Origin of the sequence: Enterococcus sp. AZ015 (assembly GCF_050499225.1) — a bacterium.
Classification (GTDB): Bacteria; Bacillota; Bacilli; order Lactobacillales; family Enterococcaceae; genus Enterococcus_D; species Enterococcus_D entomosocium.
In genome coordinates this window covers 57,672-115,342 of sequence record NZ_JBMHEX010000002.1, presented here as the reverse complement: position 1 = coordinate 115,342, position 57,671 = coordinate 57,672, and the positions used below count along the sequence as shown (strand labels likewise).

Below are 57,671 nucleotides of genomic sequence, written 5' to 3'. Positions count from 1 at the left end.
TTCGTTTTCTGCCTTTTACTAGGCGTTATCATCTTCGTCACCACCAGAGTTATCTGGTGTGTTCTCTAGTTCCCAAGTCAGAGTAGACGTATAGGTCGCCTCATCTTTGGCGGTGGATCCAGGGATGAACAATTGAATCGCACTATTTTTGACCACATCTTTTTCAGGATCAAAGCCTTCGGCTTCAAATTGATCCATTAAGTCTTTTTGATTTCCCCAGACAACAGAGGATGCCCCTGCCCCTTTCCCTTTTTCTGCTTTCATGACTGATTGCGCAGCACCATTAGGCAACAACGTTAGTCCAGCTGTATGGGCCGTTGGTGCATTTTCTTGGTTACTTCCTTCGTAACGAATAGCCGAATCAACTAGCGTAATTTGAGAACCGATCAAAATCTTGTTCTGTGAGTTTGACTCAAACTCACTCAAACTCACCTTTAGATTCCAACCTTCATTATTCCCCCTTAGATCCTGGACTTGCGCAAATGATACGTAAGGAACGTGGGTTGGCCCATCTGTCACTGGATTTGTTAATTTTGCCATTTCTGCAATCATATGATAGGTTTGATCTTGGTTTGAGATGACTTGTGATCCAAAGTTCATTGTGGTAGCTTTCATGATGGATAATGGGCCTGTTGTTCCGGGTACTTCTGGTTCAATCTCGACATCTGGTCCGCCTTCGTCAGGGTCGACTGGTGGAATAACCACTAACTCACCATCTTCGTCTGTTGGTGCTGTAAACTGAATCTGGCCTTCTGTCGTGACTTCCCTCGTTTCACTAGCCAAAACGGATACAGTCCCTCCCATTAAGATCGTGCTTGATAGTGCGGTTATTGTTGTTAAACGGAGTAATTTCATGTACTAATTCCTGCTTTCTTATAGTTCTCATTTTTTATGTGATTTTTCTTTCGTTTCCACAAAAGAAAAACGAAACTGACACTCAAACTTCCTAAGCTTTGAAGCCAAGAAGAGACGTTATCATTTGTTTGTGGTAATATTCCTCCTGGCTTGGCTCCTTCGGTGATTGGTGGTCTCACCATACTTCCAGGTGGTGTTGGATCAGGTGTGCCGATAGGTTCATACACCCCAGTAAAGCCAACGGTTCCATTTGTCTCAACCTTTTGTACTTCTGTAGCATTTATCATAATACATGGAAAAAAAATAAGGATGATAACGAACACAAGACCTTCTTTTCTATTAGAAAACATGGTCCTCCTCCTAGATTTGTCTCAAAATTCTTTGTTATTCAGAATACAATATAATCGATTTCGTGAACTTTGAAAAAATTGATTTATTAGTATTCTTGAGACCTTCAGACTTATTACGAGTCTTTTTTATTGCAATCTCAATAGCGGAAGGCTTTTGGTAATAGTTGTTAAGTCTGCACGCGTGTTTCCTTACAAGATTCATCATAACTTGATAAAGAGAAAAAACGAAATCGCTCTTTTCATCAGCATCGGAAAAAATCGAAAAAACCCCTACACCTAAGTCGTGAAGGGTTAAAAATTACACGTGTTTTTTTCTGTAACTGTTGCCAATCTTGTTCATCTGGTACTGCTTTAAGAAAAAGATACTCTGTATGAAGAGTATAGTCTAATATATCTAGAATAATTCGTACCGATCAAATCTACATCGATATCTTCTAGTCTTCTTAATTTTATATTTAATTATTCTATATTTATTTTACTGCATTTAAAGCTTACAGGCGCTAAATTTTTTTCAAGAGTTTCTATCACACTGTGAGTTTTTTTATGACTTTGTTCTTTAATATATAGTGGTATGGTATAGTGTAGTTTTTTAAATCCCAGTTGAGTGTATAAAAATCAAAGTTTCTGGTAAATAGCAGTTATGTAATTTGTTTCTTAGTTTCTCTACTATCAAAAAAACAATAAAAACTTGTGACAACTGGTCGTTTATTTTTCTGGAGATGCTACTGATCAATTTAGTTTTCTTCCTCTAAAAGTGACAGAAAAGCACATTTTAGAATTTGCAGTTGACTTGAATGAATACTCCCAACCATGTTTTTCGAAAAGTTGCTTTACGATAAACAATCCTAAACCTGAACCCCCAGTATCTCTGCTTCTGTTGAAATCGGGGCGATAAAAAGGTTGGAAAATCTTACTTAATTCTTCTTCCGTCAGTATCTGATTCACTTCATTTTCAATCACTAACTGTTTACCATCAAAAAACAGATTGATTTCTCCCTCATACTTCGTATATTTGAAAGCATTACTTAATAGATTATCTAAAATTTTATCTATATCATTTTTATTGCCGATGATCATCCCCTCTTTTAGATTAACGACTAATTTTTTCTGTTCTGCTTCAGCCATGATCTGGAAAGAAGTCAATTTATGTTCGATCATATCTTTGATTGAGACTTCTTCATAGTTTACATCTTCTGGAGGCAATTGGTTTCTTGAGGCAAAGAGAATATTGTTGATCATCTCTGTTTGTTCCTGCAAAATATTTTTACAAACTTTTAAATATCGTTCTCTATCTTTAAATTTCCCTACATTATAAATCATACCATCAATCAGCCCCATCAATGAAGCAATGGGTGTTTTCAATTCATGAGAGGCGATTTGCATAAACTCTGACTTTACTTGTTCCAATTCTTTCGTTTTAGCTACTTCAAGCTCTAACACTTCAATTGTTTGGATCAAAGAAGCATATAGATGGTTGATATCTTGAGCTAAAAGTGAGATTTCATCGATACCGTTGGATTCACAACGAATATCCGAATCTAATTCCATCATTTTCTCTGTTACTTTGGATATTTCTTTAATTTTTTTTGTCGAATAAATACTATAGAAGTACGCGCCTATCCCACCGATGATCAATGATATGATAATAATAAATGGATATAAGTGAAGTAAGACTTTACTTGCTTCTTCGACTGGTTGCATTGAATACATACCAACTAATAAATAGGTGTTGCCTTGTTTGTCAGTAATTTCTTGAAAGAGGCTCATGTCATCTGAGAAAAGACTTATTCCTGAATAGTCAATATTCTCTTCAAAGAAAGGGCCAATGACTTGACCTTGGTTATTAATCAGCATGATATCAAGGTTTTGTTCTCTTCCAAACCAGTATTGATCAATAACGTTTTGCATTGTAGTTAAATCTTTGTTCTCTATACTATTTATTACTTGATCGAATTCCTTGTTTATTTCATTCAATTTCATTTGCTCATAATATACAGGCATCGTAAAATATAAAGCAACCAACGAAGTAATTGAGACTAAAAAAATGATGATCCCAGAGAACAGAAAATTTTTCAGCATGATATTCATGGTTTGTCCTCAAGTTGGTAGCCTCTGTTTTTGATCGTTTTTATTGATAAAAGAGGCATTTTCTTTCGGATATTTTTTATATGATTATCCAATATTCGATTTTCCAAATGATATTCATACGACCAAACTTGATAAACCAATTGTTCTCTCGTCATTATTTTCCCTTTGTTTCTTATTAGAATGGCTAAAATATCATACTCTTTTCTTGTTAAATGGATTTCTTCCTCTTTGACTTTTACAAGACCACCTTCTAAATCAATAGCATACTCACCGATGGTGATATGTGGATTGCCCTGATTTATCCGAAAAACATTTTCGATCCGTTTGATCAAAATAAGCGGGGAAAAAGGTTTGACGACATAATCACTGATCAAATGGGAAAAACTAAGCAACTGTGTATATTCATCATCCAAGGCAGTCAGCATGATGATCGGCACATCCGACGTTTCTCGCATTTTCTTTAAAACATCCGTTCCGCTTATTCCAGGCAACATAATGTCCAATAGGATCAATTCAAATGTTTGCTCAGCAAAAGCCTCTAGCGCCTGTTCGCCACTTCTCACTGAATAAACTTCATACTTTCGATCCTTTAAAAATTCCGTCACGATTTGATTGATCATATATTCATCTTCAACAACTAAAATTTTTTCCATATAGCTCTCTCCTTATTCAAAGCGTAATGCTTCGATAGGGTTCAATTTCGATGCTTTCATCGCCGGTAATAGACCAAATATCACACCCATTAGTTTACAAAATACTAAGCTACCGACAATGGAAATCACTGATACGATATAAGGATAATCCAGTGATTGCGTAATGACATAGCCACTTAACAAACCAATAAGCACACCTAGTATCCCACCAATCAAAGTTAGAACGATAGCTTCTACTAAAAATTGTTTCAAAATTACTTTTCTTCTTGCGCCGAGTGCTTTCTTTATTCCGATTTCCTTCGTTCTTTCCGTGACAGAGACCAACATGATATTCATCACACCGATTCCACCTACTAATAATGAGATACTTGCTATACCAGACAAAAGAATAAAACTTGACTGGTTAATTCGTTCCAATTCTCTTGCAAATTCTTTAAGATTCATCACTCCATACTCATAATCGGATGGGGGGACCTGTTGATTGAGAATCTTCGCAGCTTTTTCTGCAGCCCCTTGTAATTGATCGGTATTATTTGTTTGGATTGTGACAAGCGGTACAATATTCAACTCATCAGAGAGTTTATGCGCTTGCTGCAAAGGAACGTAAGCTCTTTTATCAAAGCTAAATAGATTACTACTATTTGGATCTAATTTAAATACACCTTGAACTTTAAAGGGGACTCCACTCACTTCGACAAACTGTCCTATCCCTTCTTCATTTGGAAATAATTTGTCATACAAGGAATCTTCCAAAAAAATTGCTTGTTGTTGCTCTTTGAAGTCCTTGGAATTAAATCCATTTCCTTTGATGAAGTTTAATTGCTCCAAATCCTCAATAGATGAAGTGACAGCAGAAACTTTGGCGTCAACCCCTTTTTCTTTCCTGTAGATTCTCCCATCTTTTTGATAAGTCAAACCACTTGCTAAGACTTCTGGTATCTTATTGATGTTCTTTAGTGCATCTTCGTCTAAGAATGGGAAATATAACGGTCTTTGCTCTTCCTTCTCAGACATGATTCCCTCAGAAAAGGCCCCATGTTGGAAAGCATTTTTTCTATCATATTGGATATTCATCGTATTATTGTTACCACCAATCATTTCTCGCTTCATTTTTTCGGTGTTGCCGCCTATGATACTGGAAATCGAAATAATTGCAGCAATTCCAATGATGACACCTAGCATAGTCAATACCGAACGCATCTTATGAGCAAAAATTGATTGTAAAGCAAATCTGATTTCTTCCATTCCTGATCACCTCACTTCATTTTGCTCGTCGTTGACTATTTGACCATCTCGTAAAGTGATCGTTCGTTGACATAAAGCTGCGATTTCTGGCTCATGGGTAATTAGAATAATCGTTTTTCCTGCTTTGTGGAATTCCTTAAAGAGATCTATGATTTGACTACTAGTTTTTGTATCAAGTGCACCTGTCGGCTCATCACCCAGAACAAAACTAGGGTTAGTCACTAAAGCCCTCGCAATTGCAACTCGTTGCTTTTGTCCTCCTGATAATTCCATCGGTTTGAACTCACTTCGATCTGACAACCCTACTAGTTGCAACATATCCAAGGCACGCTTTCGTCGCTCTTTTTTATTGACTTTTTTATACGTTAATGGCATTTCCACATTTTGAGAAACCGATAATTTTGGCATGAGATTGAAATTCTGGAAAACAAAGCCGATTTTTTCGTTACGAAAATCAGCTAATGAATTGTCCGCTAACGTTTTAACATCAGTTCCTTCAACGATGTAATCTCCTGACGTAGCGGTATCCAGACAACCAATGATATTCATCAACGTCGACTTTCCTGACCCCGATGGCCCCATGATTGCAACCAATTCTCCTTCATTGATTTGTAAATAAATATCTTTAAGGACTTGTAACTCTTTCCCGCCCTGCCAATAAGACTTCTGAATGTTACTAAGCGTTAACACTTGCACCAACCTCCATTCCCTCGACCATCCCTGTTTGAGGAAAAGCAAGCTGATCTTCAACAGTCAATCCTTCTACTATTTCTGCGAGCCCATCTTCCATAGGAGTTACCTTTACTTCATGCTCATTGATCCGGTTATTTTCTACTTTCCATACATAATATTTTTCATCTTTTTCAATGAGGTATCTTTGATTGATAATTACCTTTCCTGACACAAAACCTTTCGGTAAAACATTGACGTACACATTAGAACCAATCAATGGCATTTCTTCTTTTTGATCAATCTTAACTTTATAAGGAAACTTAGATAAATTAGGATTTTCTTCTTTTTGATCATCTTGTTTTTCATCACCAGTTAAGTTTGCCACTTGCACAATATTTCCTTGCCAAGTTTTCTCTTGGTCTTTACGGTCCATGATTTCTACTTGCTGATCGACAGCGAGTTTTTCACGATCAAATTCAGTGACTTGACCATTAACATACAAGTTCGAATCATCAAGGATCTCCATAAAATTTTCTTCTTTTTGACGTTCTTTTGATTGATTGACTAAGTCACGATTCAACGATTTAATTTTTCCTGAATGATCAGCTGTCACTGTGTCTTCATTCAGCCGTTCATTTTCATTTTCCTGAAGCAATCGTGCCCTTCTTAATTCTGTTTCGGCGTTCATCACTTCATTGTCGCCAACCATAGCTTCTGCATGTAGACTTGTGACTTCTCCTTCTAAGGCTTTGATCATACTTTGTAACTCTTCGGATTTTTCTTTCGCATAATCCTGTCTGGCTTTTCCAAGCTCTGTTACTTTTTCGTTATGTGCTGTCCATTTTTGATTTGCAGTCGCTTGCGTTTGTTCTACCGCTCTTGCTTTGATTTCTACTTCCATCTCAGCTTCCAAAACTTTTCTCTGTTGATCCGTTTGGTATTTGAACAAGGGCTGCCCCTTTTCTACAACATCTCCTTCATTTACCATAATTTCTTTTACTATTCCTCGTTCTGGATCAATTTTGATTTTGTTGCTATTGTTTGGCATGACTTTTCCGGCTAAAATCAAATTCGACGCTTTCACCTCATCAATGAGGGATTTTACAGACTGAGCTTCAACAATCGGGTCTGAGGTTTGTTTTTTTGTCTTCCCATTAGAAGTAAATATACTTATTACGCTTACCAGTGATAACAATATGATGACCAGTAATGAAAAATACAACTTTCGATTAATTTTTTTTTTTTATTCATGTGTTTACTCCTTCATTATTATCAGTCGCTACAAAAGTACCCTTATAAATATTCGATCCAATGCTTATTCTTCGTTTTGCTGCGATACCTCTTCATCAAACGTCTGAATAACCGTTCCATCATCCAAAACTTGTTCCATCCCTTCTTTCCCGTCGATAGTAATTTTTCTTTCACTTTTCACTTTTGGTATCTCTGCTTCATCTCCATCTTTAGTCTCAGAACTGCATGCTGCTAAAAGGCCGATAGAAAAAACTAATACGAGGCAACCTTTATAATTAATACTTTTTTTCATAATTAATAATCATCCTTTTCTTTTGTTTTATTTTTTTAGCTTTGTTATATTTATTATCATACATAACATACCTATTCTCTTTCTAAAGCTAATCTGTTTTTTATGTATTTTTTTTCGAACAATAAAATACTGATCGATTTCCATTTTAAAAGATAATTAAATGTTTTTTTAAATATTTTTGATTAAAATTCTATATTCCGCTATTGTTTTTAATACTCTTTCGTTAAGTCATAACTCTCTTCCAGCAGGTAGATCAGAATGTAGATAAAAGAACAGATTTCTCTTTTACTAAGACACATACTGTATCTTAGTCCTTTTTTTGTGAAAAAAAAGGAATGAATCAGCTTGCTTCACCATGCAGGTATTTTTTTGTTATCTCTAAAATATCAATGGAAATCGTATCAATTTTGGTGACGTAACATGGACTCAAACGATCTTTTACATTTGTTTGGTTTCCCATTGCCATCGGGATACTCACCCTCATCAAAAAAGAGGACATTTATTAACTTCAAATTGCAAATGATTACTTGCTCTTGGCCGCAAATTATCAGCTTCCCGATTCTGAACACTTCCAGTGATATAGTTTTTTGTGCTTTTTTGGCTATGTTGTAAAAATTATGTGAGGAACAGGAAAATTTTTCTGTATTTCTATTTGTTGTGTACTCCATTAAAAGCTCAAATTAATATTATAAATTAGGACGCTACTCCTGATGATTGAACATTATTGTCACCTTTTCTCACATTATCTTATCCATTGATAAAACGATAGCCGCACATTTCGAGACCTGCCCTCCAATATGATGATGTAGCCTTCGTATGATTTATCGCTATGACAATATCTCATATAAATTTATAGTTCAATCTTTATTCCATTTCAGAATCTTGTAGGTATTAATCGTATGTTTATTTAAGAAATAAATTTGATTATCTAATATTAAAATTCAAACAGTCTAATATATTCGCCTTCCTCTACTCGAAATAACTTTTTAATTCAGCCACGATTCGCTCACTGGCTTGTCCATCTCCATAGGGATTTTTGGCTTGCGCCATCTGTTTGTATGCTGCCTCATCAGACAATAAATGAACGATTTCTGAATACACATGCTCCTCATGGGTACCAATAAGTTTCAAAGTCCCTGCTGCCATCCCTTCTGGGCGTTCCGTCGTTTCACGTACGATCAAGACAGGAATCCCCAAGGAGGGTGCTTCTTCTTGAATCCCTCCTGAATCGGTCAAAACAAGGTAGCTGCCTGCCAGCAACTGATAGAATGCAGGGGCATCCAATGGTTCGATCAGCTCAATATTTTGCTGCCCTTCTAAATAGTGTTGGGCAAGTGTACGGACGCGGGGATTTTTATGCATGGGAAAGACGATCGTCAGATCTGGATAAGCAACAGCGATACGTTTTAGTGCACGAAAGACTTGTTCCATGGGTTGCCCAATGTTTTCTCGTCGATGCATCGTAACTAAAAGGATTTTTTTCTCACTAATTAGTTTTCGCTCTTTTTTTTGTGCCAAGGTGTGGTACAAAGCGTCGATGGACGTATTGCCCGTGACTACAATACGGTCTTGTGGGTGGCTTTCTTTTAAGAGATTGGCACGGCTTTGATCCGTCGGTGCAAAGAGAAAATCCGCTAGTTGATCAATCAACCGGCGATTCATTTCTTCTGGAAACGGATCATTCTTGTTACCTGTTCGTAGCCCAGCCTCCACATGACCAATCAAGATCTGCTGATAAAAAGCGGCCAGCGCAGCTGCCACTGCCGTCGTCGTATCGCCATGAACCAACACCACATCTGGTTCTTCTGATTGGAAGATGTTTTCTAATCCTTCTAAGATACGACTGGTGATACTTGACAAGGTTTGATTTTCTCGCATGATAGCCAAGTCGTAATCAGGAGTCAGTTGAAACGCCCCTAATGTTTGCTCAAGCATTTCACGATGCTGCCCTGTCACGACGATCTTTGATAGGAAGCGTGGATCATTTGCTAGTTTTTTTATGACCGGTGCCATCTTGATGGCTTCTGGTCGTGTACCAAAAATAGATAATACCTTTATTTTTTGCATCGTACTTCTCCTTTTTTTCAGCAATTTGAGCATTAATCAAGTTGCTTTTTGTAAATCTTCTGCCAGCGCTTCATATACGACGTTAAGGCATACTGTTGCTCAATCGTTGCTCTGGCTTGTTGGCTGCTTTTGATTCGTTCTTCCTTGTTAGCTAACAGACTGCTCAACGTCTCGATCATTGCTTGAATATCACCGGCAGCTACTAGGTAGCCGTTTTCACCCGATTGGATCAACTCTGGGATTCCCCCAACCTTCGTCGTTACATTGGGGATACCTGCCGCCATGGTTTCTAAGATCGCCATCGGCAAGCCTTCGTGATAAGAAGGGAGAAAATGGACGGCTGCCTTACGAAAAACAGCTGGTAACGCATCGGTTGCTACCCACTCATTTAAGAACACATTGGTGAGAGCCTCTTCTTGGAGCTGTTGGGCAACCTGTTGATTTTCTTGATCGCCAAATAACATAAAGCGAATCTCGGGAAAGGAAACAGCCATTGCTTTTGCAACTGCCAACAGATCAAAACTGCCTTTTCTTTGCCCGATCCTGCCAAGAGTGATGATCCATTTTGCGGTGGGGTCATAAAAGGATTCCTCCGGCACCGCTACGGCATTTGGCAAGACCTCGATTGAGGTATCGGTAATCGTTTGGTAAAATGCTGACCAGCTACTACTTAGCACTACGAGCTGATCCACCCGAGCTAAGGTAAAACGGACCCACCACTTTGCCCATGAAGGACTGTTTTGATAAAACTGGTCAAATTGCGAAGCATGCATATGAAAAATCGTCTTGCAATGTTTTGGTGCTAGCAACAACAGCAAACTCTTGCGATAGAAACTGCCCTTTTGCGCAACGTGGAAATGAAGGATCTGGCACCTTTCTTTTTTGATGTGCCGACGAAACGTAAGAAACGCTTTGATCTGCGTCCAATATTTTCCTTTTTCCGACCAAGTCTTATGGACGACGAAACGCACGTCCTCTGGCGCTTTTGCTTTTTGGAAATTATAAATGACCGTTGCGATCCCCCCTTTTGCTGCTGGATCTGGACCGATAAGTAAGATATTCATGCTTTGTTGATTTTCCTTTCTTGTACAAATCTAGTTACCTGCTTTAGTTCCTTGCGATAAAGAACAACGACGAAGAGCATCAGCAGCAAAACGAGGCTCTTTTCCAGCCAAAGAGTCCGATTGAATGCCGTAAACAGCGCAAAGCAATACAGCATGATCGAAAGGCTGATTTGGCGTTTGACTGAGAACCCCTGCCAATAGGTCATCGAAAAATATGTACGGGCAAAAAAGAAGACCAAGTACCCTAATGCCGTAGCACAAGCCGCTCCTGTGGCGCCAATTGTCGGTACGAGTAGGAGATGACCAAGGGATGCGGCTAAGACCGCCAGCAAAGAGGCAGCAATATTCAAATGACTTTTCTTATAAAAAACGATCCCGAGATTGGTCGTTTCACTGATCGTCATCATCAAGGGATAAAAACATAACAAGGGAAACAAGTACTGGGCCTCTAAGTAGTCTTGCGACAATAAGATGACGATCGTTTCTTTGAAAAAGACCATCAGTAAAAAGAAAATCGACAAGACGAACATGATAAAGTGACTGACTCGTTCGTAATAAATCAATGGTTTGCCTTTTTTGAACCATTCATAGGAGGTGGGAATCCAAAAATTGGCAAAACTAACTTGTAGAATCATCAAGGCACTTGCCACTTTGAATGCAGCCGTGTAGATGCCCAAAGCGGCAAAATCAGCAAAATAGCGCAGCATCATTTTGTCGATAATCATTAACAGGCTATAGAGGAACGTTCCCACCACCGTCGGCAAGCCAAAACGACTCAGCTTTTTGATCAGGTTGCGATCGATTTGGCGAATGAGCGGCATAAAAAGCGCCAGGTTTGCCAGAATCAACAGACAATCACCGATAATCTGACCGAAGAGCATGCCATAGACCACCGTAATAAACGTCGGCGGACCAAAAAAGAGAAACAGCAACGTGATGAACAAGACCATGAATTTCACCAAAATACTGTAAACGGAGAACTGGATCGCTTTGTTTTGCATTCGAACCGTTAACAAAAGAAACCGTTCAAAAATCAGCAGTCCCGACGAAAGAGCAAATAAATAAATCGCACGGGTGTACTGTGGAGATTCAAATAAAAGCTGCGAAAAATCTGCCGCAAAAACCACTAGGATCAGCTGAAAGAAAAATGAACCGAGCAACGGGACGAGCATCGCTTGTTGCAATAACTCGCGTTTGTTTTCGTGGTCATGGTATTCCCTCGTAAAGGCTTGGTCGAAGCCGAGATAGATCACGTATATCAAAAAGGTCTGTGCAAGGAAAAACATACTGGTCTTCCCATATTCTTCGGGTGTCAAAAAGCTGGTCGTTACGGGCAAAAGCACCAAGTTTAAGACCGCCGAACCTAACGAACCGAGGGAGAAAAAGCCCAGCCTCAAAAGTAATTTTTTCAATCAGTTGTTCACTCTTTCTCTGTTAAAATAATGCCTCCACAAATCAATCCTAAAAAGGTGGAAGACAATGCCGAATACAAAACATGCCCGGCAAAAAAACTATAAAAAAGCACCACGATCAAGGCAAAACTATAAACCGATCGTTTTCGTGGCTGAAAGGCCAAATAGACAAAATAGGCGAGCATTAGCAGCAATAACGCTATTCCCAGTAGGCCTTGCCCGAAAAGGGTGTCGAAGAAGTCCATTTCAATTAAGCCAAGACGACCAAAGTGTGCCAAACGGTATTCAAAGCCTTGGCCAAAGATCATGGTAAAGTGTCGGGCCTCATCATTTAAGAAGGCGTTCATCCCACCAATCAAAAAATCACTTCTTGAACTAGAAAATAGCCGGATCAAGTCCCCGTCGAAAAGATGATAAAAATACACCATGCGAAGATAGGTTCCTTCGACGGCTTGGATCAGCAATGGTAGTCCTTGAATAAGCAGCCAAGCAATCGTAATAAAACTCATAAACCAGATAAACAATTGTTGCAGAAATGCTTTACGTTCAATGCCTAGCACCAATCGGATTAAAAGATAGAACAACACACCGACACCATAAAACACGCCGGTTTTCGTACCGACCAAGACCAAACAGACGAAATTCCCAGCGAATAAACTAGCCAAAAACAGTGAAAACTTATGGGTCTGTTCTTTGATCGAAACAATTAGTGCCTGGACTGTAAAGGTGATTGAAACAATAAAGGCAAAGCTCGTATCATTATTGGCAAAGAAATAGCCTTTATACCCAGCATCAGAATTGTCATAAGTTTGGTAGCCTAGCCCTAAAAAATAAGGAATCAGTAGCCCCAAGGTGAAGCAGACACTGATAACAATAAATAAGCTGTCGTAGTGCAGTTTGGAGAAGTCGTTTTTTCGTTGATAGACATAATAAGGAATCAGTACCCATAAGAGGTATTTGATATACACCGATAGATCCTCGATCACCCACTGCCAGCTGTACCCTAGAAAAAGTGCTTGTAACAGAAAAATCGTAAGCGTCACAGCGATAAACCCATACGTTAAATATGTATAGTAGCTATGGGGAATCTTTTCTGTCACGATCATAATCACTAAGAACAAAAAGAACAGCAAACGGTAGAACACGCCAATGGGAAAAGGAATGCCCAGACTTAGAAATAAGCCGTTTAAGACGTCGATTATCGGAAAAATGGCCACAATCCCCAGGAAGAAGCGGTGATGGCTTTGCTGTTTTGATTTCATGCGTTTCTTCTTTTTTCTCCCCACACATACTGTAAAAAGCGTAAATTTCCTATGATATAGCGATCAAACATCCTGACTGGCTCTTGCGCAAAGCGATAAAACCATTCCAAACCTGCCCGCTGCATCCACAAAGGCGCTCGTTTGGTTTTGCCTGCGACGATATCAAAGCTGCCGCCAACGCCCATCGCAAATGGCACTTGCAACACTTCGCTGAATGTATCGAGCCAAATCTCTTTTTGCGGGCTAGAAAAAGCGACAAACAGCAAGTCTGGTTGCGTCCGTGCAATCTCTTTTGCCACGTCCAATGATTCGACTTCGGAAAAATAGCCATGGTGAAAACCCGCTATGTTCAGGTCGGGATAGAGCTGTTGGTCATGTTTGACGACGGCTTCTACGACTTCGGCAGTTGCTCCTAAGTAATAAGGACGCCAGCCTTTTTCTGCTGCCAATTTGACCAGCTCGCGAAAAAGATCGATGCCTGTTACCCTTTCTGGTACCGGGCACCCTAAATATTTCGCTGCCCAGACAATCGACTGCCCATCAGCCGTGATCAAAGCTGCCCGATTGACGATCGATCGCAACGAGGGATCTTTTCGCATCAAGTTTATTTTTCCCGCGTTAATTGAAACATGCTGTGCGGGCATCCCCTGTTCGATCATTGCCTCGATCTTAGTAATGGTTTCCTGAAAGTTTAAGGAATCGAGATTGCTGCCTAAAAGTGATACACGTACTTGTTGCTCCATTAGAATGCTCCTTTGGGTAAGAAAACAACGCCAATCGTTTTCATAATAATTCTCAAGTCCAATAACCAGCTCAGGTTATTGATGTAATAGAGATCCAATGCGACCATCTCTTGAAAGCTCAATTCGTTTCGTCCACTGACTTGCCACAACCCTGTGCACCCGGGTGTGACACACAATCGTTGCTTGTCTTTTTCTGAATAACTGACGACTTCTCTTTCTAAAGGAGGACGGGGGCCGACCAGTGCCATCTCCCCTTTCAAGACATTGATCAATTGGGGCAATTCATCAAGACTCGTTTTTCTTAAAAAACGGCCTAAGCGCGTCACTCGCGGATCTTTCTTCAGCTTGAACATGGCCCCTTCAATTTCGTTTTTATCAAGGTATTGCCCTAATAATTGATCGGCATCAGGCACCATCGTTCGAAATTTGTACATCACAAAAGTAGTTTCATTTTTTCCAACACGGACTTGTCTATATATTACTGGTGCCTTCCAATCAGACAACTTAATCACTATAAAAAGTGTCAACAACACTGGGCTAAGAATAACTAATAAAATTAAACTAAAAAAATACTCTAAAATACGTTTAACTTGCATATAATTTTTAATCTGAAAAAATCTTTTATTACGTGTTGCGGATTTCTCCATCAATTTTCTCCTTAATAATAGTAATTTTCGGCCGTATCCGTGCCATTCACTACGACACCTAAGATGTTTGCGTTGACTAGGCGCAGTTTTTTGACCGCATTTTTTGCGGATTGTTTGGTCGTTTTATCCGCATGAACAACTAAAAGTATACCGTCGACTTTCTTGGCTAAGATCAAGGCATCAGAAACGACATTGACTGGTGGCGTATCAATAATGATCACATCGTATAGTTGTTTGACCTCTTGCAAAGCTGCAGTCATTTTCGAAGAATCGAACAAATCATTGGGATTTGGAACGATGGATCCGCTAGTAATGATTGAAAATTCGCAATCTTCTGAAATTACTTGTTGGACACAGCTTTCGATCGAGATGTCCCGTCGGATATAGTTGGACAAGCCCACGTGCATTTCTTGTGAAAACAAATAATGTTGGGTGGGTTTACGCAGATCCGCATCGATCAATAAGGTTCGGTTCCCTTTTTGGGCATAGGCGACCGCCAAATTTGCCGAGACCGTGGATTTTCCCGTACCGCTTTCTCCTGAAGTAATCAAAATCGTTTGAGCATCTTGTTGTTGGCATAAATAGTCGACATTTTCGCGAATCAACTTGACTTGTTCGCTGATGATGGAATAATTTTCCTTCATGCTACGCATCACACACGCTTCCTTCCTCTAAAGCTTCTCGACTGGATGGTTTTAAACGAAGCAACTCGTTTTTCTTTGCTTATCTCTCCGATGACCTTTACCCCTAAGACCTCTTCGATTTCCGTATTCGAAGCAAAACTGCGCTCAAAAACCAACAGGAGGAACATATACGTAAAAGCGAAAAGAAGACTTAAAAAAGTGGTCAAACTGTACAACAAAAACTTGTTTGGACGAGCAGGCGTTTCTTGTGGCAAAACGGTTCCTTCTGCTAAGATCGTGACATTATCAATGTTCATGATTTTAGGGATCTCTTCACTAAAAACGCTGGCGGTCGTATTGGCGATTTCGGCTGCGATCTTCGGACTTTGATGGTAAGCGTTGATTTCGATGATCTGTGAGTTGGTGGCATTGGTAACACTCAAAATCTCCGACAATTCAGACACATCGTAGCTTCCCTCTAGCGCCTCACTGACTTCATTTAAGATGCGAGGGCTCATGATGATGGTGCTATAGGTACTGACGAGTTGAAGGTCTGCCTGAATCGTCTGGTTTTCCAGACGATTGCCAGCTATCGTTTCTGACTGACTAATCAGCAACTGTGCACTTTTTTGATAAATGGGTTCAGCAAACAGGGTTAGATAAAGCAACATCGCTAGTAAGGGAATACTAATGATCATGAGGATCCAGCCTATTCGTTGCTGAAGGACTTGCTTCAATTTTTTCATATTTATTTCTTTATTCATTGGTTTTCCCTTTCAATAACAGAAATAGCAATCAAACCATTTACTGGGCGCTTGGTAATGACCCAAGAGAATAGGCAGCCTCGAACCTCGTTTTACCTGTCACAATATTTTTCGTGTCAAAAACGATTTTTTGTTTCATCGCTTGAATGGCTGCCGGCGCTATGTCTTTAAAGGCATCATGGTCACAGAGGATCAATGCCAGATCACTGTCTGTTAGTGCTGCTTCAATTTGTGCAACATCAGAAGTGGCGACATAAGGATCATAGGTAGTGACTTGCAGAGCTTTCTTTTGTTTCAATCTTTTGGCGATCTCAACAGCCGGACTTTCTCTGGCATCGTCAATGTTGCCCTTATACGCCAACCCTAGGACCGCGATTTTGTTTCCACCATGAATCGCTAAGATCTCTTCGACTTTTTTTATAATGAATTCAGGCATCTCTGTATTGATCATCCGCCCCAATTGAATTAACTTCGCGTCATCAGGTGCTGCCGCGACAACAAAATACGGATCGACTGCTAAGCAATGACCGCCGACACCAGGTCCCGGTTGATGGATATTGACCCGTGGATGCTGATTGGCTAACTCAATCACTTGGAGTGCATCAATGTTTAGGCGATCCCCAATTTGGACCAATTCATTGGCTAGTGCAATGTTCAAGTCGCGATAGGTGTTTTCCATCAATTTCGATAGCTCAGCGATACTTGCAGAAGTCTCCAGCACGTTTCCTTTGACGAAGGACTGATAAATGCGTTTGCCTTGTTGGGTGCAAGCGCTCGTCATGCCACCAATGATTCGATTGTTCATCACCAGCTCTTCAAAAATTTTCCCTGGTAAAACTCGCTCTGGGCAATGCAACAAATAGAGTTCTTCTCCAATGGTATAGCCTGCTTTTTCAAAAAATGGTCCAACGATGTCCTCCATCGTGCGAGGTTGAATGGTCGATTCAACAATGACTGTATTGCCTTGTTCAAGATAGGGTAGGATAGCAGCCATCGCCGCCTTGACGTAGGACAAGTCGCAACTACCAAATTGATCAGCGAGGTTTGGCGTTGGTACGGCAATGATAAAGGCATCCGCTTTTTCTGGTACCAATTGTGCCTTGAATGTCTTTTTCGCTAAAGCTTGTGCTAGATAGCGATCAATGTCGGGTTCTTCGATTGGTGCCTGACCAGCTTGAAGTGATTGAACGACTGTTTCTGACACATCAACCCCAACGACTTCAATCCCATGGTTTGCAAAAGTAAGTGCTGTGGGTAGCCCGATATACCCCAATCCGATAACGTTTACCTTCATTCGCTCTTAACATCCCATTCTGCCAATTGTTCTTCTCCAGGCTTATAAATCAATTTTTTCGCCACTTGCCCTTCTTCTAAAGCAAAGGAAACTTGTCCAGTGATGGTTTCACCTACAGCGATCTCATTGCCAAACATCGCCATAGTATGATCAAGTTCAAGAAGTTCCCCATCCTCGGTTTCTAGCAGGAAATCAATTGAACCTAACCCTGCGGCAACTGACCCCATATTTTCTGCTGTGATGGTAAATGTATGTAAAACTTGTTCCCCATCTTCTGTTTTCTTTTGATTGATTTCTTGTTTGTCGATGATGATCTTTAATCCACCAATGATCGATTGCGGCTCGGCATTGCTTTGGTCCGTGATTTGTTCGATCGGTTCGCTGCCTTGGGTAGTATCCGTCTTTGCTTGGTCATCCGTCGAGCAAGCCGCTAAAAAACTCCCCATAAGGGCAAGGCTAAAGAAGGTAACGATTTTTTTCTTCATGTTCATTTGCTTTCTCTCTTTCTATCAATGAAGAGACCCTTGCAACAGGCAAGGTACAAGGGTCTCTCGTAGTTTTTGTTTCTTATTCTGTGATCGAAACGGTTGCTTGTGCAATCTCTCGTGTGCTTAAGTCAGCAAAACGATGCAATGCATAGATCGTCATCTGGCTGTCTTTTGTCACGCTATTGGCTTGTTCTTGGTTCAAGTAGGCGGTAAAGGTACCATCCGCAAAACTGCTCACCCACAGGATCATGCCATCAATTTCAAGTCGAGCAAAGTTGATGTCATCTCCTGTATAGGTTCCCGTAACGATTCGATCCCCTAATTTGTAAGGGTTTGGCGTAATTGTGCCAACAAATTCTTTGTCGATAGTGACTACACTGCGATCCAATTTGGTGTCCACCGGACGGCCATTAACAACCTCCCGATGGTAAGCAACCAATTCAACTGTTTCCGCATCGCGAATCAAGTCGCGGGTCGTTTGATTGACAAAGTAAGTAAATGTCTGGCTCGTTGCGTCAAATGAACCGCCCCATGAAACCGAGCGCCCATCAACGATCAAGTTGGCGAAATTCACATCGCCTGTAAAGGTTCCGGTAATTTCACTCTCTGTCACTTTGAAGGCTGCTGGTTGAATCGTGCCTGCTGCTTTGACGATTTCTACCGGCTGCAACACCAGCTTATGATCAATCGTTTGTCCATCGACTGTTTCACGATGGTAGGTTTGCAATTCTACTTTCGCTGCTGTTCTGATCTGTTCTCTAAATTGCGCCTGAACAAAGAACTCAAAGCGACCCGTTTCTTTGTTGAAGGTACCACCCCAGTTTCCTACCGATTGTCCATCAATCACCAAGTTGGCAAAATTGATATCTCCCGTAAAGGTTCCCGTAATCATGGTATCGGTGTAACTGTATTGATCCGGTGTGATCGTCCCTTGAAGTTGATCAATCACTGTTACTTCTTTGGTTTCTAGCACTTCGATGGCTTCACTGTCACCGTTGGCTTGACGATTCAACGCTTGGATCTCAACTTTATCGCCCGCTTTGATTCCAAGATTCGCTACATAAAACGAGAAGGTGCCATCGGCATTGAAGGTACCACCCCATGCATTAGAAGGCGTGCCATTGATCACTAAACGTGCAAAATTGACATCACCCGTAAAGGTCCCTGTAATCATTGTTTCGCCAACACGATATTGATCCGGTGTGATCGAACCAGCCAAATCTCTAGTTAATTCAACGGTTGTCCGATCAAGTACTTTGCCATATTGATCCAAGGCTTCGATTTCTACGACATCATCTACGGATTGGATGCGATTGCCGATAAAGAATTCAAACGAACCATCAGCAAAATTCCCACCACGAACGGATGATCCATTTACATACACACGGGCAGATACAACATCACCGGTATACGACCCTCTCAGGAACTGATCGGCCGAAGAAACATTGTAGCTTGCTGGTGTAATCGTGCCTTCGGTGTTTGCTGGATCAGTGACAACGATCGTTGAAGCAATATTTGATTGCAATCCATCGATGCTTGCTTGAGCAGTAATAATTGTTCCCGCTGCTTGTTGATCAATTTCTACTTCAAAATTGCCATCACTGTCAACAGTGACATTTTTCGTTTCAGAATCGCCTATAGTAATTTCCACATGTGCATCTGGTTCGGCTGTTCCGCTAACGGTAGTGGATGTAGTTGTCACCTCATTCAATGTTGTTTCGGCGATCGTTGCTCGCTCAACCATGGTTTCTGCAATATTTGATGAAATGCCATTTAAGGTTGCTTGGGCGGTGACTACGGTACCAGCTTGTTGTTTCTCAATCGTCAATGCATAGATACCATCACTACCCACTCGTCCATTCGCAATGATCGTGTCACCGGCTTTGATCGTAATCTCAGCATTCGGCTCAGCCGTTCCCGTCACACTTGTGGAGTCAGTATTAAGCTCGGAAATCGTTGTTTCATCAATTCCTTCTCTAATAACAGTTGTTTCGGCAATATTTGATTCGATATTTCCTAGTCTTGCTTGAGCAGTAACTATGGTGCCTGCTTGTTGTTTTTCAATCGTTACGCTATACTTACCATCGCTTCCTACACGTCCACTTGCTATGATCGTATCGCCTGCTTTGATCGTAATCTCAGCGTTCGGCTCAGCGGTTCCCGTCACACTTGTTGAATCAGTAGTTAGTTCAGAAATTGTTGTTTCAGATATTGAACTTCTTTCAACGGTTGTTTGGGCAATATTTGAAGAAATACCATTCAAAGTTGCTTGGGCGGTGACTACGGTGCCATCTTCTTGAGGTGGAATGGTAATTTCATATTGACCATTATTATTGGCAGCTCCTGAACCAATTTCTGTATCACCAACTTTAATTGATAAAGTTGAATTAGGTTCGGCAGTACCACTTACTAAAATAGAACTAGTTGTTAGTGGATTTATTGTTGTCTCCATAATCTCTTGTTTAGGAAGAACTCTAATTGTTCTCGTAACAGTGGAAGTACGATTGTGAATATCTGTTACAGAATACGTCAAACTATAATTGCCAACCTTATTAACATCTACCTGGCCCGATACTCTGATTTGATTTGTAATGATTTCACCTCTGAAATCTGTGGCTGCTACACCTTCCAGGGGGTCAAAGGTAGCGCCTTGAGGGATTTCCCGCGTAGTAGCCCCAGTTATTCTAGGTAAAGGAGTATTTACGTTAGACACTGGAACCGTGTATCTAGTAGAATCTATTCTTAAACTTAGAATACAATGTAAGGACAATTCAAATATATCTCCTGCCCAAACTTCATTATTTCCGAAGTAAAAGTCAGCATATCCGATTTGACTGATAACGCCACCACTCCGACGTAAAGATGTGGAACCTCTTGCGATAACGCGACCATTTCTGATTTGTTGATAAGCTACAGAGTCTCCAACACGATGATTGCTAGTCATTGCCCTTAAGTTTCCATGACTATAACTAACAGACCGAAAGTTGTTAGTTATCAAATTTGCAGGACTGACTTCCTCAAAACTAGGACCTAATATATCATTTTGATCTTCATTTACCTTAGGATTTGCGTTATTAAATTTTTCTGTTTCAAAAGATGAATCACTGGTTAATGATTCCTGATTACCGGAAGATTCTCCATCTATATCATTAGCTAAGACAGATATCGGTAATGCCGATAGTGTTAATTGACTGATCATAAAAAAAACTATTGATTTCTTTTTGAATATTTTACTCATATCTAACCTCTCTTTAATAATTTATTGTCCAATTGTCAAATTAAGTTGTTCTTCATCCCCTTCCCCTATTTTTTTCTCAATATTCTTCATTTAAGAGAACAGCTAAAAGATGTTATTTTAAGTTTAAGTTATTGTTCTATCAATGAAGATTTTTGAAAAGATAAAATGGTCGTTTAGACAATTATTACTGTATCATCGTTTTGAAAAATCGCTAAATCAATATTTTCATTATTATGTGAAAAATTCTGAGAATAAGCATTATATAAGTGTTTATCTGCAACATAATTTATAAATTTAAATAAAAATTGATTATACATATAGTGGGGGGTAGAATGATTTAAAGAGTATTTCTGGGTATTTTTTTAGAACAGGACTTTATTTGTTCTTTCATAAAAAAGGATCAAAAACTTAAAAAGTTTCTGACTCCAGATTGAGCTCGTTTTAAATTTGTAAATTGATTGTTATCCAAGCTGTATTTTCAATTTCAATTTTGTAAACACTAACTCATACATAAACTCCTTTTAGTGTTCATGTATGAAACTTAAGTTATAGTAAAGACTATTAAGGACGTTATTTTCGTTTTCTGATTATACCCAAATAACTCTTTAAAATAACTTTTATATAATCGGTTTGCGATTTCAATGTTCTTTTGTAAAAATCAAGATCATAGAATAATCCTTTCTTTAGAAGAGTCGCATAGTCTTTGAATGCTGCTTCATAGTCCCCTTACTTTAGTGTCTGAACCGTTTCATGAGTTACTGACGACAACCCCTATGAAATAGACAAAATTATTTTTGAACGCCACTCCTTCGGGCTCAAATTGATTCGTTAAGTCATTTTGATTTCCCCAGACAACAGAGGATGCCCCTGCCCCTTTCCCTTTTTCTGCTTTCATGACTGATTGCGCAGCACCATTAGGCAACAACGTTAGTCCAGCTGTATGGGCCGTTGGTGCATTTTCTTGGTTACTTCCTTCGTAACGAATAGCCGAATCAACTAGCGTAATTTGAGAACCGATCAGAATCTTGTTCTGTGAGTTTGACTCAAACTCACTCAAACTCACCTTTAGATTCCAACCTTCATTATTCCCCCTTAGATCCTGGACTTGCGCAAATGATACGTAAGGAACGTGGGTTGGCCCATCTGTCACTGGATTTGTTAATTTTGCCATTTTTGTGATCATATGATAAGTTTGATCTTGGTTTGAGATGACTTGTGATCCAAAGTTCATTGTGGTAGCTTTCATGATGGATAATGGCCTGTTGTTCCGGGTACTTCTGGTTCAATCTCGACATCTGGCCCGCCTTCGTCAGGGGGCGACTGGTGGAATGACCACTAACCCACCATCTTCCTATGGGCGATAGGAAGCGAATTTTTTTCCAATCGAAATAGCTTTTACTGACAAATAATTCACTTAAGAAAACCACTAGCGATATCGAAAAAATTAAGTTCTATATTAACTCCGTTGACCTTGCAATGAATGGGTTACCAAAGAATTCAATTTGTCTAACACGCGGATCCAATCTAGTCGATCTGGAACTTGTTTCATCAAGACATAATCTGTAGTCAATCTATATTCTGATACATATGGACTGTAATTTGTGACTAATAAATCGATTTGATTCCCGTTCAGTTGTTCTTCATTCAGTTCCCTGATTTTTAAGTACCGAATATGGTGGTGGTACCCTAAAAGCTGTTGTGCTTGTGCTCTGATATACTGGGTGATAAAGTAATCTCCTTCCAAAAGAAAACAGATCGTTCTTGCCGGGGCATAGTAGCGAAACAAGATATGACTATATAACGTTAGACTGTTTGCAATATCCTCTGAATAAGATGGTGTCAATCCGAGCGTTTTTCGGTGATCCTCCAGAAATTGGCGGCACTGTTTCAATTCATTTGGGTAATGCACAAGCACGGATTCTTTTTCTTCTTCCATCAGCTTATTTAATACTGGACTGATTTGGTCATTGATCTTTCGGGTTAAAAAAAATGAATTAAAGAAGGGAATCAGTTGTTTTTGTTGTTCTTTGTCTATGCTGCGGCTAGTTAAAAATGTTGTTGTAACAGTGCTCAGTTGAGGCCAGTGGTTGAAACGCTGATAAAAAGTCTGTTCCTGCTTGGTATTATGCAATGTACGTCGAATAATCACTTGATAATACACCCAACAAAATTCTTCTTTTGATAAACGGACCCCGTATCGCTTTTCGATTGGTTCTTGCAAGGTAAACAACAAGCGAAAATCCTGTTCTTGATAGTCGATGCTCGTTAATGTTTCTGGCAAAGTAATCAAAAATCCCTGACGACTTCGTTCTATCGCTATATAAAGTAGGTAGTAAAATGCTGTTACGGTACACCCCGTCCCTATCTCATATTCTCCCAGATGTTCAGATAGCTCTTCTATGAGTAACTCATGCAATTCCTTGGGTGGGTGCAAAGTGTGGGAGGTCGGGGCCCCTTCGTAGTAAAAGTCAAAAAAAAACTTGCGAATACTTTCCTCATTGCCAATGATCATGACCGGTGTGAATGTGAGTGTTAATTCGTAGTCCCTCAGTGCTTTTTGTGCCAAGGACAAAAAGCGTCGCAAAGTGTTCTCCGAATAATTATAGTATTCCGCTAAAGCAGCGATTGTTTCATGCTCACCATAGAATATATTCCCCATAATCTCAAATAAGATTTCCTCTGATAATAGTGCTTGCTTTTGTTCCTGATACAATAAGCGGTCGGTCTCTTCAAAGGTATAGCGGTTGTTCTGGTACGTAAATCGGGCACTGTATTCAAAATGTTTTTTCAAATACCCAATGTCTGCAATCAAGGTGCGTTGGGAAACTTCCAATCGCTCCGAAATATTGGTGATGGTAAAAGTCTGTTCCCTTTCGATTATATTCAAAACACGCAACCAACGCGCCGTGACAGCATTACAGATAAATTTCAACTGAAGTTCGCGCATCCATGGTCCTCCTTCTATATGATCGGTTAAGCGTAAGATAAACCGAAATTTTCAAATATATTAAATGGTTTATGCATCATTAGGAAACATTAAATTGCAAATAGTACATCAACTCCTTGCTCAAGTTCTAACTGCGATTCAAATTAACTCTGTGGCTGAAAGATCTTCTTCTTGAAGTGTTTCTGCTAAAAGGACCAGCTTCGCATCGATACATAAGATCTTTGAAATCTTTCCCCACTAGACAGTTGGGTAAAGGACTTTCAACAAAGCATCCAATTGATTAAATAAACTATACATGTAGTCGAAAATTCCGGGGGCTGCTGTTCTATAAGGGACTTTATTTAATGGAGGTTACTAATGTCGGTCCTAATTCTTTCGCACAGACTAAATTGTGGTTGTACATTACCTTTTAGCAGCTGGTCAATCAATAGGAATAATTGCTAGCCAGAGAATGAGCCGTATGCCGCGCTATGGCGCCTACTTTTCAGGAACCGCGCTTAACTCCCAAACAAGCGTCGCGGAATAGATCGTAGATTCTGGGGTTGAGCCTTTTGGCACAGTCAACGATATACTTTCCCCCTGCGTATCGGCATCACCGAAGCGATAGATCCATGTGCCTGTACCATCATTCCCCGTCGCTTTGAGAAGCGTTCGCCTATTGCCAGGAATGAGGAGTATACAAGGAACAGATTGAAGTTCTGGTGCCGTTCCACCTTGAGCGGTAATGATTTGTTGATTCAATAAACTTAAACTAGCCCCAAAAAGCTCCTGTTCTTCTTCCCCTCTAAATTGTTCTTTTTGGGTAACGGCTAGTTGCCAGCCATGGCGCTCATTTTCAGGACGTCGATCACTGATCTGTATATAGTTTGGGCGTTCTTCGGTTTCATTAAGAGTCCCATCTCCGTTCAATAAGCGTTGTGGTTCCCCAAAATAGATCTGTTCGTTAACCGAAATGGCTTGTGTACCAAAGCTAAAGGTCGAAATGAAATCGATACTTAGTGGTCCTTGATCCTCCGGAAGGTCTGGTTTGTTTTCGGGATTCACTTCAATTTCTGGCGCTAGCGGATCGGCAGGATTTACGGGGACTGTAGTTTTAGGCTCTTCAACATAAACAGCTTGAATTACCACATCCGAGTTACCCATGACAAACACCGTCGTTTCTGCTGTAATGTTTTTTATATTTGCACCATCCCCATCAATGATTTCCCATACCTCAAAGCGATACCCTTCATTTGGTTTCGCATGAATCACCGTCTCTTCTTGTGAAATCAAAGATTTCTTCTCAGCAATGGGAGATCCTCCTGTGGAAGGATTAGTTTGAAAGGACAACTGATGTATTCTTTCATATATATAATTCACAGTGATCTGCTCTCTTGTAAAAATACCGTTGGCATTGGATGGTACTTCTGACAATGACCAATACTCAAGTTCTTTTGCTTGTGTAGAATATAGTTCTCCGACGGTTCCTGTCAATACTTCAGAAGGGGCTAACGTATTTCCCTTAGTATCGGTATACGTAGCTTTGACTGTACCGGTTTGAATAGGTGGGACAAACTCTGCATCGGTTCCATTGAAGATAAGCGCATTGTACCAATTTTCATTGAACAATTGTGTATACCGCTCTTCAAAATCTCCTTGGTCTGAACTACTACTGAGCACTTGCGCCCCATTAACTCCAGTAAGCGTGACGTTTACTTTAGACCAAGAAGATCTAGGAGTGATAGAATGCCCCATAGTTCCCATAGTCATACGATTGACGTCGTTAATTATAATTCTACTTGAAGCAGTCGATGTGATGGGTTTTTGCCCTCCCCCCCCTGTTCCTATAAGGGATCTTTCTGAGGGATTATTTATAATTAAGGTTCCGTTACGTACCAAAAATATACTGGAGTTACTTGATGAAATAAGATGAAAATCATCATTAAGAACAATATTTTGAGCTTCAATAACCGTAGAATTTACCAAACCAAAACCGGGTGAGGATATCTTACTTGCTTCAACTACACCCGAACCCAAATGTCTAATATGTCCAAGATGTAGGCTACCCCCAAATAGCGCAATATTCTGCACTGTTAACTTATTATTCCCATCCATGACCAAGTTATTATTAGAACTACTGAAATCCAATCTCCACTGTCTAGCATTTTGAATGACTATGGATGAATTTCGCGCATTTAAATTACTACCTAAAAGTGATCCGGAGTAGGTGATTGAGTTCGTCATGATTATGATACTTGTTCTAGAATTGTTCCAAGCACTTCGAAATTGAGACCAATTATTAACATTGCTAGTAGATCTTGTTTCTGGATCAAGGGTCTCTTCATAAATACGTAGCTCTTCTTCTGCAATGATCGAAGCAGGGATGGATATATTTTCTTCCTTTGCTACTTCAGGTTGCAAAACTTCTGGGATTTCCTCGACTAATCTTTCTAGCTCAGATTCTTCCAAATAGTCTTTTTCAAAGATTGGCTGTTCGAGTGTTTCAGGTTCATCTTTTACCTCCAAATAAAAATGATCGGCATCATGACCCACTGTGAGAAAATAGCTGCCTGATTGTTCAAACAAAACAGCAAGTTCAAATGTGGTCTGAGGTATAGGTGTTTTCATTAGCCAATATTCACCATGTGAGTGATGAATATGTTCATCTTTGGAAAACTCAGAATTTAAGATTTGTCCATATTCAGGAACTCTCACCACTACGTCAGTTGTTGCTATAGTGCTCGTGAATTTTATGAGTACTGGTTGATTGGTAGTTGTTCGAAAAGTTTTTGCAACAAATGAAAATTCTTGGGACATCTCAGGCATTTCTTGTGACAAATGACGCTCTTCTTCAGGACAGAAAAAATCAAGATTGTTTATTTTGAATTTTTCCACGTCTGTGTCATTGACTGCCTCTTTAGTAGTCGCAAATACATAACTAGTAGACAATTGAGCGATTGGAAAAAAAGTAAATATGAAAAAAATAGTTAGAACTTTAAATGATAATCCTTTCATGTGTTCAATCCTTCCTGACTTCGTAGATATCCTTTACTTTTATTGATGGATCGCGTATTTGTTGAAAAACTCTTTGAGAATTCTGAATCTAGATTCGCGTTATTTTTCAAACCTATTTCTGAAAAGCTATTCCTGTTTCGTTCCTTTCTTTTTTCAAAGAATGTTTAGAAAAACAGATCAAGCAAAAGGAAAATTTATACAATGCCAACGGTCATTTACCAAATAAAATTTTTTGTTTATTCTCTATCCTTACTATACTCCTTGATACTATGGGATTGGTGTATGTAGTAGGTGGTTTCACTTGTATTTTGATCGATTTGCTATTGGCATTTTGTAGTTTCAATGATAAGGTTTCTGTTTCATCTGGTCCGATATTTGAATACAAAAAGCTACTGGATCCTTAAACGTGGCTAATAATTAATTGCGATGCGAAGTAAAAGTTCAACGTACCTTACTCTGCTTGCCCTACAACTGAGAATAATTCAAGCATCAGAGTGAAAAGTAGTACAAGCCAAAGAACCTCTTTTTTCATTATCACTGCTATCACAAAGGTTATCTAGACGTATTTGATTACGATTTTTATAATAACTTCATAAGTAAAAAAAACGAAATCGCTCTTTTCATCAGTATCGGAAAAAATCGAAAAAACCCCTACACCAAAGTCGTGAAGGGGTAAAAATTATACACGTTTTTTTCGATAGGGATCGATTTTTTTCTCCAATTGTTGCCAATCTTGTTCATCCGGTACTGCTTTAAGCAAAAGATAATTTGTATGAAGAGTATAGTCTAGTATATATCGAGAATAATTCGTAACGATCAAATCCACATCGGTATCTTCTAAAACATCATTTGTTAAAGACTGTAATGGCAAGAATGATAAACTGTGCTTCATACCAAATTGTTGGATCGCTCTTGTTCGAATATATTGACACATAAAGTGATCACCTTCCAATAGGAAGTATATCTTTTTTGAGGGAGCATAAATGTCTAAAATCAAATCACTATATACCGTTAACGCAACAGCTATATCTTCTAGATAAATGGAAGAATTAAAAATGTTCTCCCCTTCTTTTTTTAAGAACAGATAATTGCGCTGATAATCTACATAGTCAAGATTAAATATGACTTCTTTTAGATCGGACATCTCCTTATTTAAGACCGGGGAAATCCGGTGATTGATATTTCTAGACAAGAAAAAGGCACGTATAAATGTAGCGATGGTCTGCCTATCTTTCCCCGACACTTCACGCATACTTAAAAAATCATCTGTTAAATCAGCTATTTCATTTCCACTATGAAAATGATCATAAAATCGCTCTTCTTGGTCTTGACGGTCCAACGTGCGCTCACACAAGGATACTAGATAGATCCATACAAACTCTATTTTAGGAAATGTAATATTATAAAGCTTATCAATATCTGGCTTTAAAGAATACATTAATGGGAAATCTGTTTCTTGGTAAGCTAATCTCTTTAGTTCTTCAGGTAAAGAGATCGTAAATCCCAAACTCGCTCTTTTTATTGCAATAAAGTACGTATAATAATGCGAGGCTGGAGTTGTTCCAGAGCCAATCCCATAGTTACCCAATTTTCCTTCTAATTTTGTTAAAATTAGATTTTGCAGCTCGAGATCCGGCAATAGCGTATATTTTGTCTCTATGCCCTCATAGTAAAAATCTTTATAAAATTTACGTAAGTTTGCCTCTTCTCCTTGAATCGTTAATGGATTTGATGCCCATTGCAGCCCATACATTTTTAATATTGAATTACTTTGGTTGAGCATGCGCCTAAAAGAGCTTTCTGAGAAATGATAATGTTCCGCTAATTCGTCTACTCGAGCAAATTTTCCATAAAAAATATTCCCAATTATTTCAAATAAACATTCATTATCCAATAGTTTTTGTTTTAACTTTTTGTATTCAGACGGTTTTTTTTCCTCAAACAAAACCCCGTTATTCCCAGACGTTAATGCAATACTCCCATCAAAATAGTCTCGTATATACTTCATGTCATTTGCAATTGTACGTTCAGTAACTTTTATTCTTTCTGCTAGTTGTTTAATTGTGAATAAACGCATTCGTTCGATTATCCCTAATATTTTGAATATTCGGCTCGTTGTACGGTTACTAATGAATGCTAACTGAATATCTCTCATATTCTCTCCCCCATCTTCAATTCCGATTTTTATAATTAGATATATTAATCTTCAAGCAGGTCTTGCTAGAATATCAGTATGGTATCTTATAAAAAATGATATATTTTAAAGGATATCTAAATATACCATACCAAACAGATATTAAAAACTCAGAAAGTACCAAAGGTTCTGTCCTACTTACTGTGCTACTATTCTTACTATGCATCATCATGGTTTTCAATACCCATTCACTTGGCTTACTGATAGTACTTAAGAGACGCTCATCCCTCAGAAATAGTTGCTCCAATTCTTTAATCGTCTGTAACAGTCACGTGAGGTCTCCCACTTATTCAGCAGTTGATATAAAACTTTGTAATTGCTGTTCTTATTTTTCATTTTAAGTGGAAGACACCAGAATCTTTTAAACTACCATATTCTATAGATTCATTTAGTATATGACTTTTTCTGTCTTTCACTTCATTTATTGTTTCCACATGTGAATTCATAAGGAGAAGTATTATAAGCAACCGTCTCATGGTTTTTCTTTTCCACAAAAATTTGTAAATTTATTAAAATGTATTTAATGCTACCTTAATTATCGAAAATTACATACTACTTCAAAACATTATGGTAGTACTCAATATAGAGATGACAAGATAGTGTCCAACCATCACACTAGAGCGTTTTTGGTTTTAATACCTAGTGCAAGATTTATAGTATTCTATTTTAAATTACATACTACCTCAATACGTGTCGAGGTAATTAAAAATCTACTACCATAATTCTAATATAGAGGGGTCAATATATTAAGAAAAAATATTTGAAAAGCACTGGCAGCTATGTTCCAATGAACAAAGGGCGGGATAGAGTAATCTGATGTTCCCTCCCCCACTGTTGAATGGACATATAAGTAAAAGAAATATCTGCTATTGTTGTGACAACTAGATATAGATACTTTTGAGACGATGGAAATTATTTTCGAGAGGTATACTAAATCGTATAAATGATTTGATATAATAGAAAAGGAAACTTGCTCCCAGAGAGGGTGTTTGTAGTGCTTACTGATAATTCGAGAGCGCTTCGTGCAAAGACTAAATCAGTAATCCACACTTTGATAGGAACTTTTTGAATGATAATCGGTGTACGATCGTTGATAAGTGAAGCTGACTCATTAGGTTTTGTTATCTTAACAATCGAATCAGTTCCAAAGAGACACCGGGTTTGTGGGTCCGGTAAAATCCGCCCAAGTAAAAAATCACTATCCTGTGCGGAAAATAAAAGTTCTAGCTTTTATGAATCCCATTTTATATCTAAGTTCTTCATGATTTCAAGATCGAGTGCAAATTTCGCTAAGAGCGAATTGTCATCTATTTCGAAGTGTAAATTGACATAGTTCACTTGTGTGAAGACATTCTATTGTAAATTTTAAGGATAAATCTGTTCTATTTATCCGTACTAATAGATGCAGGCATCAATTCTGTCAATAAGGTATAATTTATATCTTAAATAAAAATCGTATAATTTATACCTTTGCCGTGCTGATAGTACTTAAGAGACGAAATAGTTGTTCTAATTCTTAATCGTCTCATCCCTTCTTAAGCAGTTGATATAAAACATTATAACTGATGCTCTTATTTTTCATTTTGAGTGGACACCACCAGAATTTTTTCAACTACCATATTCTATAGATTCATTTTGGGTATGGATTTTTCTGACTTTCACTGCATGTATTGTTTTTACACGTGAATTGATAAGGAAAAGTATTATAAGCAATCATCTCCTCGTTTTTCTATTTCATGATCGTTTGGAAACGGATATTAAGTGTATTATATATTACTTAAATAATCATTAATTAGTTGTTACTTTCATATATTAAGGTAGTATTTAAGATAAAGGGATCAATATATTATAAACCTCTCGTAGTATGTATGACATTTTTTTGTTATACTACATGGTGCAAAATATATAATATTCTATTTTTAATTAAATACTACCCTAATTCATGTTGAGTTAAATAAAAAGTTACTACCATAATTGTATTTATGGTAGTAGCTTTTTAGTGTTTATAGTTCATTCCCCAATTATTACGTAAAGTCATCTTGGTTTCTTCCTCAATCTCTTCAACTGTGCGAATAACTATACCATCTATGTCAGTTTCTGGAATAGTCGGTTTTTTCTTTCTAAATATATCTACTTCTCTCATAACATCATTAAAAAGGTCTTGTTTATCTTCTTGAGTTAAATGTTGTTTAATGTATTCATCAAGGGCTTTTCTCAATAGCTCGTCTCTGGTTAAATTAGTATCGTATTTTTCAACCATGATTCTCGAGGTTGCATTTAAAATAGGCGAAAGCTTTAGAGGCATTTGCGCAGAGAATGAACGATCAAATTTTCTTATTGGAGCCCCTACCCCTTTTGCTTTTTTAGAGATAACAGATTTTTTCTTAGTTTGAATAGTCGGTTGATCCGTACTTTGCGTAGCAGTGATCTTAGACTCTGGAACAAAGGCATTATGATTAGTAGATTCTTTCAAAGTTTCCGTCTTCTCTGTAAGATCAGATTGAGGTTTTTTGATATTTTTTCTCGATGAGGTCCCTGCCCTAATTTTGTCTAACCCTTTATTGCTTCTAAAAATACCTAAATCTTTTATATCCGCCATTTGAGGAACCTCCTACTCATACCAAGCTTCGTGTTGAAGTAGCTCTTCATAAATATTAATAAAAAGATGATGGCAACGTCTATCCCACTGCTTTAGTTTACCAGCTTTAGTTAATTCCATCGTTATCCCAGACCCGTCATAACGTTTTAAACGTGCATTCTTAAGTACAACATTTTTTAACAAATGATTACCATAAATTCGTTGCGCTTGTGCATACATTTCTTGATCTACTGCGTCCCCACTCTCTAGCATAAAAGGAATCACCCCCGCAACTTTTAAAGATGTATCAAATCCTTCCACAAAGAAATCCATATATTCTAAGTATTGCATGGCATTTCTCATGGACTTAACCTGCGTTTGAAGAACAACAATTGCAAAATCAGCTATATACATCGCTGACTTACTATAGATGGAAATGGATGGTGGTACATCTAGATAAACAATGTCAAATTCTTCAAGTAGCGGAGCTAATCGTTTTTGCATATAAACCAGCTTGTCAGCAGAATCAGAGAACTGATCTTTGATCCAATCATCATAAAGTTCAAAACTCATATCTGCGGGTAATATATATAAATTATCTACTATCTTATATATGGCATCTTTTGGATCAACACGAGTATCATTATCTACTACCTTATTCCAATCAACTTCTCCGTCCGATTCGAGATTTAGATCAATAGGCTCTTTCCCAATCAGTACATCAGTTATTGTATTTTCGTAATCAAGAGGCTCACCATCTCCCCCACCCTCTTCAGAAGGAAAGTTCATATGCGTTAAGCTCATTACGTCAGAGGTATTCCCTTGCATATCCAGATCGACGATAAGAGTTCTTTGTTTTTTTGCTACAGCTGCTTCAAATCCTAGCATTTGTGCACAGGTACTCTTCCCTACGCCACCTTTAAAATTTCCAATAACAAATTTCTTTGACAAATGATATCACTCCCTATATTATCTACTACCTTTTTTAATAATAGTAACATACTACCATAAGTATTACTATCTAATTTTAATTATATACTACCGTAATAGAAAGTAGTAACTATTAAAATAAGAAGATTACTCCATTAATTGCTCTCCTTCAATAAGACGCTAGAAGTATCGTATGTAACTTACGTTGGCACATTTAATTTGGGACGGATGTTAGTGCTACTGAGATATTTCAGCAAGCGTATGATCGGTAAAAAATTAGTTATTTTAGGTAGTACATAAATAAAAAGAAAATTGCTTCACTTGAGATTCAATTAGTTGGGTAGTAATTAAAAGTATAATATGGTAGTAGATATCGCCTTATTAGGGTAGTAACTAATAATGTTTTAATATGAATTAAGTAGTAGATAATTCGATTTATAGGTAGTATCTAATCAAGATTAAAGTAGTATATGACTAGATATTAAGGTAGTAAATAATAATGATATGAAGAGGTAGTAGGTAATTATAAAGAGCATACAATAAAGGTAGTACTCAATCAAATTGAAGTAGTATATAATTATAAGGATAGGATTTTTACGTTAAACAGTGTATTTAATCTAGTCTTATTATCTACTACCTAAGTATAAGATATTATCCACTACCTTCAAGCATTTCGATGATAAGGTAGTAGATAATTAATATTTAAGGTAGTATATAATATAATATTCGGAACAAAAGAGTAGTAGTTAATTAATAATTTCAGTAGTTCATATTATAATAATTATTTCAATAAATGTAGTAGATAATCATTAATTAGGGTAGTAAATAATAACGAAGGAAATATATTTAAGGTAGTATGTAATAGATTTTCGGGGAAATAGGGCTTGAATTAAATGGTGTTTTCATATATTCTTATTATGAAAATTAAAACAAAAAAAGAGACGGATAAAAAAGTGAATTTGGCCTCACTCTTTCATCTGAATCACATACAGAACTATGTGTTCTCGCTCGTCTCAGAATTATGTAAGTGGCTGGTTACCACTTATGTGATTTAAATAAATCTATTCGGACTGGTAATCCGAACCTATAGATTTATTTTATCATTTTTTGACGGGAAACTCAATATATATATATGCTTATTTTGTCATGCAATTTAGCGAAATGTTGACGTTCTAAGCCATTGAGAGAGCACAAATCGAAAGATTATTTGTGTTCTCTTTTTGTTTAGGAAGGATTAGCAGGCATGTCAGTAGAGCTAGATACAGTTTATTCAACGATTTTAAACAACGGTATTCGTAAATTTAAATATAAAAATAGCCACCTAAAACCAGTCTCTTTTAAAGATCAGTCGGGTAAGGGGGCTATTTTTGCGTACCGTTCAAAGGAACACATGGTCGAGGGAATTGGACTAGTGATCACTTCAGAAGAAGGGGTGATCGAAAACAATAATCGATTCACTCATTGGACACCAAATGTATTTCGCTATGGAACGTATGCTGATGAAGCCAGAATGTTTACAAAAGGTCATTCTGAGGACAATTTACGTCAAATCAATACTTTCTTTGTTGATTTTGACACATTGGATCCAAACTTTGACTACGGAGAAATTATCCTGGCCAGTCACGAGATCGGCTTTATGCCGACAATGATTCTACGTACACCGCATGGATTTCAAGCTTTCTATGTACTAGACAAGCCTGCATACGTGACGAAGAAATCAAATTTTAAAGTGATCAATGTGGCCAAAATGATCTCAAAAAATCTAAGGAATAAATTTTCAAATGATTATCGGTTTCCTGTCGATGTAAATGCCAATCATTTTGGGATCACACGGATGCCTTCTGAAGAGAATGTTTTATTCTTTGAACCACAGTATCGCTATAGTTTTGAAGAATGGATCGACTGGTCAATGAGAGAAGATGCGGACAAAAAAGCGGAGATCAAGAACGTTTTTGTATTACCATCTACTCAAGAATTTCGTCAAGTCGATGAACCCTGGTTCCAGCTGTTGCTAAAAAGTCAAAAAATACAAGGTGAAAAGGGCGTATATGGTCGAAATAATGTCATATTCACCTTGTCTTTGGCATACTTTTCGTCAGGATACGAAGTAGAAGCATGTGAATTGACGATGTTAGAATTCAATGACCGCTTGGCTAACCCTTTATCTGATCGAGAATTAACCAGAATCATTCGTTCCGCTTACTCCGGAAAATATCAAGCAGCGCACAGAGAAAAAGTTGTCCTATTATGCCAAGAGTGGGTCGATGCCAATCTTTCTGAAGAGCAGCTATTCAATAAAAAACGGGGTTGGTGGAAATTCAAGAAAGAAAGAGCTGTTCGCAAGTATTCACATAGTCATGAATGGGCAGAAGATCTACTGTCCTATTTGAATGAGCAATCCTATGAAGAACAACCATACATTATTTCTACAAAAAAAGAGTTAACTGAAAGTTTAAAGATCCCAAAACGTTCCCTGGACAAAGTACTGAAGCAGTTAAAAGAAGAGAACAAAATTCATATTAGTGTTCGTGCTGGTCGTAATGGAGGTATTATGCTAGCTTCGATACATGGATTGATGCGCTCCGTTATCCGGCTAAAAAAAGAAAGCCAGGAGGCTTATTTCGCTGCGATCTCAGAAGCTTTTGGAAGAGAATACACGTTTATCCAGACAGCACTGAAACGCTTGATAGAACCCAATAAGATCGGCGTGCAAACAAATCTGTTCATGATCGATACAGGTTAAAACTAAAAGGTGCAAATTGCCTATTACATTATATCTATGATACGTTCCTTCTTTTTCTCCGCCTTGCTTGCTGGTCTTAAGAAAGAGTAGTACTATTATCGCAAACGTAATAATATGGTGGGAGGTCTTTCTGACTATGAGTATCAATACCTTTGTATATCCCTACCCGATCAATGTATTTATTATTTCGCGGTTAGGTATGACAGTAGAGCAATTTTGTGAGTTGCATGGATATAAGCAGAGTACAGTAGCAAGCTGGGTAACAAGGAACCGTGCAGTAAAAACATTACCTTGTGATTTTTTATATTGTCTTAGTCTTTCTTCAGGCTGGTCGATGGATGATGTTTATCGTCATTTATTGGTATTGGAGGAGAAGTTCTTAAAGAGTATCAATCCAAAAAAAGAAAAAGAACAAATTAATTAGTTATGTCGATCATTCTTCGTTGTATTTTAGTTTTTTACGTGTTCGTTAAGTGATATAGGCAATGTAAATTAATAAATGATTTTGTCAGTTTACTTTTTTGGGAAGGTTCAAGTATCTGTATTTATTTGTGAAAGGTAATATTATTACATTTTTGTAAGGGTTATTTAAAACAGCAATAGTGTATAATTTAAATAAGATTATATCTTGTCTATGTTTAAAATATCGATAAAATAAATATTTACAATAACCTATTACTAAAATATACTTGAGTTAGAAAGGGGGAACAGTAGATTCATTTTTCGAATTTACTGAAAGATATGAATAAATCAAAAAGGAAAGTATTGACGATTGTTTTATCTTGCACAGTTTTGGTAGTACTTGGTACACTATTTTTCCTGAAAAATAATGGTAAAACATGCATTTTTATTGAAAATAATAAAGGTGCAATAGAAGTTCCTATTACAATAGCAAGAAATTATCTGAATGATTCAGAAGTTCTTTATGAAAGTAATTCGATAAAGTCTACGAATAAACCAATAGAGGAAGTTAGTATAAGTGGTGAGAGTTCTATTTCAGTTACCATTTATGGAGAAGAGCAAACAGTTACTGGTTATGTTGATAGCAATACTAAAAACTTTTCTTTATTTGTAAAAGTAGCTAGTTATGACGAATCAACGGGTAAAATAGTATTAGATTGCAACTATGATGATGGTATAAACAAAACAGAAAAACAATTGATTTTCCAAAAATAAGGAGAACTAAAAATGAAAAAAATATTTTTAACGTTAGTTTTATTCTTTGGTATTTCAGTATCAAGTAGTATCCATGCTTATGCAGATGAGATTGCAACAGATGAATCAGGATCAGAACAAATTTCAAATGAGAGTCTAAGCGATGAAGTAATAGATAGTTTAACAATTGATGATTTTGTTAAAGCTTATGAAATTTCGAGCTCAGATGAAGCATTTAAAGATCTATCTGAAGATGATCAAAACTTATATATGATTAAGCTATACAATGATATATATGATTCAAAAAGCTATAGGGTAACAGCAAGATACCTGCCATCTGCCTACGAGAATTTGAATAGTGCGGAAAAAAAGCTTGTCAAATCATATCCTGCGCAAGCAGCACAAGTGTATACTGCTTCTAGTTTGGCTACAAAAAGAACAAATGCATTATACAAAAACGGGTTGCATAATGGAAACGGAGATGCTTTTAGACATACTTATTGGAATGCTGAGATGGCAACGATGTTAGCTGGATATGGATCAAGTTTCAATCCTTCTAACGGTAAAACAAATGCGAAAAGATGGGCAGATGCTCACGAGGAGAATAAAAATCAACCAGCTAATGAAAAGCAGATGGATCTTTTCAATAATAATGTTGGTAGATCGATTGTAAATAAGAAATATTCATCAAAGGATTTGGAGAAGAAGGCTTTAGCAAAAGTTGATGCAGGAAGTTGTAGAAGAATTGTAAATAACAAAGTAGTTGCTACAACTAAAGCAAGATAGTTTTTCGAGAAGAGATGAATAGTATCTCTTCTTTTTTTGTATTGATGATTTGGGAAAATAGGAAACTTCAGTTTTAAATATATAAAAAAAGACCATCAAAGAATACTAGGCTTTTTCTTATGGTTTTAAAATGTATACAGGTGGAATATGAATATTGTTTGGACGATCACCGTTTCTGTCAGATAGACGTTGGAAACCGCCATGTAGCCCTTCTACCAAACGACTTGAGGGTAATAAGTTGCGCCAATTAGTAACAATTTGATTCAATTTGTTTAGCTTATTTTGTTTTTCATTGTTTTGATTTTCGGTGTAGATGGCTAGAACATTCTCTAAGTATTGGGCCCAAATTTTCAGTTCAATGGAGTCAACATGGTCTGCTGTAGCTATTAATTTATTTAAAGGCTGCTTGGCTTCTTCAAAATAACCTAAATCCATTAAGCAATCGGATAGGTTTCCTAAGCAGATTGGATAATACTTTTTGTAGAAATGATTAAATGAGTCCATAACATTGAAGTCGACGTCTATCAATTTTTGACTGACAATCTGAAGCTGATCCATTGATAGCAGGGTCATAAAATCTGCGAAGAATTGAAGATCGTAAGAAGTCAGATGATTTGTGACTAAGATTTGATTCATCAATGCCTGGACTTCAAGAATATCTATTTTAGGTATTTGTCTTGTATCTTTTGCAAAATACTTTTCTATCAACAATCGCATTCTGCTTAGCATTAGACTGTTTTTTTGATTTTTTATCAGGTCTTCGTATAGGATAATTGCTTCAGCTATATCATGTGTATCAGTGACGATATTGTATCGCTTGAAAAGATTTTTGTATTCATGATTTTCACTTCGATAATAGAGATCCAAGATATCTTCAATCCTAGCATTCAATTTTTTTGCTAAAGGAATAAGCATATATATCGGAAATTCTCTTTCGCCTTTTTTTATTCTTGCATACGAGCTTTCACTAAGAATAGTATTTACTAATTCTTTTTGGGATATTCCACGACTTTTTCTTAAATCTTCAATTATTTCCACTAAAATGATAGACTTCTCATTCACAGCTCATTAAACCTCCATAAGAAATTGCCAATTTAGCAATTATCCATTTTTTTGTTGTAAAAATTTTATCAAGTGGTACTATTTGACTTGTAAATTTACACAATTAAAGTATCGGAGGAAAACAGTATGAGTTTAGACTTGATCTTATTATTATTAACTGGGTCAACTGGTGTTCAAACGCAAGATGTACAAATTGGTACACGCTAAAACTAGTTTCAAAATGTATCATAATTTACTATTCAGTGTCTGTTTAAGTTAGTTATTATAATGTGCCGGCCATTTTAATAACCTAATGATGAAATTTATTTTTAATCAATCCCAAAATAAAAAAGCTAGTAGATAAACTAGCTTTCAGGCGGATAATGATTAAAAGGTGGCATGCTTTCAATGTCATAAAATAATTCTGGCATCGATATCTCTAATATTTCGAATAGAGTGAGATAAGTATGCATGGATGGTTTTTCTATATGGTTATTTTCAATCTGAGATAAATACGAATAATTTATTTCAGCTATTTCTGCCAATTCTCTTATTGTATAGTGATGTTTTTTTCTAGCTTCTTTTATTACATTAGCAAAATGAATTTTGATGTTTGTGTACTCTTCATTAGTCATTTGTTTAGCCTTTTTATTTTTGAAAATACCATAAAATCTGAATTTTTGTTTGTCTGAATGCAAACAAAATGGTATAATATTATTGTAAAAGCTTAAATTTATATATCATAAGAAATAACTTAATTACTTAAGAAAATGACCGATAGTATAAGAATAACTAATAATGGTATTTTAGAGCAACAAAATAAATTGTTGTCAAAATAAATTTCTTATGCTATGTTTTACACATAAAAATAAAACAATATTTTTGTTTGACATACTTGTACGAAGCCAAACAAAAAGGAGCCCCCGAAGTAAATCTCGTCACTGCAAGAGCGCCAACTCATGCAGGAGTCATTGATAAACCTCGGTTTCCAATCAAGTGCTGATACCACCTGAACGGATTGAGCTCCTTTGCGTCGTAGCTTCTCTACAACGATGTAATTATAACAGATAATGATTGTAGAAAGAAACTTCTGATTCAATGTATTATTGAAAAATGTATGTTTAATCTTTAGTTTCTTCTACAGTTGATCTAGGTGTATGATAGGCCAAATCATCATTTTTGACGCCATCTGTTATTTTCGTTGAAGAGACTGCGATTCTTAGGAGGTAAATTCATGTTCTCGTGAATTTACCTCCTTTTTGTTTGCTTTTATGTAAGTATGATCTAGGAAATGAGGAATGACAATGACAAAAGGGTTAGCAGTATACGTTAAAGATCTAGCAAGAATCAAAACAACGGTACAACTATTTAACACGCAGCATTGGATGATCGAAGGGGAAAACGCCTATCGTTATACGACTCTTTTTGAAAAAGGGAAGCCAAAAAAAATATTTTTCGGGGCTGCCAAAACGGAAACGATCTTTCCACAAATCAAACTTCTTTTTGATCAAAAGGAAAGAGTCATTGCTCAACGGTTAAATTCAAATGGTCGTCTGATAACGACACGGGAAAACAAATATTTCAAAGTCCGGAATCATCGAGCGGAACGAGCGTTAGAAGTGTATGCCTTGATCACTGCGATAGAAGAAAAGGAATACGAAGAAATGATTCAAAATTATTGGTACCAGGAGCGCAAAAGAGCATAAAAGAACTGGAACAAAAAGTAATTAAACATCTTTTGTTTGCTAGTTTCTAGCAAAATCTCTTGATATGAGTTGATAACGAACGAGTATCGAGAACTAATTGAATAAATGAATTGGGTATTAGAACGCCCCTCTAAACTAAACAGCATGGCTACTAAGGGGTTTAGAGTAACCAGGAATACAATGAACTGGTGAGCCAAAAACATTGAAGGATTTGCCAAGACCGCAAGTGTGCGAGCGAATATCCGGCCTTCATAGGAGTTAGATTTCTCCGGTTGTAAAAATCTGCGACTTTTATTTTGTTCTATTTTCGAATCTGGTAAACAAAAGATGTTTAATTGGTTAATAATAAATTTTAAAAAGGGAGTGGAAGTTATGACGAAGACAAATAAGTTATTGGCAGTTGGAAAGTTTTTCTTGAAGATGATGTTTAAAGTTAGTATGGGATTGCTGAAGGTTGCTGTATTTATCTTCATTTTTACTTTCACGTTTGCTGCGATCAACGCTACTTCAACATCATTTTCTAGAAGGTGATAAAAGTGAAAGTCTCTGAATTAATCAAGATCACGAATAAAATAAGAAAAATAGATAAGTTGAAAAGCCGATTATTTTCTTTGCTGATTGTAATAACAGTTTTGTTTGGTATTGGAATCTTAGGCACATTATTTTTATTCGGCAATCAAGGGTTGGTTGTATCGTTTGTTTTAATCAAGTGGCTTATAGCAATAACTATCGTCATTTGGCTTTCAATTAGCGTTTTGCAGATCAAGATTCTTCTAGAAAAGCGAAAAATTTGAACTTATTTCTTATCTATATCAAATGTAAAACTGAAGCAGGAGGGAAATATTCTGAAGACGAATCAACTGAAAAGAATGAGAAAAACTAATCCAAATGTATTTAAAGAGACATGGCGTAGCAAGCAGATTAGATTAAAACAAGAAGAGCAGCAAAAACTAGACCATGCTACTGTTCGAAGAGGATCCTTTTCTTGGAAAGAAGGGGAAGTCATTAATTGACAGAAATAATGGAATGGGGGATATAGTTATTAAAATTCTACTCTCAATAATATCATTACTAGTTTTAATAGGTTTTACACCTGTCGTATATTTTGCAAGTGGAAAAGTCGTAGAATTCTTAATTAATAAAAAAGGTCTATCGGTTGAGAACAAGAGAACATTACCGTACGGAAAAAGAGCTGCGATTGTAAAAGATGAAATTGAGATTTTTTATTATAAAAATATTTGGTGGAGAATATCTATAACTTTATTATCTATTCCTGTTGCAATTATAGTAGCGAAATTGATTTTAAATTACGCCATTAATAGATGACAGAGATTACGGAAATGGAGGAATACAGAAAATGAAGCCAGCAATAACAATTGAAATTGATCATCAACTAAAAATTTTGCCGCAATACTTTCAAGCCGTTTCGATTGGTGATAAAACTTTTGAGATCAGGAAAAACGATCGAGATTTCAAAGTAGGGGACAACATTGCTCTTTCAGAATATGAAGATGGACAATACACAGGAAGAAGTATTTTGGCAGCAATCACGTATATTACAGACTATGAGCAAAAGGATGATTACATTGTCTTTGGGATTAAAACAAGCTTTGATTTAGTCCACAATCCACCAAAATAACCAACTGAAAGGAGTGAAGCCATTGCTACAAATTTTAGAACTTTTCGGCGGCATTGGCAGTCCTCGAATTGCATTAAGAAATTTAGGGATACCGACTAAGTCAATTGATTACGTGGAAATCGATCAGAAAGCCGTTGATAGTTACAATGCTATCTTTGCAAACGAGTTACCGTTTAGTGCTCAATCAGTTGTTAATTGGAACCTTAAACCAGATATTTTAATTCACGGATCGCCTTGCCAGGATGTATCTATTGCTGGTCATCAAAAAGGTGCTGATGAGGGGTCGGAAACTAGATCGAGCTTGATGTGGGAAACAATTAAAATCATAGGTGATATGGGCATGTGGAAACCAAGGATTGTGATATGGGAGAATGTCAAAGGTGTATTGTACAAACACATGCGAAAGAATTTCAATCGATATCTCGATGAAATGGAAAAACTAGGGTATTCGAATTCATTTGAATTGTTAGATGCAAGGGATTTCGGTCTACCGCAAGCAAGGCAAAGGGTATTTACGATTTCAGTTCTTAATCAAGAACCTTTTAACTTTCAAATTCTGAGTCGTAAACCTATGAAAGATATCAAAGAGTTTTTGCTTAATAACGACCAGGTCGATCCAATCTACAACGTAACGCAGCCTAGTGTCTTGTCTGTGATTGGAAAAACAGGAATCAAACGTGCAACAGTGATTCAAGATTATGCTTACACGATTACAACTCGACAGGATCGTACACCAGCACAAGTTATTGACTGTGGGAAAGAACGTTATAGATATCTTACTGAACTGGAGTGTTGGCGACTACAAGGATATTCAGACGATGATTACTTTGCTGCTGCTTCGACCGTTGAGAGAAACGGAAGATTTCGAATGCCAATGTATAAGCAGGCCGGGAATAGTATTCCAATTGGTATCTTTGAAAGTCTGTTTGAAACACTAATTTAGTTAGCTATCCACCAATATTGTTAAATCAATTAAAGGAGGTCAATATGAGTAGTATTGTATATATGATAGTAATCTTTACTATGTGTCTGTATGGGCTATATCTATATGGGCAAATGTTCAAATTGGAAGATATTGACCTATACCTATCAAAAGAAAATCAAGAGTACGTACTAAAAAATTGTTATTATGATCATTCTTTCAAGAAAAACACTCTACAGGAAATTGAGATAATGATTTATCGAATCAACGCACAGTTGATGGATCTGAACGAGGATAGGATCTTAATGAGGGCAGAACTATCAAGCAAAATCGATAGATTGAAGGACTTGAAACACAAAATTCTTGTTGACAGTTACAATGAAAAATTAGCCGAATTATTGCCAGATCAACGTGCATTAGATGATTGGGATCGATTTTAATCTTTGTTTGAAGGGATAAAAAAAGGTCTCCTAGTTTCCGCTAGAAAGACCAAATTATTATGTCCTAAGTAAATATAATAAAAAGAAGAATTATTACAAATATATTGACTTTATTTTTTGAATATTTGAATGCGGGAGCTTGAGGAAAATTTCTCAAGTTTTTTTGTTACCCAAAAAGGAGAAAAAAGATGAAGAATGTCTGTCGTAGTCCATAACTAAAGAAAATATCAACGAGTGAAGGGAGGGCAGAAACAGATGGATGCTGAAAAGAAAACCTTGTATTTAACCGTAGGAAAGGAGGTTTCCCTAAGTTTTACAGGAAACGGTGAAGCATTACAGTATATTCGCTTGAGCGTGAATAAGCTGGCAGAAATTATTAATAATGGCTTGGTCGATCGCCAAAGTATTTTTGAAATTGACGAAGTTTCACTGATCACGAAAAGTAATTATAAGACCGTTGTGCAAGTGGTCGCTGGGAAACAAGTATTACACGGTAATACGGATCATGTAGACGTGGTTATCGATAAAGACAAAACAAAACAAAAAGCCGCTGGAAAAGATATTTTCACGAATGGCGACTTTTTATTTATCGTTGATCAAGAACAACACATATCGAAACAAGAGCTGCATACGCTAAATATAAAGAACTCAAAAAGTTATTTAAATGAAGGAGACCGCCTATGATCTTATATGGCCAAGGAACAAAGAATGCGTAATCGATCGCCACCGTCCTTTTCGAAAATCCATTTTGAAGGAGAGGATGTGAACAGGTACCAATGAAAAAGAAGCACAAACTCGTCGTTTCGTTTTCAGTGATGATCATTTCTCTTCTTGCTATGGCCAACTTTCCTTATGTTTTGGCACAAGAACAAACAGATACCGCTAAAACGGATCAGGAAGTGGCTGCAGTATCGGAAGAGACCTTAAACAAAGAACAGGAATCAACCGTTGTTCAAGGTGCTGATGGCTTACTGTACGTGGTAGCAGACAAATCAGACAAAGAACAGCTGATTTCTTCAGATACACCGAAGATCGCTGAAAAAACAGAAGGAGACTTTACAGCTGTTGAAGTAGGGGTCGATGAAAAGCGCCAGGAAAAAGCGGATCAGGCAGATCAAGAAATCAAAGACTTTGATGAAATCGATCTAAATGATGTTGAATCGCTGCAATCGGCAGTCAATAGTGAAGATCTTCCATTTATTGAAGAAGATCAAGTCGCTGAAGAATTGTCGAAAGCCAAAGATTTAGAAGAATCCGAACAGATCTTAATGCAGACACGTTTCTTTTATGCTGAAGAGATCCTGAACCAAACGAATAACTTGAATGATGTTCCTTCTATGTTAAAAGAAAGCAAAGTTGCTTTGCTGGCTTCTGTTTCAAAAACAGTCTCTGAAACAACTATCAATCCGCCTTCAGGTTATCCTTGGCTGATGTATATCGTTCGCAGCAACGGCTATTCTTATACAGAAGACCGTGGGATCCGACGGTCGATCGATGGGAAAGATGCGTTTTGTTTACAAGCAGGGGTTACGGCAGCTAAGACGTATACGGATGCCGGCAGCAGCTATTTGAGTACTTCTCAAAAAGAAACGATCACGTCCATTATTAGTGCGTACCGTGAGTTAGGCGGTTGGGCAAATAACGACGCTGGAAAGCAACGTTGGATGGCCGCACAGATTCTTGTTTGGGAAAATTCAAATGAAAAACCAAAAAGTATCACCATTACCCCATACCATAAAGCTGGTGTAACTGACTGGAAAAGCAAAATGACTACACGAGCTGGTCAGATCTGCACACGTCCGCAATGGGACGCAACGTCTAAGACGGTCTATGAAGGAGAAAAAGCAACCTTTACTGTGAAAAACAGTTGGGGTGATCATAACCTCTATGTGGAATCCGTCAGTGGTGGGGCAAAAGCGACGATCAGTGGCAATAAATTAACCGTCGATACGAATGGATCCACTGCAACAAAAATCACTGTAAATATGGTGAAAGGCTCGAAAACAAACGAAAAATATCCCACTACTGTTTGGGCGAACGGTTCGTATCAAAAACTGGTCACTGGTTCTTTTTATGTTTCAACTTCCGTAACCGTGAATGTGAAGCGAAAAGGGACTGTGGATGTCTTGAAAGTAGATGCAGATACGAAAAAGCCGCTAGCAAATGCCACCTTCCGCTTTACGTATGATGGAAAGACAACAGACGTAAAATCAGGAACGGATGGGAAGGCAAAGCTAGGAGAACGATTAAAGGCTGGGTCAGTAGTCAAAGTAAAAGAAATAACCGCTCCTTCAGGTTACAAGTTAAACGGAACGGAGTTTTCAATCACGGTAGGGGAAAATACGAATGTATCGAAGACCTGGACAAACGAGCGACTCGCAGGCGCTGTAGAGCTTACCAAAATCGCAGACGTCGATCAAAAGTCGTTAGATGGTGTGGTGTTTACACTATACAAATCGGATGGATCCATTTTACAAGATAATCTAAAAACCGATACAAATGGCCAACTGAAAGTAAAGGATCTAACGCTGGGATCCTATTACTTTAAGGAAAAAACGGCAGCAGTTGGTTTTGAAACAGATAGTAAAAACTACTCGTTTACCATTACTGCAGATGTGACTGAAGCAAAGCCGGTGAAATTAACGATCACCAATCAGTACAAATTGAGTGCTTCAAAGACGGTATCAGACAAGAATGAGACAGGCAAAACCAGCAATACTTGGTCAGCTGCTTCCGATGATTTTCTACAATATGATTTAACGACAAGTACGGTAGAAAAACTAGGGTCTCGTTACTTAGCTGATTTTGTGATAGAAGACCAGTTTCCAGCTGAAACGGTTGCTATTTCTACGGTACAAGTTTTGGCGCAAGGTAGTGATGTGACAGATCAATTTACAATTACCAAAGATCTGACGAACGGGAAAGTGATTGCTACTGCAAAAAGCACCGCCCTTACAACTTCTGGATTTTATGGGAAATCATATGATCTACGTACGAAAATGATGCTAAAACAAGAAGTTCTGACCGCTAAAAACAAAGCAACACTGTCCTTCAGTAAGCAAGGTAGTGTGAAAACAGGAACGAAAACTGCTGCTTCAAACGCTGTTACAACGACTTTACCACCATTCAAGCTGACAGTGAATCATGTGACAGAAACAGAAAAAGCGCTGCTTAAACAAGTCGTTGAGACCAAGTACGATGGGGAGTCGTACGAGTATAAGCCGCTGGATGATCTATTCGACGTGAAAGGCAATCGCTACCGCTCGAAAGTGACTAGAAGTGGGATCGTTGCTGGCAAAGATCTTGTACTTGAGATCCCGTATTATCTACCGTCTTTAGAGATCAATGCCGAGAAAGTTTCAATACTGACTGGCAAAGCGTCATTGACGGACAACTTGAAGGCGACGATCACTTTTTCAAAGTCAGCGAGTTACGAAGAAGAATTGAAAAACGTTCTTTATCGATTGACTGTAACTGATCAAAAACAGAAGAAAACTGTCTTTACAAAAGATATTTCGCTTGGTTCTTATGCTTCAAGCCTAGCTGTTGATTTACCTACTGCAGGCTTTACTAAAGGAGAGAAGGTTCCTTACTCTCTTTCACTGCAGGTGCTGAAAAATCCTGACAAAGTAAAGGCTGAAACAGATACGATCGATTTTTCAACATTCGGGTATACCGCTTCAGAAAAAGTCCTCACCAATGCGGATCTGAAAAACGGTAAGCTTTCCTATGGCGCAGTGAGCCAAACAGAAGCAACGAGAAAAACCAAAACGTATGTAGAAAAGAAAGAGACCCTTCAGTTTGATTTTGAAGAGCAGCGTTCGTCAAAAACGGGCTATGGGCTACCAATCACATTGGAACCGATCTACAGCAGTGAGATCCAAGATATGCCACTACTCTCGTTTACACTTTCTTCTCCAACGAAGCTAGTCGATACCTATTTAGATCTTCAGTATGTCGAATCAAAAGGGAACGTTCAAATCCCGTTAGATCGTACGGTCAATCAAGTAGCGAAACAAACGACTGCCGCTATTACTTCTACAAAATTTGAGTTTCCTCAAATAAGCGTCGAGGAGAAGACGGGTGCATTGTATACGCAAGAACAAGTAAAAAATCCAACAAAAAAGATATCAAACAAATTACTTGATGGGGGAAGAAAGTTTTATTTGCCGATTTGGGCAGAAAAAGGGGACTACAATCTGACGCTGCAATCGAATGTGATTGGCCGAAACTTTATTCAGGTATCGATGAACCAAACGCTTTCGATCTACGCAAACATGTATGCGACGATTGATAGTAAAACAAAGAAAGAAGATGAATTGTTACTCACGCCGGTTTATCCTGATACGACTGTGCCGAAAGGATGGTCAAAAGCAGAGATCACGTGGTTAAGAGGAAAGTAAGGAGTTGGGCAATATGTATGGTTCAGCCGTTTTTGATGTACGATCGGAATTAAAACAGTCCAGGCACCTATTGCGTAAAGTAGTTTTTAGCAGTTTAGGGATCCTGGTCTTTTTCTTTCTCTTTAAGCAGTTGATCGGGATCCCGTTCAATTACTTGAATCAGATCAGTTCTTCGTTTTTAAACTTTGGTTCTGGAAGCAGCAATGTTTCCGGTTCGCTGACCTCAGCGATTCAACAAAATCAATTTGTTCAGGCAGTTATGGTATTCGTTACTGGGATCTTGGCAGTCTGCACCAAATTTTTTGATGAAATCAAACAAATGTTTTTCAAATAACGATCGGCTTTAATAGCCGGTTTATATTTCTACTGAAGGGAGGTGACATTCATGGATACAGTTCAAAATCATTCTCACACATTGATGAACGTTGCGATTGCAGTAGGTTTAGTTGCAATCGTCGGCGGTGTTGTTTTCAAGTTTTTCCCTGATTTCACAACACAAATGCTAGCTAAAATCACTTCTTACGTTTCAACATTGCCAACAAAATAATGGTTAAAAAGATAATCGGGGAAGACATTCTTTGTCTTCTCCTTTTTCTTGGTTAGGAGAGGGAGGAATGACACATTATTGGCGACAGATCACGGTTATGATCGTGGGGGCACTTTTTATGATTCTAATTGCGTGGTTTTTTATAGGAAATGCCAAGAAAGATACCGAAGCATTTAACATTACCGAAGCGTTAAGAACAGCTGCAATCAGTAACAAAGATGATTCTGCACGCATTCAGCCTGGCGTTTTTTATTTGGATCAAGCCAACTTTGAAAAAGAGTTCGAACAGACGATCAAGAAGCAGCCATTCTATGCAAAGAAAACAGTAAAAGTGACGTTCAACTACTTAAAAGAAGCAGATAACAAAGGAATCAAAGGCATTCGTGCCTATGTAGAGTCCGATGGATCCATTGACGAAGCCACATGTATTTTAAGTACGCCGGAAGGAGGGTAAATCAATGGTTGTAATTAGAGAAAAAAAGGCCATTTTTAAAGATGAAAAGGACGTGTTAAGAAATGTAAGGAATATCGTGACTACCAATCAATTCCGACATATACCGTCAGTTACTGAAGAAGAGCGAGACGATTATTTGGAAAAATTAGTTGAAGATAGTCGAGTGGAAGTGATTCGAGACGATTTAGTTGAGCACTATCCGGATGAAGTGATGCGTGCTTTCACGTCTAAAGCTTCTCGTGAAAAGCTCACTAAATTAGTTCAAGAAGAGCAGCGATTTGGAAAAGATGATGAAGGACAAAAAAAAGCGGCCTATGTCGTCAATGAGATCGTCGGTTTTGAATTTATCGATCGCTTGCTTTTGCATGACGAGTCAATTACGGATATCGGATGGAACAGTACGTTTCTAACCGTCGAAAGTGCGGATCAACTACGAATTTATACGGCAGAACAATTACAGTTGACCGATCCTGAAAAGACGGTATTTCGAATCGTAAAGAAGTTCGCGGATGCTGTAGGAAAGCCATTTACTCGAAATGATCCTATCTTGGATAGTGTATCAGGAAATTTACGATTAAATGCTATGCATCAAGTGATCAGTCCAACTGGAACAACGATGTCCTTGCGGGTAAGTCGACCAGGTCTAGCGTTGACCGAAGAAACGTTTGTCGATTTTGCGCCATCTTTTGTTTTGGAATTTCTAAAAATAATCATGAAGGCTGGATCAATGAGCGTGATCGGTGGGGAGACTGGTTCTGGGAAAACGGAATTGATCAAAATGATGTTATCATTTGTGCCCAAAAAAGATCGTATCTTTATGATTGAGGATGTTCCTGAAACAAGAATCAAGGAACTTTTGCCAGATCATGATATTTTTTCTCTCGTTACAGGAAATATCGTGACGATTTCAGATCTGGTTCAAGCTGCTTTACGGAATTACCCTAAATGGATCGTTCCCTCAGAGACACGTGGTTCTGAAGCTTATGAAATGATCCAAGCTGCACGGACAAACCATTCAGGATTGACGTCGATTCATTCAACGAATTGTCGAGCGCATCCTCGAAGGTTAGTAACCATGTCTAGTATGGGGTATAAAATTAATGAAGAAGCGGTCACTGAAGATATCCTTACTTTCTTCGACTTTGGATTTCAGATCAAAACTGCTTATATCGAGATCGATTCGGAAAATCTTATTTTCAAAAAAATTCGATATTTGTCAGAAATCGTAGAGTATTCAGTAAAAGATACGGCCACTACATTGTTTAAACAAGTGTTAAACAATGGTCAGTTCTACGTTACTACGGGTCAGTTGTCTGATCAGTACAAGGAAAAGCTAGCAGAACGCTTCTTATCCTTTGATTTTCCTGAAATGACCAATGAAAAGATTAATAAATCGGAAGAGCTTGAACAGATTCTTCAAAAGGCGGTGGCTGAGTTTGCGAATCAATCAACTTCAGACGGAAGCTAAGAACCGTGTGAACCTTGAAGAATTACATGCTTTAAACAGTGCTTACGGGCAGCGATTAAAGCAAAAAGAGATCATTCAGCTTGTCGGACTCCCAGCTGTAGTCTTAGGCGTTTTTTCATTGATTCTGACGTATATTTGGTGGATCGTTGTCGGGTGTACAGTGATTGGTGCCATTTACGGCTACCGGTTTATTTTGCCAAAAGTCGTGAATCGGAGGTATCAGATGCAGTCATTGGTGGCCAGAAACAAATTTCTTTTGAATCTCACACAAGTGACGATGGACAATGATTTAACTGTTCTTCAGTCTTTGGCCTATGTGATCGATGAAACAGAAGGAGAACTTTCTGAAGATCTTCGAAGCTTGTATGCCGCTCTTGGTGTAGGTTCTGATCCGGAAAGGGTCTCTTATTTATTGAACAACCTATCCGAAAAGTACCATGATGATGCGATTTTTGGTCAGTATTTGGAACAACTTGACACGATTATTCAAGAAGGAAAAAACAATACGGATTCGTTGCAATATCTAACAGAACACCATAGTAAAATGTTAGAAAAAGTCAATTTGTTTCTAAAGAAGAAGAATGAAATGTTAAGCGGTGTGCAGACACTCCTTATTTTAATGGGCGCTATTATTTTGCTATTTCATGGGGTTTCTTTCTTCATGAACGGTGATTTTGCGCAATACATGGACGGCTATGCCCACCATCCAATCGGCTATGTCAGTTCAGCCATTTGTCTTATTTCGCTTAGTATGATCTTAAATAGCTTTTTCAAACAGTATTTTGATGATTCTGTCACGGAATTGGGGGTGCGAACCAAAAAATGAATCTCGTTATTCGAAACAAAACTACAGAACATAGTGAGAATCGACCATTCTTTTCTCGCTTGCTTCCGGATCTTGTTTATGAAGATCTCTTAGAAATGAATAATACCAAAGAAAATATTGAAAAGTGGTCAAAAAAGAATGCTCGAAACTTTGGTATCTGCTTTTCTTTTTTTATTGCTCTTGGGTTGTTATTAAGTTTGTATCTGATTCCAATCGGTTTCGTGGTCAGTGTGTTGGTCTACCTTAACACGATCAAATCAGTAAAAATCGTGTATCAGCAATTTCGATTTGAACGCCAAATTCAATTTTCGAAATTTTCACGGCTACTTGTCCCTGTATTAAAACAAACAAGAGGGGGGATCAATCTTCGCTCTGTTTTTGAGCGAATCGTTCCAAGGATGCCACATGAAATCGATAAGAAGATCTTACAACGGCTCATGTTAGATATGAGTCGAAATCCAAGCAGTTTCGATCCGTTTAAGATGTTCGCCAAACAAATGTCTGGAACAGACAGCAGCCGATTATTTATGGTTACTTTGGCACGTTTGGCACAAGGATCAGCGAATTTGCAAGTGATCGATCAGCTTTCGAGGATCACCAGCGAAGAAATGATGGCTGGTATTGAACAAATCATCCACTTTAAGATTAGTCGCTTTTCCGGTCTATATATGAAGCTAGTAGGAGCGATTTTGGTCTTTGTTCTCGGTGCTTCTATTGCGATCATTCCTTTCCAACTTGGAAAAGTCTATGTTTATCTCTAAAGAAAGGAGCATAAATTATGGATGTAGAAGATAGTCAGGGAGAAGTTTTCAGCATGTTGTTTTACTGTTTGACCGTACTCGCCTTTTTGAGCGTCGTCGTTTTCGGCTATCAGCTTCAGACGATCACTACTTATCGGCAACAAGTCAATTATCAAATTGAGCGAAAAGGTGGTCTGACAGCTGAAGCAGTTTCAGAGCTTAAAGATTACTCAACTAAACAATTTCACGGCTGGTATACGGTCGAAAGTCCCTCACTAGGGAAAAAGGCTGCGTTTGGAGATACGGTGGCTTATACGATCAAAGCGACTTATCCAGTTTTATTTCTACCAGACAATATCTCTGTGAAAATCGGAATTGAAGGACAAGCGCCTTCTCAAGTGAGGTGAAGATATGGGAAAAGTATTTTCCAAATTGTTACGGCTCATTTTCAGTTTGGTCGTGGGTGCGCTTCTTCTTAAAGTAGTCATTGACTACCAAGACGTCATAAAAGCTGCATGGGAACAGTGGTGGACGCAGCAAAGTATAAGAATGTGAAAGGGGTGATCGTGTGTCCGGGCAATATCGGGTACATTTTTCGCACGTCAACAAAAAATTGACACGAAAATACCGTGCATTGAACACAAAGATGGTTCACGGTATCTTTCAAGCACAACAGATCATGGAACAGCTACAGCGTTCAATCACGGAGCCTACGAAATTGTCAGTAGTGATTGACAATGGCGAACAAGAAATAATCTTAGAAGACGTGGTCGTTGATCCTACACGGAACACGGTACAACTGTTAGATATGTTGCAAGAGGAGATATCCACTCTTGAGTCAAACCGCTTGGAAGGAGAAAAGCTTTACCAAGAAATCAATCGGCAATTCAATGAAGAACGAAAAGCATTGCCAGAAATGGAACCAAGACAAAAGCGAACCTACTCGAAAAAATCGAGGGGTTTTTCTTTTTTTAGATAGTCAATTAGCCAGGAAGGAAGAAGTATATGGCAGGGAAAAAATCAGCGGTGTCACCATTTGTAGAAGCCGCAAAAGAATTACTTTCTCAAGAAGGTATTCCCTTTAAGGAATGGACGAATGATCATTTACGAGATAAAAAAATGGCCATTCTTGAAGGAAAAGACAAGGAATGGGAAGAATCAACGATTGAAAAACAATGCGAGTCTTACGTGCTTTCAAAAATCAATACTCTTGTATCAGATAAAAACCAAGTGAAAAATGGAGGAAATAAACATGTTAATGAAACTACAACTAGCACTGCTAACACTACCAACGAATGATTGGGTCACTTCGTTAGATAATTCAGGAAAAACAATCTACACAGCACTACAAAAACTATCACTACCACTGGCCGTTATTATGACGATCGTTGCCGGAATTATTTTCATGAGTTCAGATCGAAAAGCGGACATGGCCAAAAGTATGTGGTTTCGGATTGCTTTAGGAATGATCGTAATTATGTCAGCTGTTTCATTAGCAACCTACTTTCAAGGGATTGGTAAAGGATTCTAAAATTAAATGTACAAAAAGATGGGAAGCATTAGCACTTTCCATCTTTTTTTAAAGGAGAGAACCATGGGAAATTATATTTTGCGTTTTACAAAATTACCAAAAGAAATCAAAGCTACGAAGCGATTGACCCTGAAAAAGAAGTATTCTCTTCCTGAAGCGAGAGAACTTTTTTACCAGGTTAAAGCAGACGTTGGGCCGCTGGATAATAAGATGACTTTAGAGATCCATCGTATAGAAGGAACAAAAGACTATTGGGAGTTCACTCTTCCCTTATCAAAAGATGTGCCTTTAGACCTACTGATTGACGAGGATATTATTCAGGAGCTTAGAAACTTAAAGGGAAGTCAAAAAGAACAGTTTGAGGAATTGGAAAATGATCTTTTAATCGAGTTCGATCAGCCATTTGAACCTGTCGAAGAAGAAGTCAACGAAACAAAACCCTCGTTTCTTAGCGGTTTGTCCTTGCCAGAAGTGAAATTGACGGAGGTTGCGGAAAATTTACTTTCTCGTGTATTACCGAAAAAACAACAAGCAGCCGTACCATTGATTGAAGAATCACCTTCAGAGAATTTTGTAGAAGAAGCCTTGGAGTTGCCCGAAGACAACTATGTCCCTGATTACGAAACCGTAGAGGAAGAAGATGGAGTTCCTCTTGAAGATCTGGAAATGGAAAAAGAAGAAATTCTTAGCCCACAAGCACAAGCTTCTCAGGACGATATTGTTCCTTCTACAGTCAAAGGATCGATTCCAGGTGTCGTTATTCCACCGTTGGACGCCTATTTGGATTTAACGACACAACCGATTTTTAGTCCTATCGAATCGCTGATCGCTAAACTAGAAGCAAAGCTGGATCGTCAGACGCAAGAATTGATCATGTATTTTGGTTTAGCCGATAAAAATGATTTTATCAGTGAGAGAAAGAAAGAATTTATCCGAACACAATACAATCCAACGTTCTACAAACAGTTGATCTCAAGCCTATATAAATTAAAAAATGACGTAGAGAACAAATTGATCAAAAAGTTGACGATCGCTTATCAAGAAATTACTGCAGACGATGGTTCTGAAGAATGTCTTGCGGAATTAGCTGCTAAAAAAGCAATTCTAAGTGAAGAATTTACTGATAAGATCGAAGCAGCGTTCACTTCTTTAGAGAATCAATTAGCGCTGGATAAAGCGAGGATCCAAAAGCGCCAACAAGAAGAATTGGAACGATTGAATAAGCGCCATCAAGACGAGCTTTATCAAATCGATGTCAAATTGCAGGCAGACAAGCAGGAAAAAGCGGCACAACTCGATCAAATGAGACAAGAAGCAATCGAACAAGAAGAAGAAAAAATCACTGCTTCTTATGAAGAAAAAGCTCATAAGTCACAGTACGGACGATTGATTGAGCGTAAGAACAGTCAACTCGAAGAGTTAAGCACGATCCTGGTCGAATCAGTGCAACAAGTCACGGATCAAGAACTGCAGTACTTACAATCAATGAAATCAAAACTGATTGAATCACAGCCTGTCTTTGAAGAGCAACGTCGGATCCATGAACAAGAGTTACGGGAAAAAGCCGTACTTGCGCAGCGTGATCGTGAATTGGCTATAAAAGAAAAAGAATTGTCCCTAAAAGATAAAGCCGTGCAGAATGTTGAATCGACGAAGCAACAAAATCAACAAAAAGAAATGGAAATCTCTCAATTCCTTGCAAAACTGATTGATGATCAGACCCGAAGAGGGGCTGAAAACTTAGCCACGCAACAACAGCTGATGGCATTTATCCAACAGCAACAACAAGGCACGCCTTTACAGGCAGCGCCAACACAACCAGGTGCAGTACAACAAGCAGCTGGGAAATCGTCTTTATGGAAAAAAATCACTTTGAGTGGTGCGGTTTTACTTGCGGTGGCAGGATTTGGCGGCTATGTTCATGCAATAGCCCAACAAGATTCAAATCAAACAACTGTATCTGCAGCTGTTCAAACAGAAAATTCTTATGCGAGTTTCGAATCAACGGAACCAGCGGTTCCTTCTTATGACGATCAAATCAGTGCTGGCAAGTATATTGAAGCGGCTAAAGAATATCCTGAAAATATTGACCATGTGGTTCAAGTCGTCTTTGAAAAAGAGGACACAGACACCTTAAAGCAGTTAACAAAACTAGGCGAATCTGATTATGGTTTATTGGATCTGGCCATTCTACAACAAGATCAAAAAGCCATTACGTCCATCTACCAAGAGCTGTCAGATGCGTTGAAAAAGGATTTAACCATGGGTCAAAAACAACAGATCGCTTCTGCTTACTTGTTGCAGGACAAGCCCAAAGAAGCAAAATCGGTATTGGAATAAGGTGAGCGTCTATGCGAGTACGAAGTAAGAAACGCTCCTTTTTCTACCGATTGTTTTCTGCTTTTGGACTGAAAAAAATAGCCCTTTTTATCGGAAGGGGTTATTCGATAAAAGGAGAAGGACTAGCCGAAGAACATAAGCGTCATGCGCCGATAGCGTTTCTGGGTTTTTTCAGTGCCTTCTTCTTTGTTTATTTTATGAGCAACTATCTGATCAATTTTATCGTTTCATTTCTGCCGATTCTTGGCCAAGCTTTTACACTTTCGATAAACCAGGACTTTTCAACGGCTGGGAAGCTGTTTCAAACGTTTCCTTATTTTGCCCGTTCCTTGTTCATTCATGTAGGAACGAACAAGCAGCTGCTTATCACGCTACCCTTGGCTTTCTTTTTTGCCTGGTTCGTCTTTAAAAAACTGACTCGAAAATTTGATTCATTGAGTTATGGGCAAGAAGGAGACGCCCGTTTGGCGACGATTCAAGAGATCAAAGAGCAATATTCGGCCGTACCTGATCGAAAGGAACGGTTTGAAGGAATGGGCGGTATTCCTATCACGCACTATATGAACAAGTTTTATATTGATCTCAATACAGTCAATTCACTCATTCTAGGTACGAGTCGATCAGGTAAGGGTGAGTCGATCGTTTTTCCACTGACTGATATCTTGAGTCGAGCGAAGGAACAGTGTTCTCTGATTTTTAATGACCCGAAAGGAGAACTCTACAAAGGATCAAAAGAAACATTAGAAGAAAGGGGCTATGAGGTACAAGTACTTAATTTAGAAACACCCGATCAATCCATGAGTTATAATCCGCTGCAGCTGATCATTGATGCTTATGTAAGAGGGGATTCTTCTTCTGCGCAGATGTTGGTGGATCAATTCACGTATGCATTGTTCAACGATCCAAACGCCGGTCAGAACAAATGGGTCTATAGCGGTGCGCAGAAGCTGTTAAACGGTGTGATCTTAGCCCTAATCGACTATTATTTGGAAAAGGACGATTTAGGAAAGATCACAATGTACAATGTGGCACAGTGGATCATTGAAATGACAAATCGAAAAGTCATTGATCGGGTCACGAAAAAAGAGTACACACAACTCGATCTCTACTTTGAACGTTTGCCGCAAGGGCATATCGCCAAAGCACAATACTCTTCATTTTCTTCTATGGATTCGAAGAATAAAGGGCCAATTCAAAGTGCCGTCTTGGATAAGTTAACGATTTTCCAAGGGTTTGAAGCGATTGCGAAGATGACGTCAAAAAATAGTTTTCGGCTGAAGTCGGTGGGTTTTCCTAAGTCGTTGTTCTTCCAATTTGATCGATCGATGTATGATCAAATTTTGAAAGTTCGCTTCTTACGCAATGGGCAAGTATTAGGAGTAGAAACGATCCGTCCGAATATGGCTGGTGTGGTGGATTTGAACTTCAATTTGAATTTAAACACTGGCGATCAATTAGAAGTGGTTTTTCAAGATAAAAAAGCAACCTATTCGATCACTCTACTTGAAAAAGATGGTGAGTTAAATCGAACCAGCGGAGATTTAGACGAGTTGAAGCAATGTGAACTTTTCTACACAGAAAAGCCGATCGCTGTATTCATGATCACGCCGGATTATGATCCGTCTAAAAATGTGATTTCTTCCATGTTTGTTAAACAACTGTACACAACACTTGCGCAAAATGCTGGAAATACAAGAGGTGGGAAGTGCTTCCGAAGAGTCCATTTTATCCTGGATGAATTTGGGAACATGCCAGCCATTGAAAGTATGGATAACATTGTGACCGTTTGTTTAGGGCGAAACATTCTGTTCGATCTATTTTTACAAAGCTATGCGCAATTAGGCTCTGTATATGGAGACTATACGGCGAAGATCATCAAAGAAAATTGCCAAAATCATTTGTATATCATGAGCCAAGACAAAGATACGCACGAAGAAATATCGAAAAGAGTTGGTGAGAAAACGGTAGAAAAACATTCGACTGGTGAACAGGATCCACTTTCTCTTGATACGAGTAAACAAACCAACGTCGGCTCTCAACGAATAATTACTCCGTATAAATTATCTACGCTTATGATGGGCGAAATGGTTGTACTGAGGTTGCACAGGGAAAACAAAAAGCGCCAAAAAATCCGGTCGTACTCTATTTTTTCTACGAAAGAGACGTCGATGCCTTTCCGATTTGAATATTTGGGTGAATACTTTGACCCAAACCGACCGATTGAAGACTTTAACATTCCCTCTGAACATAAAACCTTTGATTTAGCAGCAAACGCAATC

49 protein-coding genes and 2 pseudogenes (1 of these 51 only partly in view) are annotated in these 57,671 nt (G+C 38.1%); 23 read left to right on the top strand and 28 right to left on the bottom strand.

Features of this window, described 5'->3' with window-relative positions; all coding sequences use genetic code 11:
• Positions 1 to 18 precede the first annotated feature (18 nt).
• The 26 genes and pseudogenes from IGK85_RS17150 to IGK85_RS17025 all read right to left on the bottom strand — a co-directional run bounded on the left by IGK85_RS17150 (position 19) and on the right by IGK85_RS17025 (position 32,672).
• Positions 19 to 855 (bottom strand): WxL domain-containing protein, encoded by an 837-nt coding sequence (locus tag IGK85_RS17150; protein WP_429972347.1) that lies wholly within the window; start codon positions 853 to 855, stop codon positions 19 to 21.
• Positions 852 to 1,205: an LPXTG cell wall anchor domain-containing protein gene (locus IGK85_RS17145; protein ID WP_429972404.1), complete on the bottom strand. Its 354-nt coding sequence runs from the start codon at positions 1,203 to 1,205 to the stop codon at positions 852 to 854. The genes IGK85_RS17150 and IGK85_RS17145 overlap by 4 nt, the downstream gene beginning before the upstream one ends.
• 729 nt (positions 1,206 to 1,934) lie before the next feature.
• Positions 1,935 to 3,293: an ATP-binding protein gene (locus tag IGK85_RS17140; protein WP_429972402.1), complete on the bottom strand. Its 1,359-nt coding sequence runs from the start codon at positions 3,291 to 3,293 to the stop codon at positions 1,935 to 1,937.
• On the bottom strand, positions 3,290 to 3,946 hold the full coding sequence (locus IGK85_RS17135; protein WP_429972401.1) for a response regulator transcription factor: 657 nt from the start codon (positions 3,944 to 3,946) through the stop codon (positions 3,290 to 3,292). Before IGK85_RS17135 ends, IGK85_RS17140 begins: the two co-directional genes overlap by 4 nt.
• A gap of 12 nt (positions 3,947 to 3,958) precedes the next feature.
• Positions 3,959 to 5,191, bottom strand: a complete 1,233-nt coding sequence (locus tag IGK85_RS17130) for an ABC transporter permease (protein WP_429972400.1) — start codon at positions 5,189 to 5,191, stop codon at positions 3,959 to 3,961.
• A gap of 6 nt (positions 5,192 to 5,197) precedes the next feature.
• Positions 5,198 to 5,881, bottom strand: coding sequence for an ABC transporter ATP-binding protein (locus IGK85_RS17125; RefSeq protein WP_429972398.1), 684 nt, complete (start codon positions 5,879 to 5,881; stop codon positions 5,198 to 5,200).
• Positions 5,868 to 7,058, bottom strand: a complete 1,191-nt coding sequence (locus IGK85_RS17120) for an efflux RND transporter periplasmic adaptor subunit (protein WP_429972397.1) — start codon at positions 7,056 to 7,058, stop codon at positions 5,868 to 5,870. The genes IGK85_RS17125 and IGK85_RS17120 overlap by 14 nt, the downstream gene beginning before the upstream one ends.
• A 120-nt stretch (positions 7,059 to 7,178) precedes the next feature.
• The gene (locus IGK85_RS17115; protein ID WP_429972396.1) at positions 7,179 to 7,406 is read right to left on the bottom strand and encodes a hypothetical protein; all 228 of its coding nucleotides are present in this window, start codon (positions 7,404 to 7,406) and stop codon (positions 7,179 to 7,181) included.
• A 969-nt stretch (positions 7,407 to 8,375) separates the two neighbouring features.
• Complete coding sequence (gene wecB / locus IGK85_RS17110) at positions 8,376 to 9,473, bottom strand: non-hydrolyzing UDP-N-acetylglucosamine 2-epimerase (RefSeq protein WP_429972394.1); 1,098 nt, start codon at positions 9,471 to 9,473, stop codon at positions 8,376 to 8,378.
• A gap of 32 nt (positions 9,474 to 9,505) precedes the next feature.
• Entirely contained in the window at positions 9,506 to 10,537 is a 1,032-nt protein-coding gene (locus tag IGK85_RS17105; RefSeq protein WP_429972393.1) for a glycosyltransferase family 4 protein, read from the bottom strand.
• Positions 10,534 to 11,949 carry a lipopolysaccharide biosynthesis protein gene (locus tag IGK85_RS17100; protein ID WP_061053766.1) on the bottom strand — a complete coding sequence of 472 codons (1,416 nt, stop codon included), beginning with the start codon at positions 11,947 to 11,949 and terminating at the stop codon, positions 10,534 to 10,536. The genes IGK85_RS17105 and IGK85_RS17100 overlap by 4 nt, the downstream gene beginning before the upstream one ends.
• An 8-nt stretch (positions 11,950 to 11,957) precedes the next feature.
• Positions 11,958 to 13,211: an O-antigen ligase family protein gene (locus IGK85_RS17095; protein WP_008377986.1), complete on the bottom strand. Its 1,254-nt coding sequence runs from the start codon at positions 13,209 to 13,211 to the stop codon at positions 11,958 to 11,960.
• Positions 13,208 to 13,954 carry a WecB/TagA/CpsF family glycosyltransferase gene (locus IGK85_RS17090; RefSeq protein ID WP_008377984.1) on the bottom strand — a complete coding sequence of 249 codons (747 nt, stop codon included), beginning with the start codon at positions 13,952 to 13,954 and terminating at the stop codon, positions 13,208 to 13,210. The genes IGK85_RS17095 and IGK85_RS17090 overlap by 4 nt, the downstream gene beginning before the upstream one ends.
• Complete coding sequence (locus IGK85_RS17085; protein ID WP_429972392.1) at positions 13,954 to 14,601, bottom strand: sugar transferase; 648 nt, start codon at positions 14,599 to 14,601, stop codon at positions 13,954 to 13,956. The genes IGK85_RS17090 and IGK85_RS17085 overlap by 1 nt, the downstream gene beginning before the upstream one ends.
• An 11-nt stretch (positions 14,602 to 14,612) precedes the next feature.
• On the bottom strand, positions 14,613 to 15,254 hold the full coding sequence (locus IGK85_RS17080; RefSeq protein ID WP_429972391.1) for a CpsD/CapB family tyrosine-protein kinase: 642 nt from the start codon (positions 15,252 to 15,254) through the stop codon (positions 14,613 to 14,615).
• Positions 15,254 to 15,988, bottom strand: a complete 735-nt coding sequence (locus IGK85_RS17075) for a YveK family protein (protein ID WP_429972389.1) — start codon at positions 15,986 to 15,988, stop codon at positions 15,254 to 15,256. Before IGK85_RS17075 ends, IGK85_RS17080 begins: the two co-directional genes overlap by 1 nt.
• 40 nt (positions 15,989 to 16,028) lie before the next feature.
• On the bottom strand, positions 16,029 to 17,282 hold the full coding sequence (locus tag IGK85_RS17070) for a nucleotide sugar dehydrogenase (RefSeq protein WP_429972388.1): 1,254 nt from the start codon (positions 17,280 to 17,282) through the stop codon (positions 16,029 to 16,031).
• Positions 17,279 to 17,773 carry a DUF4352 domain-containing protein gene (locus IGK85_RS17065; RefSeq protein WP_074932533.1) on the bottom strand — a complete coding sequence of 165 codons (495 nt, stop codon included), beginning with the start codon at positions 17,771 to 17,773 and terminating at the stop codon, positions 17,279 to 17,281. The genes IGK85_RS17070 and IGK85_RS17065 overlap by 4 nt, the downstream gene beginning before the upstream one ends.
• A gap of 76 nt (positions 17,774 to 17,849) precedes the next feature.
• Positions 17,850 to 20,222 (bottom strand): immunoglobulin-like domain-containing protein, encoded by a 2,373-nt coding sequence (locus tag IGK85_RS17060; RefSeq protein ID WP_429972407.1) that lies wholly within the window; start codon positions 20,220 to 20,222, stop codon positions 17,850 to 17,852.
• A gap of 30 nt (positions 20,223 to 20,252) precedes the next feature.
• Positions 20,253 to 20,714, bottom strand: a pseudogene (locus IGK85_RS17055) (immunoglobulin-like domain-containing protein); the annotation flags it as partial.
• A 1,075-nt stretch (positions 20,715 to 21,789) separates the two neighbouring features.
• Positions 21,790 to 22,359, bottom strand: a pseudogene (locus IGK85_RS17050) (WxL domain-containing protein); the annotation flags it as partial.
• Between the two features lie 105 nt (positions 22,360 to 22,464).
• The gene (locus tag IGK85_RS17045) at positions 22,465 to 23,955 is read right to left on the bottom strand and encodes a helix-turn-helix domain-containing protein (protein WP_429972387.1); all 1,491 of its coding nucleotides are present in this window, start codon (positions 23,953 to 23,955) and stop codon (positions 22,465 to 22,467) included.
• Positions 23,956 to 24,432: 477 nt separating this feature from the next.
• Positions 24,433 to 26,949 carry a WxL domain-containing protein gene (locus IGK85_RS17040; RefSeq protein ID WP_429972385.1) on the bottom strand — a complete coding sequence of 839 codons (2,517 nt, stop codon included), beginning with the start codon at positions 26,947 to 26,949 and terminating at the stop codon, positions 24,433 to 24,435.
• 679 nt (positions 26,950 to 27,628) lie between these two features.
• Positions 27,629 to 29,104 (bottom strand): helix-turn-helix domain-containing protein, encoded by a 1,476-nt coding sequence (locus IGK85_RS17035; RefSeq protein WP_429972384.1) that lies wholly within the window; start codon positions 29,102 to 29,104, stop codon positions 27,629 to 27,631.
• A gap of 2,035 nt (positions 29,105 to 31,139) precedes the next feature.
• Positions 31,140 to 31,742 (bottom strand): hypothetical protein, encoded by a 603-nt coding sequence (locus IGK85_RS17030; protein ID WP_429972383.1) that lies wholly within the window; start codon positions 31,740 to 31,742, stop codon positions 31,140 to 31,142.
• A gap of 12 nt (positions 31,743 to 31,754) precedes the next feature.
• Positions 31,755 to 32,672, bottom strand: coding sequence for a ParA family protein (locus IGK85_RS17025; protein WP_429972382.1), 918 nt, complete (start codon positions 32,670 to 32,672; stop codon positions 31,755 to 31,757).
• Between the two features lie 1,222 nt (positions 32,673 to 33,894).
• Between IGK85_RS17025 and IGK85_RS17020 the strand changes: the two genes are divergently transcribed.
• The 4 genes from IGK85_RS17020 to IGK85_RS17005 all read left to right on the top strand — a co-directional run bounded on the left by IGK85_RS17020 (position 33,895) and on the right by IGK85_RS17005 (position 37,335).
• Positions 33,895 to 35,394: a primase C-terminal domain-containing protein gene (locus tag IGK85_RS17020; protein ID WP_429972381.1), complete on the top strand. Its 1,500-nt coding sequence runs from the start codon at positions 33,895 to 33,897 to the stop codon at positions 35,392 to 35,394.
• Between the two features lie 136 nt (positions 35,395 to 35,530).
• Positions 35,531 to 35,818 carry a type III secretion system protein PrgN gene (locus IGK85_RS17015; protein ID WP_086373500.1) on the top strand — a complete coding sequence of 96 codons (288 nt, stop codon included), beginning with the start codon at positions 35,531 to 35,533 and terminating at the stop codon, positions 35,816 to 35,818.
• A 341-nt stretch (positions 35,819 to 36,159) separates the two neighbouring features.
• A complete protein-coding gene (locus IGK85_RS17010) occupies positions 36,160 to 36,570 on the top strand; it encodes a hypothetical protein (RefSeq protein WP_429972380.1) in 411 nt (136 codons plus the stop codon).
• 12 nt (positions 36,571 to 36,582) lie between these two features.
• Complete coding sequence (locus IGK85_RS17005) at positions 36,583 to 37,335, top strand: DUF6973 domain-containing protein (RefSeq protein ID WP_429972379.1); 753 nt, start codon at positions 36,583 to 36,585, stop codon at positions 37,333 to 37,335.
• 117 nt (positions 37,336 to 37,452) lie between these two features.
• Here the strand turns inward: IGK85_RS17005 and IGK85_RS17000 are convergent, their stop codons facing one another.
• Together IGK85_RS17000 and IGK85_RS16995 are read right to left on the bottom strand one after the other, a co-directional pair.
• Entirely contained in the window at positions 37,453 to 38,397 is a 945-nt protein-coding gene (locus tag IGK85_RS17000) for a helix-turn-helix domain-containing protein (RefSeq protein WP_429972378.1), read from the bottom strand.
• A 344-nt stretch (positions 38,398 to 38,741) separates the two neighbouring features.
• Positions 38,742 to 39,011: a helix-turn-helix domain-containing protein gene (locus tag IGK85_RS16995; RefSeq protein WP_413129930.1), complete on the bottom strand. Its 270-nt coding sequence runs from the start codon at positions 39,009 to 39,011 to the stop codon at positions 38,742 to 38,744.
• 669 nt (positions 39,012 to 39,680) lie between these two features.
• Here IGK85_RS16995 and IGK85_RS16990 point away from each other — a divergent pair.
• From IGK85_RS16990 to IGK85_RS16900, 19 genes are all read left to right on the top strand, one after another.
• A complete protein-coding gene (locus IGK85_RS16990) occupies positions 39,681 to 40,082 on the top strand; it encodes a hypothetical protein (RefSeq protein WP_054115557.1) in 402 nt (133 codons plus the stop codon).
• A 1,026-nt stretch (positions 40,083 to 41,108) separates the two neighbouring features.
• Positions 41,109 to 41,408 carry a hypothetical protein gene (locus tag IGK85_RS16985; RefSeq protein WP_429972377.1) on the top strand — a complete coding sequence of 100 codons (300 nt, stop codon included), beginning with the start codon at positions 41,109 to 41,111 and terminating at the stop codon, positions 41,406 to 41,408.
• Positions 41,409 to 41,439: 31 nt separating this feature from the next.
• Positions 41,440 to 41,721, top strand: a complete 282-nt coding sequence (locus IGK85_RS16980; protein WP_429972376.1) for an ASCH/PUA domain-containing protein — start codon at positions 41,440 to 41,442, stop codon at positions 41,719 to 41,721.
• Between the two features lie 13 nt (positions 41,722 to 41,734).
• Positions 41,735 to 42,664 (top strand): DNA (cytosine-5-)-methyltransferase, encoded by a 930-nt coding sequence (gene dcm / locus IGK85_RS16975; RefSeq protein ID WP_429972375.1) that lies wholly within the window; start codon positions 41,735 to 41,737, stop codon positions 42,662 to 42,664.
• Positions 42,665 to 42,894: 230 nt separating this feature from the next.
• Positions 42,895 to 43,083 (top strand): hypothetical protein, encoded by a 189-nt coding sequence (locus IGK85_RS16970; protein WP_429972374.1) that lies wholly within the window; start codon positions 42,895 to 42,897, stop codon positions 43,081 to 43,083.
• A gap of 255 nt (positions 43,084 to 43,338) precedes the next feature.
• On the top strand, positions 43,339 to 43,767 hold the full coding sequence (locus IGK85_RS16965; protein ID WP_010749173.1) for a hypothetical protein: 429 nt from the start codon (positions 43,339 to 43,341) through the stop codon (positions 43,765 to 43,767).
• Between the two features lie 92 nt (positions 43,768 to 43,859).
• Complete coding sequence (locus IGK85_RS16960) at positions 43,860 to 47,486, top strand: MSCRAMM family protein (protein WP_429972373.1); 3,627 nt, start codon at positions 43,860 to 43,862, stop codon at positions 47,484 to 47,486.
• A 13-nt stretch (positions 47,487 to 47,499) separates the two neighbouring features.
• Positions 47,500 to 47,820 carry a hypothetical protein gene (locus IGK85_RS16955; protein WP_010749175.1) on the top strand — a complete coding sequence of 107 codons (321 nt, stop codon included), beginning with the start codon at positions 47,500 to 47,502 and terminating at the stop codon, positions 47,818 to 47,820.
• 51 nt (positions 47,821 to 47,871) lie between these two features.
• Entirely contained in the window at positions 47,872 to 48,033 is a 162-nt protein-coding gene (locus IGK85_RS16950; protein WP_016612359.1) for a hypothetical protein, read from the top strand.
• Between the two features lie 67 nt (positions 48,034 to 48,100).
• The gene (locus IGK85_RS16945; RefSeq protein ID WP_429972372.1) at positions 48,101 to 48,487 is read left to right on the top strand and encodes a hypothetical protein; all 387 of its coding nucleotides are present in this window, start codon (positions 48,101 to 48,103) and stop codon (positions 48,485 to 48,487) included.
• A 4-nt stretch (positions 48,488 to 48,491) separates the two neighbouring features.
• Positions 48,492 to 49,955 carry a CpaF/VirB11 family protein gene (locus IGK85_RS16940; protein WP_159161558.1) on the top strand — a complete coding sequence of 488 codons (1,464 nt, stop codon included), beginning with the start codon at positions 48,492 to 48,494 and terminating at the stop codon, positions 49,953 to 49,955.
• On the top strand, positions 49,924 to 50,781 hold the full coding sequence (locus IGK85_RS16935) for a type II secretion system F family protein (RefSeq protein ID WP_412247542.1): 858 nt from the start codon (positions 49,924 to 49,926) through the stop codon (positions 50,779 to 50,781). Before IGK85_RS16940 ends, IGK85_RS16935 begins: the two co-directional genes overlap by 32 nt.
• Entirely contained in the window at positions 50,778 to 51,542 is a 765-nt protein-coding gene (locus IGK85_RS16930; protein WP_010749180.1) for a hypothetical protein, read from the top strand. The genes IGK85_RS16935 and IGK85_RS16930 overlap by 4 nt, the downstream gene beginning before the upstream one ends.
• 17 nt (positions 51,543 to 51,559) lie before the next feature.
• Entirely contained in the window at positions 51,560 to 51,928 is a 369-nt protein-coding gene (locus IGK85_RS16925; protein WP_086299670.1) for a hypothetical protein, read from the top strand.
• A 161-nt stretch (positions 51,929 to 52,089) separates the two neighbouring features.
• Entirely contained in the window at positions 52,090 to 52,500 is a 411-nt protein-coding gene (locus tag IGK85_RS16920) for a hypothetical protein (protein ID WP_010749182.1), read from the top strand.
• A gap of 26 nt (positions 52,501 to 52,526) precedes the next feature.
• Positions 52,527 to 52,820: a DUF5415 family protein gene (locus IGK85_RS16915; RefSeq protein ID WP_207490871.1), complete on the top strand. Its 294-nt coding sequence runs from the start codon at positions 52,527 to 52,529 to the stop codon at positions 52,818 to 52,820.
• Positions 52,774 to 53,052: a hypothetical protein gene (locus IGK85_RS16910; protein WP_230319195.1), complete on the top strand. Its 279-nt coding sequence runs from the start codon at positions 52,774 to 52,776 to the stop codon at positions 53,050 to 53,052. Before IGK85_RS16915 ends, IGK85_RS16910 begins: the two co-directional genes overlap by 47 nt.
• A 63-nt stretch (positions 53,053 to 53,115) precedes the next feature.
• Positions 53,116 to 55,392: a hypothetical protein gene (locus IGK85_RS16905; protein WP_429972371.1), complete on the top strand. Its 2,277-nt coding sequence runs from the start codon at positions 53,116 to 53,118 to the stop codon at positions 55,390 to 55,392.
• 11 nt (positions 55,393 to 55,403) lie between these two features.
• Positions 55,404 to 57,671: the 5' portion of a VirD4-like conjugal transfer protein, CD1115 family gene (locus IGK85_RS16900; protein ID WP_429972370.1), read on the top strand. Its footprint extends 363 nt past the window's final position; only the first 2,268 of its 2,631 coding nucleotides appear in the window; it begins with the start codon at positions 55,404 to 55,406; its stop codon lies beyond the right edge, outside the window.

Coding starts and splice junctions, on each gene's coding strand:
- IGK85_RS17150 (WP_429972347.1), bottom strand. CDS start 855: ATGAAATTACTCCGTTTAACAACAATAACCGCACTATCAAGCACGATC.
- IGK85_RS17145 (WP_429972404.1), bottom strand. CDS start 1,205: ATGTTTTCTAATAGAAAAGAAGGTCTTGTGTTCGTTATCATCCTTATT.
- IGK85_RS17140 (WP_429972402.1), bottom strand. CDS start 3,293: ATGAATATCATGCTGAAAAATTTTCTGTTCTCTGGGATCATCATTTTT.
- IGK85_RS17135 (WP_429972401.1), bottom strand. CDS start 3,946: ATGGAAAAAATTTTAGTTGTTGAAGATGAATATATGATCAATCAAATC.
- IGK85_RS17130 (WP_429972400.1), bottom strand. CDS start 5,191: ATGGAAGAAATCAGATTTGCTTTACAATCAATTTTTGCTCATAAGATG.
- IGK85_RS17115 (WP_429972396.1), bottom strand. CDS start 7,406: ATGAAAAAAAGTATTAATTATAAAGGTTGCCTCGTATTAGTTTTTTCT.
- wecB (WP_429972394.1), bottom strand. CDS start 9,473: ATGCAAAAAATAAAGGTATTATCTATTTTTGGTACACGACCAGAAGCC.
- IGK85_RS17105 (WP_429972393.1), bottom strand. CDS start 10,537: ATGAATATCTTACTTATCGGTCCAGATCCAGCAGCAAAAGGGGGGATC.
- IGK85_RS17095 (WP_008377986.1), bottom strand. CDS start 13,211: ATGAAATCAAAACAGCAAAGCCATCACCGCTTCTTCCTGGGGATTGTG.
- IGK85_RS17090 (WP_008377984.1), bottom strand. CDS start 13,954: ATGGAGCAACAAGTACGTGTATCACTTTTAGGCAGCAATCTCGATTCC.
- IGK85_RS17085 (WP_429972392.1), bottom strand. CDS start 14,601: ATGGAGAAATCCGCAACACGTAATAAAAGATTTTTTCAGATTAAAAAT.
- IGK85_RS17080 (WP_429972391.1), bottom strand. CDS start 15,254: ATGCGTAGCATGAAGGAAAATTATTCCATCATCAGCGAACAAGTCAAG.
- IGK85_RS17075 (WP_429972389.1), bottom strand. CDS start 15,988: ATGAATAAAGAAATAAATATGAAAAAATTGAAGCAAGTCCTTCAGCAA.
- IGK85_RS17070 (WP_429972388.1), bottom strand. CDS start 17,282: ATGAAGGTAAACGTTATCGGATTGGGGTATATCGGGCTACCCACAGCA.
- IGK85_RS17065 (WP_074932533.1), bottom strand. CDS start 17,773: ATGAACATGAAGAAAAAAATCGTTACCTTCTTTAGCCTTGCCCTTATG.
- IGK85_RS17060 (WP_429972407.1), bottom strand. CDS start 20,222: ATGGAGACAACAATAAATCCACTAACAACTAGTTCTATTTTAGTAAGT.
- IGK85_RS17045 (WP_429972387.1), bottom strand. CDS start 23,955: ATGCGCGAACTTCAGTTGAAATTTATCTGTAATGCTGTCACGGCGCGT.
- IGK85_RS17040 (WP_429972385.1), bottom strand. CDS start 26,949: ATGAAAGGATTATCATTTAAAGTTCTAACTATTTTTTTCATATTTACT.
- IGK85_RS17035 (WP_429972384.1), bottom strand. CDS start 29,104: ATGAGAGATATTCAGTTAGCATTCATTAGTAACCGTACAACGAGCCGA.
- IGK85_RS17030 (WP_429972383.1), bottom strand. CDS start 31,742: ATGGCGGATATAAAAGATTTAGGTATTTTTAGAAGCAATAAAGGGTTA.
- IGK85_RS17020 (WP_429972381.1), top strand. CDS start 33,895: ATGTCAGTAGAGCTAGATACAGTTTATTCAACGATTTTAAACAACGGT.
- IGK85_RS17015 (WP_086373500.1), top strand. CDS start 35,531: ATGAGTATCAATACCTTTGTATATCCCTACCCGATCAATGTATTTATT.
- IGK85_RS17005 (WP_429972379.1), top strand. CDS start 36,583: ATGAAAAAAATATTTTTAACGTTAGTTTTATTCTTTGGTATTTCAGTA.
- IGK85_RS16995 (WP_413129930.1), bottom strand. CDS start 39,011: ATGACTAATGAAGAGTACACAAACATCAAAATTCATTTTGCTAATGTA.
- IGK85_RS16990 (WP_054115557.1), top strand. CDS start 39,681: ATGACAAAAGGGTTAGCAGTATACGTTAAAGATCTAGCAAGAATCAAA.
- IGK85_RS16985 (WP_429972377.1), top strand. CDS start 41,109: ATGGGGGATATAGTTATTAAAATTCTACTCTCAATAATATCATTACTA.
- IGK85_RS16980 (WP_429972376.1), top strand. CDS start 41,440: ATGAAGCCAGCAATAACAATTGAAATTGATCATCAACTAAAAATTTTG.
- IGK85_RS16970 (WP_429972374.1), top strand. CDS start 42,895: ATGATTTATCGAATCAACGCACAGTTGATGGATCTGAACGAGGATAGG.
- IGK85_RS16965 (WP_010749173.1), top strand. CDS start 43,339: ATGGATGCTGAAAAGAAAACCTTGTATTTAACCGTAGGAAAGGAGGTT.
- IGK85_RS16960 (WP_429972373.1), top strand. CDS start 43,860: ATGAAAAAGAAGCACAAACTCGTCGTTTCGTTTTCAGTGATGATCATT.
- IGK85_RS16955 (WP_010749175.1), top strand. CDS start 47,500: ATGTATGGTTCAGCCGTTTTTGATGTACGATCGGAATTAAAACAGTCC.
- IGK85_RS16950 (WP_016612359.1), top strand. CDS start 47,872: ATGGATACAGTTCAAAATCATTCTCACACATTGATGAACGTTGCGATT.
- IGK85_RS16945 (WP_429972372.1), top strand. CDS start 48,101: ATGACACATTATTGGCGACAGATCACGGTTATGATCGTGGGGGCACTT.
- IGK85_RS16940 (WP_159161558.1), top strand. CDS start 48,492: ATGGTTGTAATTAGAGAAAAAAAGGCCATTTTTAAAGATGAAAAGGAC.
- IGK85_RS16930 (WP_010749180.1), top strand. CDS start 50,778: ATGAATCTCGTTATTCGAAACAAAACTACAGAACATAGTGAGAATCGA.
- IGK85_RS16925 (WP_086299670.1), top strand. CDS start 51,560: ATGGATGTAGAAGATAGTCAGGGAGAAGTTTTCAGCATGTTGTTTTAC.
- IGK85_RS16915 (WP_207490871.1), top strand. CDS start 52,527: ATGGCAGGGAAAAAATCAGCGGTGTCACCATTTGTAGAAGCCGCAAAA.
- IGK85_RS16910 (WP_230319195.1), top strand. CDS start 52,774: ATGTTAATGAAACTACAACTAGCACTGCTAACACTACCAACGAATGAT.
- IGK85_RS16905 (WP_429972371.1), top strand. CDS start 53,116: ATGGGAAATTATATTTTGCGTTTTACAAAATTACCAAAAGAAATCAAA.